Annotated in this window: 48 protein-coding genes, 1 tRNA gene and 2 pseudogenes (2 of these 51 cut by a window edge); 17 read left to right on the forward strand and 34 right to left on the reverse strand. The window is 60.2% G+C overall.

What is annotated here, in order from left to right:
- From G9X64_RS05840 to G9X64_RS05865, 6 genes are all read right to left on the reverse strand, one after another.
- A protein-coding gene (locus G9X64_RS05840; RefSeq protein ID WP_171376163.1) for an XdhC family protein crosses the window boundary here: on the reverse strand, window positions 1-121 show its 5' portion. 824 nt of this gene lie to the left of the window's left edge; the window shows 121 of its 945 coding nt (coding positions 1-121); it begins with the start codon at window positions 119-121; its stop codon lies off the left edge, out of view.
- Window positions 122-290: 169 nt separating this feature from the next.
- Window positions 291-764, reverse strand: coding sequence for a DUF6644 family protein (locus G9X64_RS05845; protein WP_171376164.1), 474 nt, complete (start codon window positions 762-764; stop codon window positions 291-293).
- A 698-nt stretch (window positions 765-1,462) separates the two neighbouring features.
- Window positions 1,463-3,040: a class I SAM-dependent methyltransferase gene (locus tag G9X64_RS05850; protein ID WP_171376165.1), complete on the reverse strand. Its 1,578-nt coding sequence runs from the start codon at window positions 3,038-3,040 to the stop codon at window positions 1,463-1,465.
- Window positions 3,041-3,726: 686 nt separating this feature from the next.
- Window positions 3,727-6,882, reverse strand: coding sequence for an efflux RND transporter permease subunit (locus G9X64_RS05855; RefSeq protein ID WP_171376166.1), 3,156 nt, complete (start codon window positions 6,880-6,882; stop codon window positions 3,727-3,729).
- 13 nt (window positions 6,883-6,895) lie between these two features.
- Window positions 6,896-8,137, reverse strand: a complete 1,242-nt coding sequence (locus G9X64_RS05860) for an efflux RND transporter periplasmic adaptor subunit (RefSeq protein ID WP_171376167.1) — start codon at window positions 8,135-8,137, stop codon at window positions 6,896-6,898.
- A gap of 679 nt (window positions 8,138-8,816) precedes the next feature.
- On the reverse strand, window positions 8,817-9,740 hold the full coding sequence (locus G9X64_RS05865) for an AraC family transcriptional regulator (protein ID WP_171376168.1): 924 nt from the start codon (window positions 9,738-9,740) through the stop codon (window positions 8,817-8,819).
- Window positions 9,741-10,138: 398 nt separating this feature from the next.
- Between G9X64_RS05865 and G9X64_RS05870 the strand changes: the two genes are divergently transcribed.
- The 3 genes from G9X64_RS05870 (at window position 10,139) to G9X64_RS05880 (ending at window position 12,753) form a co-directional block, all read left to right on the forward strand.
- Window positions 10,139-10,990: an SDR family oxidoreductase gene (locus G9X64_RS05870; protein WP_171376169.1), complete on the forward strand. Its 852-nt coding sequence runs from the start codon at window positions 10,139-10,141 to the stop codon at window positions 10,988-10,990.
- 459 nt (window positions 10,991-11,449) lie between these two features.
- Window positions 11,450-12,088 carry a DedA family protein gene (locus tag G9X64_RS05875; RefSeq protein ID WP_171376170.1) on the forward strand — a complete coding sequence of 213 codons (639 nt, stop codon included), beginning with the start codon at window positions 11,450-11,452 and terminating at the stop codon, window positions 12,086-12,088.
- The gene (locus G9X64_RS05880) at window positions 12,085-12,753 is read left to right on the forward strand and encodes a class I SAM-dependent methyltransferase (RefSeq protein WP_171376171.1); all 669 of its coding nucleotides are present in this window, start codon (window positions 12,085-12,087) and stop codon (window positions 12,751-12,753) included. The genes G9X64_RS05875 and G9X64_RS05880 overlap by 4 nt, the downstream gene beginning before the upstream one ends.
- A 196-nt stretch (window positions 12,754-12,949) precedes the next feature.
- Here G9X64_RS05880 and G9X64_RS05885 read toward each other — a convergent pair whose 3' ends face one another.
- Window positions 12,950-13,465 (reverse strand): nuclear transport factor 2 family protein, encoded by a 516-nt coding sequence (locus G9X64_RS05885; protein WP_171376172.1) that lies wholly within the window; start codon window positions 13,463-13,465, stop codon window positions 12,950-12,952.
- Window positions 13,466-13,533: 68 nt separating this feature from the next.
- Between G9X64_RS05885 and G9X64_RS05890 the strand changes: the two genes are divergently transcribed.
- Window positions 13,534-14,217, forward strand: a complete 684-nt coding sequence (locus tag G9X64_RS05890) for a TetR/AcrR family transcriptional regulator (protein ID WP_171376173.1) — start codon at window positions 13,534-13,536, stop codon at window positions 14,215-14,217.
- Between the two features lie 228 nt (window positions 14,218-14,445).
- Here the strand turns inward: G9X64_RS05890 and G9X64_RS05895 are convergent, their stop codons facing one another.
- From G9X64_RS05895 to G9X64_RS05915, 5 genes are all read right to left on the reverse strand, one after another.
- The gene (locus G9X64_RS05895; protein ID WP_171376174.1) at window positions 14,446-15,009 is read right to left on the reverse strand and encodes a TetR/AcrR family transcriptional regulator; all 564 of its coding nucleotides are present in this window, start codon (window positions 15,007-15,009) and stop codon (window positions 14,446-14,448) included.
- On the reverse strand, window positions 15,006-15,998 hold the full coding sequence (locus G9X64_RS05900) for an SDR family NAD(P)-dependent oxidoreductase (protein WP_171376175.1): 993 nt from the start codon (window positions 15,996-15,998) through the stop codon (window positions 15,006-15,008). The genes G9X64_RS05895 and G9X64_RS05900 overlap by 4 nt, the downstream gene beginning before the upstream one ends.
- Window positions 15,999-16,618: 620 nt before the next feature.
- Window positions 16,619-17,716: an aldo/keto reductase gene (locus G9X64_RS05905; RefSeq protein WP_171376176.1), complete on the reverse strand. Its 1,098-nt coding sequence runs from the start codon at window positions 17,714-17,716 to the stop codon at window positions 16,619-16,621.
- Between the two features lie 248 nt (window positions 17,717-17,964).
- A complete protein-coding gene (locus G9X64_RS05910; RefSeq protein WP_171376177.1) occupies window positions 17,965-18,549 on the reverse strand; it encodes a dioxygenase family protein in 585 nt (194 codons plus the stop codon).
- Between the two features lie 25 nt (window positions 18,550-18,574).
- A complete protein-coding gene (locus G9X64_RS05915) occupies window positions 18,575-19,537 on the reverse strand; it encodes an MBL fold metallo-hydrolase (RefSeq protein WP_171376211.1) in 963 nt (320 codons plus the stop codon).
- A 141-nt stretch (window positions 19,538-19,678) separates the two neighbouring features.
- On the opposite strand from G9X64_RS05915, the gene G9X64_RS05920 reads away from it, so the two are divergent.
- Window positions 19,679-20,632: a LysR family transcriptional regulator gene (locus G9X64_RS05920; RefSeq protein WP_171376178.1), complete on the forward strand. Its 954-nt coding sequence runs from the start codon at window positions 19,679-19,681 to the stop codon at window positions 20,630-20,632.
- 882 nt (window positions 20,633-21,514) lie between these two features.
- Window positions 21,515-21,745, forward strand: coding sequence for a helix-turn-helix transcriptional regulator (locus tag G9X64_RS05925; RefSeq protein WP_171376179.1), 231 nt, complete (start codon window positions 21,515-21,517; stop codon window positions 21,743-21,745).
- A gap of 543 nt (window positions 21,746-22,288) precedes the next feature.
- Here G9X64_RS05925 and G9X64_RS05930 read toward each other — a convergent pair.
- The 8 genes from G9X64_RS05930 to G9X64_RS05965 form a co-directional block, all read right to left on the reverse strand.
- Window positions 22,289-22,726 (reverse strand): ubiquitination-like system serine protease family protein, encoded by a 438-nt coding sequence (locus G9X64_RS05930; RefSeq protein WP_171376180.1) that lies wholly within the window; start codon window positions 22,724-22,726, stop codon window positions 22,289-22,291.
- Window positions 22,726-23,898 carry a ThiF family adenylyltransferase gene (locus G9X64_RS05935; RefSeq protein WP_171376181.1) on the reverse strand — a complete coding sequence of 391 codons (1,173 nt, stop codon included), beginning with the start codon at window positions 23,896-23,898 and terminating at the stop codon, window positions 22,726-22,728. Before G9X64_RS05935 ends, G9X64_RS05930 begins: the two co-directional genes overlap by 1 nt.
- Complete coding sequence (locus G9X64_RS05940) at window positions 23,873-24,619, reverse strand: multiubiquitin domain-containing protein (protein WP_171376182.1); 747 nt, start codon at window positions 24,617-24,619, stop codon at window positions 23,873-23,875. Before G9X64_RS05940 ends, G9X64_RS05935 begins: the two co-directional genes overlap by 26 nt.
- A gap of 81 nt (window positions 24,620-24,700) precedes the next feature.
- Entirely contained in the window at window positions 24,701-28,102 is a 3,402-nt protein-coding gene (locus G9X64_RS05945; protein WP_171376183.1) for a UvrD-helicase domain-containing protein, read from the reverse strand.
- 1 nt (window position 28,103) lies between these two features.
- The gene (locus G9X64_RS05950; RefSeq protein ID WP_171376184.1) at window positions 28,104-28,682 is read right to left on the reverse strand and encodes a hypothetical protein; all 579 of its coding nucleotides are present in this window, start codon (window positions 28,680-28,682) and stop codon (window positions 28,104-28,106) included.
- On the reverse strand, window positions 28,679-29,536 hold the full coding sequence (locus G9X64_RS05955; protein ID WP_376766386.1) for an RNA polymerase sigma factor: 858 nt from the start codon (window positions 29,534-29,536) through the stop codon (window positions 28,679-28,681). Before G9X64_RS05955 ends, G9X64_RS05950 begins: the two co-directional genes overlap by 4 nt.
- Window positions 29,537-29,601: 65 nt before the next feature.
- Entirely contained in the window at window positions 29,602-32,610 is a 3,009-nt protein-coding gene (locus G9X64_RS05960) for a DEAD/DEAH box helicase (protein ID WP_171376185.1), read from the reverse strand.
- 3 nt (window positions 32,611-32,613) lie between these two features.
- Window positions 32,614-32,838 (reverse strand): YodC family protein, encoded by a 225-nt coding sequence (locus tag G9X64_RS05965; protein ID WP_171376186.1) that lies wholly within the window; start codon window positions 32,836-32,838, stop codon window positions 32,614-32,616.
- A gap of 308 nt (window positions 32,839-33,146) precedes the next feature.
- Between G9X64_RS05965 and G9X64_RS36400 the strand changes: the two genes are divergently transcribed.
- A complete protein-coding gene (locus tag G9X64_RS36400) occupies window positions 33,147-34,964 on the forward strand; it encodes a hypothetical protein (protein ID WP_246270905.1) in 1,818 nt (605 codons plus the stop codon).
- 57 nt (window positions 34,965-35,021) lie between these two features.
- Here G9X64_RS36400 and G9X64_RS05975 read toward each other — a convergent pair whose 3' ends face one another.
- The 4 genes from G9X64_RS05975 to G9X64_RS05990 all read right to left on the reverse strand — a co-directional run bounded on the left by G9X64_RS05975 (window position 35,022) and on the right by G9X64_RS05990 (window position 38,780).
- The gene (locus tag G9X64_RS05975) at window positions 35,022-35,945 is read right to left on the reverse strand and encodes an HNH endonuclease (protein WP_171376187.1); all 924 of its coding nucleotides are present in this window, start codon (window positions 35,943-35,945) and stop codon (window positions 35,022-35,024) included.
- A 45-nt stretch (window positions 35,946-35,990) separates the two neighbouring features.
- Window positions 35,991-36,923, reverse strand: coding sequence for an HNH endonuclease (locus G9X64_RS05980; protein ID WP_171376188.1), 933 nt, complete (start codon window positions 36,921-36,923; stop codon window positions 35,991-35,993).
- A 161-nt stretch (window positions 36,924-37,084) separates the two neighbouring features.
- Window positions 37,085-38,002 (reverse strand): nucleotidyl transferase AbiEii/AbiGii toxin family protein, encoded by a 918-nt coding sequence (locus G9X64_RS05985; protein WP_171376189.1) that lies wholly within the window; start codon window positions 38,000-38,002, stop codon window positions 37,085-37,087.
- A complete protein-coding gene (locus G9X64_RS05990) occupies window positions 37,989-38,780 on the reverse strand; it encodes a type IV toxin-antitoxin system AbiEi family antitoxin (RefSeq protein ID WP_171376190.1) in 792 nt (263 codons plus the stop codon). Before G9X64_RS05990 ends, G9X64_RS05985 begins: the two co-directional genes overlap by 14 nt.
- A 128-nt stretch (window positions 38,781-38,908) precedes the next feature.
- On the opposite strand from G9X64_RS05990, the gene G9X64_RS05995 reads away from it, so the two are divergent.
- Window positions 38,909-39,154 (forward strand): DUF2188 domain-containing protein, encoded by a 246-nt coding sequence (locus tag G9X64_RS05995; RefSeq protein ID WP_171376191.1) that lies wholly within the window; start codon window positions 38,909-38,911, stop codon window positions 39,152-39,154.
- Between the two features lie 243 nt (window positions 39,155-39,397).
- Here the strand turns inward: G9X64_RS05995 and G9X64_RS06000 are convergent, their stop codons facing one another.
- A complete protein-coding gene (locus tag G9X64_RS06000) occupies window positions 39,398-40,588 on the reverse strand; it encodes a hypothetical protein (RefSeq protein WP_210259623.1) in 1,191 nt (396 codons plus the stop codon).
- A 198-nt stretch (window positions 40,589-40,786) separates the two neighbouring features.
- On the opposite strand from G9X64_RS06000, the gene G9X64_RS36405 reads away from it, so the two are divergent.
- From G9X64_RS36405 to G9X64_RS06030, 6 genes and pseudogenes are all read left to right on the forward strand, one after another.
- Window positions 40,787-41,014, forward strand: a complete 228-nt coding sequence (locus G9X64_RS36405) for a helix-turn-helix domain-containing protein (RefSeq protein WP_171376192.1) — start codon at window positions 40,787-40,789, stop codon at window positions 41,012-41,014.
- Window positions 41,015-41,302: 288 nt separating this feature from the next.
- Window positions 41,303-41,467 (forward strand): annotated as a pseudogene (locus G9X64_RS06010) (JAB domain-containing protein); the annotation flags it as partial.
- 186 nt (window positions 41,468-41,653) lie between these two features.
- Entirely contained in the window at window positions 41,654-42,841 is a 1,188-nt protein-coding gene (locus tag G9X64_RS06015; RefSeq protein ID WP_168316620.1) for an alpha-hydroxy acid oxidase, read from the forward strand.
- 214 nt (window positions 42,842-43,055) lie between these two features.
- The gene (sthA, locus tag G9X64_RS06020) at window positions 43,056-44,462 is read left to right on the forward strand and encodes a Si-specific NAD(P)(+) transhydrogenase (RefSeq protein WP_168316679.1); all 1,407 of its coding nucleotides are present in this window, start codon (window positions 43,056-43,058) and stop codon (window positions 44,460-44,462) included.
- A 167-nt stretch (window positions 44,463-44,629) separates the two neighbouring features.
- Window positions 44,630-45,433 (forward strand): annotated as a pseudogene (locus G9X64_RS06025) (endonuclease/exonuclease/phosphatase family protein).
- 162 nt (window positions 45,434-45,595) lie between these two features.
- Entirely contained in the window at window positions 45,596-47,365 is a 1,770-nt protein-coding gene (locus G9X64_RS06030; protein WP_168308686.1) for a B12-binding domain-containing radical SAM protein, read from the forward strand.
- A gap of 135 nt (window positions 47,366-47,500) precedes the next feature.
- Here the strand turns inward: G9X64_RS06030 and G9X64_RS06035 are convergent, their stop codons facing one another.
- The 5 genes from G9X64_RS06035 to G9X64_RS06055 form a co-directional block, all read right to left on the reverse strand.
- On the reverse strand, window positions 47,501-47,923 hold the full coding sequence (locus tag G9X64_RS06035) for a nuclear transport factor 2 family protein (protein WP_168308685.1): 423 nt from the start codon (window positions 47,921-47,923) through the stop codon (window positions 47,501-47,503).
- A gap of 177 nt (window positions 47,924-48,100) precedes the next feature.
- Window positions 48,101-49,585 (reverse strand): trigger factor, encoded by a 1,485-nt coding sequence (gene tig / locus G9X64_RS06040; protein WP_168308684.1) that lies wholly within the window; start codon window positions 49,583-49,585, stop codon window positions 48,101-48,103.
- A gap of 204 nt (window positions 49,586-49,789) precedes the next feature.
- A tRNA-Leu gene (locus G9X64_RS06045) sits at window positions 49,790-49,874 on the reverse strand.
- Window positions 49,875-50,027: 153 nt separating this feature from the next.
- Complete coding sequence (locus G9X64_RS06050) at window positions 50,028-50,618, reverse strand: GDYXXLXY domain-containing protein (protein ID WP_168308683.1); 591 nt, start codon at window positions 50,616-50,618, stop codon at window positions 50,028-50,030.
- Window positions 50,615-51,718, reverse strand: coding sequence for a DUF2157 domain-containing protein (locus G9X64_RS06055; RefSeq protein WP_168308682.1), 1,104 nt, complete (start codon window positions 51,716-51,718; stop codon window positions 50,615-50,617). Before G9X64_RS06055 ends, G9X64_RS06050 begins: the two co-directional genes overlap by 4 nt.
- Before the next feature lie 872 nt (window positions 51,719-52,590).
- On the opposite strand from G9X64_RS06055, the gene G9X64_RS06060 reads away from it, so the two are divergent.
- From G9X64_RS06060 to trmFO, 3 genes are all read left to right on the forward strand, one after another.
- Complete coding sequence (locus G9X64_RS06060) at window positions 52,591-52,737, forward strand: DUF1127 domain-containing protein (RefSeq protein ID WP_010067591.1); 147 nt, start codon at window positions 52,591-52,593, stop codon at window positions 52,735-52,737.
- Between the two features lie 293 nt (window positions 52,738-53,030).
- Complete coding sequence (locus tag G9X64_RS06065) at window positions 53,031-53,174, forward strand: DUF1127 domain-containing protein (RefSeq protein WP_003539017.1); 144 nt, start codon at window positions 53,031-53,033, stop codon at window positions 53,172-53,174.
- A gap of 93 nt (window positions 53,175-53,267) precedes the next feature.
- Window positions 53,268-54,701 carry a methylenetetrahydrofolate--tRNA-(uracil(54)-C(5))-methyltransferase (FADH(2)-oxidizing) TrmFO gene (gene trmFO / locus G9X64_RS06070; protein WP_168308681.1) on the forward strand — a complete coding sequence of 478 codons (1,434 nt, stop codon included), beginning with the start codon at window positions 53,268-53,270 and terminating at the stop codon, window positions 54,699-54,701.
- 111 nt (window positions 54,702-54,812) lie between these two features.
- Here the strand turns inward: trmFO and G9X64_RS06075 are convergent, their stop codons facing one another.
- The 4 genes from G9X64_RS06075 to secDF form a co-directional block, all read right to left on the reverse strand.
- A complete protein-coding gene (locus tag G9X64_RS06075) occupies window positions 54,813-55,280 on the reverse strand; it encodes a hypothetical protein (protein ID WP_168308680.1) in 468 nt (155 codons plus the stop codon).
- A 71-nt stretch (window positions 55,281-55,351) separates the two neighbouring features.
- Complete coding sequence (locus tag G9X64_RS06080; RefSeq protein ID WP_168308679.1) at window positions 55,352-56,209, reverse strand: phytoene/squalene synthase family protein; 858 nt, start codon at window positions 56,207-56,209, stop codon at window positions 55,352-55,354.
- A 2-nt stretch (window positions 56,210-56,211) separates the two neighbouring features.
- A complete protein-coding gene (locus G9X64_RS06085) occupies window positions 56,212-56,598 on the reverse strand; it encodes an Mth938-like domain-containing protein (RefSeq protein ID WP_168308678.1) in 387 nt (128 codons plus the stop codon).
- 4 nt (window positions 56,599-56,602) lie between these two features.
- A protein-coding gene (secDF, locus tag G9X64_RS06090) for a protein translocase subunit SecDF (RefSeq protein WP_171376193.1) crosses the window boundary here: on the reverse strand, window positions 56,603-57,671 show its final stretch. The gene runs 1,472 nt beyond the window's last position; the window shows 1,069 of its 2,541 coding nt (coding positions 1,473-2,541); the start codon falls outside the window, past its right edge; the stop codon is at window positions 56,603-56,605.

Below are 57,671 nucleotides of genomic sequence, written 5' to 3' on the forward strand. Positions count from 1 at the left end.
CTGGGGCCCTGACACCACCGCCTTCGGTCAATGTGATCGCAACAAGTGCTGCTCCACCCTCGAACCGCTGCTCAAGCCATGCCGCGAGGACGTCCTCGATATGTTCAGCATAACGAATCATGGCGCAAGACCGCGGGTTTTCCGCCCTCTAGCAGTTGTGATCGGCGCATTGCTTGGAGATATGGCACAGTCGGACGTCGCGCGGCCTGCCGCAGGGATGTCCGCCACGCCGGAAACCAACATCGATTGGCAGACCGCAAAATCCGTCAGGCCTCGGCTTTCCGGCCTCTTCATATGAAGGCAATCCAACGGCCTGAAAACACCGCGCTGGTCCAAAGGGCGAGAGACAGCCCGGCCGCGAGACGACCATGGGATGTTCCCAGTCCACCCCGCACGTCGGCCGAACCCGTACCCAGGCGCAGAACCAGCGCGTTCGTTCCAGCGATCAACAAGAGGGCCATCTTTGCCAAAAAAGCCGGATTGAACGCATAGTTTCCAATCCGCACCGAAACGAGGAGCACTCCCGTGGTCGCGGCGACAGCGAACCCGGCCAGCGCCACCCGGACCAGGCCTGGAAGCGCCTCGTCCAGCTTTGCGCTGACAACGCCAAGAAGGCGAAGATCGACGGTGACAATGCAGCCCACGAGCAGGGCGATACCGAAGATGTGCAGCGCCGAGATAGCCGGATAGAGACCGGGAACAGTCACGATCATCCGAACGAGCGGTAACGCCTCGATCCAGCGAAACGCTGCACTCAGTTGCATCCATCTACTCCTCGCGCCCAGTCCCCGGTGTAAGATACGACCTCGCCGTCCGATAACCGCACCCAGGTGCTGCGTAGCTGGTGGGGAGACAGGCAATTGCGAAGGGCAACGATGGTGACCCGATCCCCGACACGTAATCTGTCAGCGAGATCGTAAAACAGGCGCACGGGAGAAAGCTCGACGTCGCGTTCCACGCCAACGTCCTCCGCACGGGTCCTGGGCGGCCCGAAATATTCCTCCGGTCTGCCGAGACCGCGCGCAGGAAATTCATTGGCCTCTCCTCTCACAGTGAAAACAGGATGAGGCGGACTAAACGTGGCCGCAGTCACCGTTCCGTGTAAAATGATCGGCGCAGAAGCGTCATATCTACCAGTGACGCCATGGTGGGCGGACACGAGCCCCGTGAGTGCCAAAAATCCAATCACGGTTCCAAACGTTGTGCGACCAATCCTCTTAAGCATGATGCTGCCCTTTCGTTGCTGTAACTGCGAGCACGGTTTTGCGTCGATGCTACAGCGCCCATGCTGCATGCTCCATGCGCTATCATCCGGAATATTCTCGCAATCGTCCGGAAACCTTTGGGTCCGTACTGTCGCTGTTAAACCGCAAAGACACCGGCTCGAGATAGATGAAGCCGATGCAGCGATTCGAGCGGAGCGACGCCTCCTGAAGGTCAATCGGGCTCCGCTCCCAATCATTCATAAGTCCTCGATGGGCGGTCCGCCGATTTCAGATGGATCGATGATCTGCAGGGCTTCCAACAGCGGTCGGCTGGATCTTAGGAATTTGACTGCAGACCCTCTGAGTTCTTTCAGGTTCGCGTCCCTCGATTCAATGCTCTGGCCGTCTCTGACGAGTCGTTCGCCGATACTGTCGAGGAACTCCCACACGTGGTTGGCCAGGGAATCCGCATCGGTTTTACCCTCCCTCAGGCCGAGGATAAACAGTTGTGCGATATGGGGTATAGCGATCCCACCTCCCGTCACCGGCGACACCATATGATGGAGATCCATGCTGATGCGCGCCCGTTCCAGGATATGTCGGTTCAACGCCTTGCATTGCTCCTGTACCTTTTTGGAGGGATCTCGAACTGGGGCCGTAAAACCCGCGCCCGTGAGAACCGTCAAAGCTTCAACAACGTCTTGAGGTAGAAACCCGCGCAGCTTCGAATGTTGCAGAAGTTCATCGACGCCTTTCGGCCTGTATTTGTCTTCACAAAGAGCCTCGAGGATCGGATCATATTTGTCTGCCGGCAGCTCCACTTCCCCTCTGCTGAGCGGGATCTTTTTCGGGATATCAACTATTGGCGTCGACAGCACGAAGGCCAGCGAGTGCCAGGCATCTCGATGTTCCGGGCCCGACAGTTTTCGGGCGCCCTTGACGAAAATGTCACTTCGGAAACGCCTGTTCAGCAAATAGTCGCGCACCGTCTCGCGCATGATCGGATGGCCGATCTGCGAGACGAGCTTGCGACCTTCGTCGGTGAACTGGAGGGCGTCCATGCCGTCGAGCAGGCGTGCTGATCCGACATATGTAAGTTTGGCGTCGTCAAGGCTGCGGGCCATGTCGGAAAAATGCCCAAGATGCCAGTCTGCGTTCAAATATTCATGGGCAAGATAATTGGGTCCCTGCTTCATCAAATGTTTGAGATGATGTCCGGCGATCGGGTTTTCGTTGAAATAGATTGAACCAGCCTTTGCGACATCTCCTAAAAACTGCAAAGCCCCTTCAATCATTCCAACGGGTCCCGAGATTTTCCCTTCACCATACTCCTGATAGAGGGACATCAACTCGCGGATCGGAATGATCGGCGCCCAGCCTGGCAGGCAGTTATAGCTTATATAGGCAATCCCGCCGGGGCGGAGCTTCCGCCTGATGATATCCGTTATAATCTTTCGGTTCGTTTCGGATATCCAGCTCCAGATGCCGTGAAGCGCGATGACATCGAAGTCGGGAAGATCGTTCCGGCTGGCGAGTTCTTCGAAGGAGTCGTCGAACAGATGAAGGCTGGCGCCAGATGCCGCAGCTAGCTTGCGAGCTTCCACCGTTTGCGTGGGGTTGAAGTCTGTTCCCCAATACGATCCGACAGATCCCGCCGCATGCATATTGATGGAAACCCCTTGTCCAAAACCCAGTTCAAGATAGATCGGCTCCTCGCTCAGCTGCGGCTCTACCGCCTGGCAAAGACAGGCCAGGCGCAGCATGGTTGGGTTCATTTCTGGATAGTAGCCATGGGAATAGTTCAGATCAGTAAAGTAACCGTACGACCATGCCATCAGTGAGACTCCCAGGACACGTTCAGGGCGTGGGCCCGCAGTCCTTTGTTGTTGAATTGAAAGGAGAAGAACGGCCTGAGCGGCACGATGCGCAACTGGCCTTAAACCGATTGGAGACGCGCTCCATTCGCGCAAAGGAAACGGACATGTGCTGATGCTATACAGGGCATCGAACGGACCGCCCTTACCGGTTTCAGCATTATAGTTTCCCTTTCTGATGACTCGGAGCGGATGATCGACGTGAGAGGTTCGTATCGTTCGAGACTTCGATGGCTATCCCCAATGATTCAGCGTTTCTCCTCGAATGAAGGATTGAAACGGCCCGGACAGTTGCCAAGCATTGCGCCCCGCAAGCTACGCGCCCACCGCACGATGACGAATGCCAAAAGGCGCAAATTTCCTGCCTGATCCTCCAGATCAGCAGGGAGCTTTTTGGTTCAGTCGAAACCTGCCGCGGTTGGGTGAAGAGTTGGATATCGAAGGCAGGAAACCGGCCTTAAGCCAACTTCCGTTCTGGAGCGCCCTTCCTTCAAACCCGCGGTCAAACGGAACTGGCGATGGACGTTCGTTTGGCGTCTTGCACGGCCGAGGCCGGCGGCGTAGCTCGGCGGGGAGGATACGAGCGGCATTGCGCGGTGACGATGCGAGGATGCGACCTTCCATATCACCGGGGCAGAGCATCACGTTTACTCCCCGGGTGTCGGGAGAGGATGCGGCGCAGGTGCCGTCTCCTCAGCCTCACCCTTTCTCTTCGTTCGGAACAGCTTGAGCACAATAACGAAGAAGACTGGTACGAAGATGATGGCAAAGAGCGTACCGCTCAGCACCCCGCCGAGTACCCCCGTACCGATCGCATTCTGCCCGCCTGACCCTGCGCCACTGGCAATAACGAGCGGCACCACGCCAAGACCGAACGCGAGCGAAGTCATGATGATCGGCCTCAGGCGCTGGCGAGCGGCCTCGAGCGCCGCCTCGGCCAAGCTTTGCCCGCGATCGAAGCCGTCCTTGGCAAATTCGACGATCAAGATGGCATTCTTTGCGGCTAGGCCGACGGTGGTAAGCAGGCCCACCTGGAAATAAACATCGTTCGACAGCCCGCGGCCGAGCATCGCCGCCACCGCACCCAAGATGCCAAGCGGCACGATGAGCATCACCGCCGCTGGGATCGACCAGCTTTCGTAGAGCGCCGCGAGGCAAAGGAAGACGATCAGCAGCGATAGCGCATAAAGCGTAGGAGCCTGAGCGCCCGACAGCCGCTCCTCGTAGGAGATGCCGCTCCAGTCGAAGCCGAATCCGGCAGGGAGCTGCGCGGCTAGCCGCTCCATCTCGGCCATCGCCTGGCCGCTGGTATATCCGGGTGCCGCCGCGCCGGCGATCTCCACCGAGGCGACCCCGTTGAACCGTTCGAGCCTCGGCGAACCGTAACTCCATTCGGCATGGCCGAAAGCGGAAAAGGACACCAGCTGTCCGCTGGCATTGCGAATGAACCAGCGATCGAGGTCACCCGGCAGCATTCGGGCGGAGGCGTCGCCCTGCATGTAGACTCGCTTCACGCGGCCCCGATCCATGAAGTCGTTCACGTATGTTGCCCCCCAGGCGGTGGAGAGCGTGCTGATGATGTCGGAAACCGAAAGGCCGAGGGCGCTGGCGCGTTCCCAGTCGATCACCAAGCGGAACTGGGCTTCGTCGTTTTGCCCGTTCGGTCGCACGCCCGTAAGCACGGGGCTTTGCGCCGCCAGGCCCAGAAGCTGACCGCGAGCCCCCATGAGGGCCTCGTGTCCGAGACCGCCGCGATCGAGAAGCTGAAAGTTGAAGCCAGTGGCGTTGCCCAGCTCGCTGATCGCCGGTGGTGCGAAGGCGAAGACCATCGCATCGGGGTAGTTGGCAAAGCGGGCCATGATACGCCGCGTCAGCGCCTGCACGCTATTTTGAGAGCCGGGGCGATCCGACCAGTTGCGCAGGCTGAGGAAGGCCATGCCCGCGCTCTGACCTCGGCCGGTGAAGCTGAACCCGTTGATGGCGAACGTCGAAGCGACGACGCCGCTCTCCTCCTCACGAAGATAGCGGGAAATTTCATCGAGCGTGCGTTGCGTGCGCGCGGTGGTCGCCCCTGGGGGCGACACGACCTGAACGTACGCAGTGCCCTGGTCCTCGTCGGGCAGGAAGGCGCTCGGCAAGCGCGCGAACATTACCGCGAGTATGACTAACAGGGCCGTGAACAACATCATCATTCGCAGCGGCCGCCTGAGCGCGTGCCGGACGCCGCTTGCGTAGCCACGAGTGGCCCGGTCAAAACCACGGTTGAACCAGCCGAAGAAGCCCCGCTGGCCCTGGCCTGGTTTGTGCGGCTTCAGAATTGTGGCGCAAAGCGCTGGGGTGAAGATGATCGCGACGAGCACCGAAAGACCCATGGCGGTCGCGACGGTGATGGAGAACTGGCGATAGATGACGCCGGTGGAGCCGCCGAAAAAGGCCATGGGCAGGAACACCGCGGATAGCACGAGGCCTATGCCGACGAGCGCTCCGGTGATCTGGTCCATGGACTTGCGGGTCGCATCGATCGGCGAGAGATGCTCCTCGGTCATCACACGCTCGACATTCTCGACCACCACGATGGCGTCATCGACCAGGAGGCCGATCGCCAGCACCATCCCGAACATCGTTAGCGTGTTGATGCTGAACCCTGCCACCTGCAGCACCGCAAAGGTGCCGAGCAGCACCACCGGCACCGCGATGGTTGGAATCAACGTCGCCCGGAAGTTCTGCAGGAACAGGAACATCACCAGGAAGACGAGCACGACCGCCTCGATCAGCGTATAGATCACACTCTCGATCGACAGGCGCACGAACGGCGTCGTGTCCAGAGGGTAGACGGCTTCGAGACCGGCAGGAAAGGAGGGCTGCAGGCGGGCGATCGTCGCGCGTACTGCGGCTGCGGCGTCGAGGGCATTCGCACCGCTCGCCAGTCTGATGCCGATCCCAGCCGCTGGCTGTCCATTGTAATAGCTAAGGCTTGAATAGTTCTCGCTGCCGATCTCGACCCGTGCCACGTCGTGCAGCCTCACCTGGGAGCCGTCGGCCTGTACACGCAGCAGGATGGCGCCGAACTCCTCAGGCGTTTGCAGATAGGACGGACCGACGACAGTCGCGTTCATCTGTTGGTCCGGAACTGCGGGTTCCGCGCCGAGCTCGCCGCTGGCGACCTGCACGTTCTGGGCCCGGATCGCAGCCGACACATCGGACGGCGTCATGCTGAAGTTCACCAGCTTCGCCGGGTCGAGCCAGATGCGCATGGCGTACTGGGAGCCGAACACCTGAAAGTCGCCGACGCCCGCGGTACGGCTCAACGGATCCTGCAGCGAGGAGACGATGAAATCCGAGATGTCGGTCCGGTCCATGCTTCCATCGGTCGACACCAGACCGACGACCAACAGGAAGTTGCCAGCTGATTTCGCGACGCGAACTCCCTGCTGCTGTACGATCTGCGGCAGGCGGGGCATAGCCAGCGACAGCTTGTTCTGCACCTGAACCTGCGCCGTGTCCGGATTGGTGCCTTGCGCAAAGGTCAGTGTGATGGTGGCGCTGCCATCCTTGCTGCTATTGGCGGTGAAGTAGAGCAGGTTGTCGATCCCATTGAGCTGCTGCTCGATGACCTGGACAACCGTATCCTGCACCGTCTCAGCGGAGGCGCCGGGATAGCTCACATTGATCGAGATCGCCGGTGGGGCGATTGCCGGATATTGGGAGACCGGCAGCGTGCGCAACGATAAAACACCGAACAGCACGATCGCAATTGCGATCACCCAGGCGAAGACCGGGCGATCAATGAAAAAACGGGCCATGGGAGTCTACCTATCAGCCGCCGACGCGCGGGCGCGCGGCCTGGTTTGCGTTATCGTTTCGCTCGTTGAGTGCCTGCATTGTCGTCTCGGTCGCTTTGACAGTGCCTCCCGGACGCACCCGCTGGACGCCTTCCACGATGACGCGTTCACCCTGCTGGATACCGTCGGTGACGAGCCAGTTAGTGCCTATGGCGCGCTCGGTCGTGAGGATACGTGCTTCCACCACGCCCTGCGCGTTCACGACAAAGGCCGAAGCCTCTCCGCGCGGCGTGCGCATGACGGCCTGCTGGGGCACCAATAGAGCCCGGTCGGTAACCCCTTCCTCGACCCGGGCGCGGACGAACATGCCGGGCATCAGAGTCCCCTCGGGGTTGGGGAAGATGGCGCGCAACGTGATCGAGCCGGTGCCCCGGTCGACGATTACCTCAGAGAACTGCAGTTCGCCGGGACGAGGATATTCGGAGCCGTCCTCGAGAAGCAGCCGGGCCGGCGCTTGGTCGGCTGTGTCGCGCCTTAACGCGCCGCTCGCGATCGCCCGCTGCTGTTGCAGCAGGCGCGCGCTCGGCTGCGTCAGATCGACATAGATCGGATCCAGCCGAATAATGGTGAGCAGTGCCGCGGTTTGGTTGGCGGTGACGAGCGCCCCGGCGGTCACCGAGGAGCGGCCGGTACGACCGTCGATGGGCGAGAGGACGCGTGTGTAGGCCACGTTGATCCGTGCGGCCTCGACCGAGGCTTCGGCTGAGCGTACATCCGCATTCGCCTGGCGCAACGTTGCTTCCGCCGTGTCCAGGTCCCGCTCGCTCATGACCCTGGTGCGGGTGAGGTTCCTGGCGCGGTTGGCATTGCTTTCGGCGAGGGCAACTGCCGCCTCGGCACGAGCCAGGGCAGCTTCGGCACTGTTAAGGCTCGCTTGATAGGGTGCAGGATCAATCTGATAGAGCTGCTGGCCCGCCTTGATCTCCTCACCTTCGGTGAACATCCGCTCCTGGATCAAGCCGCCGATCTGCGGCCGGACTTCGGCAGTCTGAAAAGCGGATGTGCGTCCTGGCATCTCGGCAAAGATCGGCACCTCGTCGCGGCGAATGGCGACGACCGTGACTACGGGCGGCGGTGGGACGACCATTGTCTGAGATTGCGCGTTCTGCGGATCGTCGCAAGCCGCAAGCGTCAGCAATCCTGCAAGGGTGAAACAAGCGCGTATGCGCACAATCACCCCGGTCAGGCCGTCCTGTTTCCACTGCAATTCAAGCATGAAGGCTCCGTGGTCCACTGCGACCAGCAAACGAGTTCGACGAGTATCGTGCCCCCCGGATTTATTGTGCGTCCCTATCGAAGGCGCGCCGAAGCTTACGCCATAATCTCATCAAGGAGGTTGCACGCCCTCATTACAGGCGGCTCGGGAGGATTGCCGGACCGAGCAGAGGCTACCCGCCCTGCTTTTTTGGCATGAGGCGGGCGATCGAGGCAGAGGTTCGTACCCCCCCCACAACTTTAAAGGGTCCCGAGTGCTCCAGAGGTAAACCGGCGAGGAGCGCGATCTCCTTTCCGATCCGCTCATTCCGGGGTGAGGCTAACCGCTTGTGGCTCGATGACGAATGCCAAAAAGCACAAATTCCTTGCCTAATCCTCCAATTTAGTAAAAAGATGGTGGTTCAGTCAATTCAAGGAATCATCCGTGAAGTGTAAGAGTCGACCCGGGTCCCTGGCGTTTAGTTGTTGAACTCCCTCCCCCCTTGCTAGAGGGTAGCGAAGAGCTGTACGCCATTAATTTTTGAGGGAAAGATTCAAGTCACCACTTCGTCGGAGCTTGGCAAGCCCTGGCTCGTCGCCGGCCAGGCGTTCATGGAGTCCGTCCCATGCGGCTGATACCATGAAAGTCGCTCCAGCAGCAGAAACTGCAAAAGAGCGACCCTTGAACACATGAATACAAATTACGCGGTTTGCACTTTCCGGCTGGCGTATTTGCTATGCAGGCGCTGCTGGTTCATGACGTCCTGCTTTGGCGCGGCCCCAAACGTGCGGGAATATTCGCGGCTGAATTGCGAAGCGCTTTCGTAACCAACCTGGTAGGCTGCCTCCGCCACGTTTGCAGCCTCCGCCACCATCAGTCGTCTTGCCTCGAGAAGGCGCAGTTGTTTCTGGAACTGAAGCGGCGACATCGAGGTCAGCGCCTTAAAGTGCTGGTGGAAGGACGACGGGCTCATCCGGGCAATCTCTGCCAATTGTTCGACCCGCAGCGTCTGCGCGAAATTCACATGCAGCGTGGATATCGCCTTGACCACGCGCTCGATATTCGATTCCGGGAGCGCCAGCTTGCAGAGTTCGGCGCCATGCGGCCCGCTCAGCAACCAGTAGCAGATCTCACGCATCACTGATGGATAAAGGATCGGGATTGCCTTCGGTGTCTTCGCCATTCGGATCAGACGCAGGAGGCAGTCTGCCAACGGTTCGTCGACCTTGCCCACGAAAACGCAGGGTCCGGGATCTGATGCCGGAACCGGCGGGGTCTCCAGCTGCTCCAGAACCTCGCGCATTGTGGCGACGTCGAAATCGACGGTGACACCGACATAAGGCGCCTCAGGACTTGCCTCAGCGATCCGGCCCTTCGCCGGAAGCTCGACGCTCACCACCAGGCATTCCATCGCACCGTAGTCCAGCCTGTCTTCTCCGAAGTGGATTTCCTTTGCGCCCTGCAGCACGACACAGAGTGACGGCCGGTAGAGCGCCCGCATCGGCATCATCGCTTGGGAAGACCGGACGATGTTGAAGCCTTCTATCGGCGTCGGAAACAGGCCCTGCCCGCCCCCTTGTTCTTCGATATAGGCGGTGACCGCCGCAAGAAGCGATGACGACACTCGAGCCTCCGGCTGGTTGTGAGGCCCGGGCAAAACACGGCCTTCTCGCGATAGCGTATGGCCATCTGTAGGAATAGGCAAGTTTCTTGATGGTTCAGGCATTCTGATCATCGGACACTCCATCTAGCTTGAAAGTGCCAGCCAAGCGAGGAGTGCACTCAACATGACAGAAACAGCAGCGCGGTCAATAGATGTTCAATGAGAGCAAACTCTAGCGGAAGCAGTGTCTATCACTGTGAACGGAACGAATGCCGCTGAAATACACAGTGGCTCCGGCCCTGGGATGCTGCTCCCGGAGCAACCAAGCACATCGCTCTTTAGCTTTTGGGGCAGTCACGACTAACCGGCCTCGGCCGTATCCGCGAGCTTACGCAATTCTCGAAAAGGAGACATTCCCGATGTCCGATACTGACAACTCCCGGCGAACCTTCATGGCGCTTGCAGCTGCCGCACCGGCCGCGCTTGCTCTCAGTGGAACGGCTTCGGCCCAAACTTCCGCGGCCAACCCTGGAACCGTTCCCGGCGCCGGCCGGGCTGCCGTCATCACCGGCTCGTCGCGTGGCATCGGCGCTGCCACTGCCCGCCGTCTGGCGCGAGACGCCTATGCCGTTACGGTGAACTACCTCACCAATCGCGATCTGGCCGATCAAGTCGTAGCCGACATCAGGACGGCTGGGGGGCGTGCAATGGCGCGCCAGGCGGACGTCGCGGATTCGGCTGCTGTCAAGGCCCTTTTCGACGCCAATGAAGAGGCTTATGGCGGCGTGGACGTGGTGGTCAACAATGCCGGGATCATGAATGTCGGTCCCTTTGCCCAGATGACCGACGATGCTTTCAATCGAATGATAGCAACCAATATGACGGGAAGTTTCAATGTTCTGCGCGAGGCGGCGCGACGCATCCGTGACGGTGGCAGGATCGTCAGTTTGAGCTCGAGCATCATTCTCCAGAAGCCGGCATATACGGGAGCCTACGCGGCCACCAAGGCGGCGCAGGAAATTTACTCGAGCGTCCTCGCAAAGGAGCTGGCGGGCCGCAATATTTCTGTCAACGCCGTGTCACCAGGAGCGGTCGACACCCAGCTGCTGCGCCAGCATGGCGAGGAAGCACTGCGAGGCATCCCTGAAGCGACGCCTCTCCGACGTCTGGGCCAGCCGGAGGACATTGCAAACGTCATCGCGCTACTCTGCTCTCAGGACGGCGCATGGATCGACGGTCAAAACGTCTTCGCGAATGGCGGCCTGGGTTGAGAACGGGGGGCATGACCTTCGGGAGCATGAGCGAACGTGGCAGTTCCCCAGCAGGGGGATGCGCAGGCAGCGCACCCCGTCAAGTACGACCAATCTGCTTCTAACCCGGCTCCAGCCAAAACGAACTGAAATCGGATCACGGAAGCCGCCCCACTCCCGCGGGTCCGAGAGGTCGCCACTCTTCCCCCCGAAGCAATGACGACCTCAGGCCACCGAAGGCGAACGCTAACAAGCGGCCTTCGGTGGCCGCAGCCGGAAGAGCATTTCACGGAACCGAAGGACCCAAAATGGCGAAGAATTGGATCACCGATCATACCGCGTCCGAACACCATTGGGAGAGACGTCTCGCGGCTCGGCTCCGGAACGCGGCCCAGACGCTGAGGGGATTCTGCGAGCCGAAGGCACTGTCAGTTATCATCCGCCAGGGTGCGCCAGCTGTTACCGGAGAGGTTTGACGCCTTGGACCCGCTTGGAAGCCTCATCGACTGGATAGCGACATATGGAGTGTTCGGCCTGTTCGCGATCGGACTGGCGGAGCGATTCATTCCTGCTTTGCCGTCCTACGGCGTCCTGATCGCAATCGGCATTGCTGCTGTCGAGGGCGCCTGGTCCATCCCGGTCGCCATCATCGTTACGACGATCGGAAGCTTTTGCGGCGCGCTTGCCCTCTACTTGCTCGTTCGCGCGTTGGGACAGAACAGGTCCATCCGGCTGCTATATCGGATTGGCAGGTTCCTGGGCCTGTCATCAGCACGCATCGATAAAACTCTCGCATCATTCCGGGCGCGGGAGCGCACCCTGATCTTTATCTCCCAACTCATTCCGACCGTGCGCCTGATCGCGCCCGTGGTCGCCGGACTCATTCACGCGGACTTCCGGCGATTTGCGAGCGGCACCGTGGTAGGCATCACCTTCTGGAATGGCCTGTTCATCGCGGCCGGCTACATTGCCGTGCTGCTAGCGCCTGGAATGACCGCATCTACCTTGGCGATCAAGATGCTCGTCTTCCTCCTCGTAACAGAGGCGCTGCTCGCGCTGACATGGCGAGTGGCCGCTCGGTACCGGTGGCGAACAGCCCCAAGGGAGAGCCGCTCATGACAAGCAAAACGGCCGACGCCGTCCACTTCTTTCGTGCCTGGCTGTCCGAGCCCCTCCGTGTCGCCGCAGTCATCCCCTCCGGGCGCGCGCTGTCGGCTCTGATGGTATCGGAGGTCTCGCCGGAGATGGGCCCGGTTATCGAGCTCGGCCCTGGGACGGGTGCGTTCACACGCGCTCTGATCGCTAAGGGCATAACCGAAGAGAACCTGGCGCTCATCGAATACGGATCAGATTTCGCCGCAAAGCTGAATTTGTACTTTCCACGTGCAAAGATCTTCAGGATGGATGCGGCCAAGCTGCACGATGTCGTTCTGTTCAACGGCGTGCGGGCCGGGGCGGTCATCAGCGGCCTTCCGCTACTCTCGATGCCCCCTCGAAAAGTCCTCTCAATTCTGGATGGTGCGTTTGCGCACCTACGCGCCGATGGGGCGTTCTATCAGTTCACCTATGGCCCGCGGTGCCCGATCTCAAGGTCTCTGCTCGATCGTTTGGGCCTGAAGGCGAATTTCATTGGCCATACCTTTGCGAACATTCCTCCGGCAGCCGTCTACCGCATTCGTCACCGCAAGCCGCGACGCACGCCAGCCCAACGCTTACTCCAGTTGCCGTTGTCGCCCGACGGCCAGCAGCCCTGGCCATGGGACCGACGGTCTAATGACCGGTGACAGACATGAGATCACAACTAGTTGCCCGCTGGGGGGCCGGCGCGCCATGGCGAAGGGTGATTTGCAGACGCCCCCCGCCGCTCAGCAAGCTGTTCGTCGATTCATGGCCGCGCGACAGGGCTGCCTGATCAGATCGCCCGCGGGCAATCCGTGTCATGACGCCGACCGTTTCATCGCTGATCGAGACGTTCTTGTGTCACAGGATGGCAGATCCAACCTTTTGGACGCGCTCTACGGCTTTGATCTCGGTTGGCGAGGGTTCGATGCCGAGGGACACGTACAGCGTGGCGTTGGCATATTCGGCAATCCGTACGATCAGGCCGTCCTTGACGTCAAAGCGGGTGATATAGACGTTGCTGTACCGCTCGCCGGACTGGGTAACAGTCGCCTCGCCGCGGCCTTCGAGGAATGCGCGCTTCCCATCCGCCGACTCCGTCCATTCCGGATCGGGCCAGCGAAGCCCGGTGAATTTCCTGAACAGACCGTAGGTATAATCGACGACCTCCTCTTTGCCGGAAAAAATTCCCTGCGGATCGCCGGTCGCTTCCGACGAGATGGGGAACATCTGCACCACGTCATCGGCGAGGCTATTAGCAATGCCCTCGCGATCGCCGATCTCGATGAACCTGACATAATCCTTTGCAACTTCAAGCGCGCTCTCGCGGGCCACCGGACGGGACCAACCGACATCCTGGTCTTTACTGTCTGTCATGACTTTTCCTCTCGATCAACGATATCCCTCGAATATACGGGCTAAAGCTCGCATTGGTTACTCGCATTATGACGGTGCTCAAATCAGATCGGCTAATGTCCCGGAAACAGCCAACTCAGGCGCGGTCGCAGGCCACAGTGGAGGCCGTATTAGAAGCGACCATTCAGCTTCTTCTGCACGGTGGATCAAGCGCGCTGACGACGAACCGCATTGCCAAGAAGGCAGGCGTCTCGATCGGAACGCTCTACCAGTATTTCCCGGGCAAGGAGGCGCTGCTCTACGCGCTGGTCGGCCGGCATCTCGACAAGGCGAGTGACGCCGTCGAGCGGGCGTGCCAGGCGCATCGGGCGATGCCGCTGGCGGCGTGCAGCGACGCCTTCGTCAACTCTTACATCGATGCCAAGACAGGTAATCCGGAAGCGTCGCGCGCCTTGTACCATGCCTCGACCGAACTCGATATGAAGGACCTCGGTAGCGGCATGATCGCGCGGTTACATCGTGCTGTCCGCGCTATGCTGTTCGCCGCTCAAGGCGGCAAGTTCGCGGATCTCGACGACGTGGTGCTGACCTGGGTCGCGGCGGTGACAGGCGGGACGCGCCAGATCTTCGAGGAGGACGACACCATCGCCCGCCTACCCGTCTTTCGGACGCAACTGCTCCAGATGTCGCGTGCGTATCTGGAGGCATCCACGGTCACGGCGGTGCTTGAGAACTGCGTTGCCATAATCGAGGCTGAGGATTTGTCTGATTGATATAGCCATTCGCGGCGGTCAGAACCGGACGCTCTAACCATCTGGGTTCCTTGCGCGCCAATCGTATCCCGCCTGTGCTCTGCCCTCAGCGAGCGAAGCTGCATATGCGCAAGGCTACCTCCCCTTCCCGCCCGCCGCTGTCGGGGCACGGTCGAGCGCCGTGAGAAGCGAGCATGACCGCGCCAACAACATCTCCGCTTGGATCAAAAAGGGGGGCGTGCTTAGGCATCACCGCGAGAACAAGCTGACCATCAGCTCCACATTCTCCTCGACCGTCGGCAACCCTTTCTCCGCGCGAAGCTGACCCTGGGCTTCCAGAAGCACGAGGCCATGCATGGCGGCCAGCAACAAGCTTGCAAGGCTTCTGGTAGGCGCGTTGGGCAGCACGTTCGCGCCTTTGCATTCGTCGACTAACGCCATGATTTCAGCGAGACAGGCCATGCTCCGCCCCTGCAACTCGGGATGTTCCCGCGCGAGCGTCGGCGCGCCGAAGACCAGCCGGTACCGAGAGGGTCGCTCGCGGCTGAACGCGATCAGAACGCCGATGGAGGTCAACAGCTTGACCTTGGGCGATTGGCCGGACCCACGTATTCCCGCGAAGTTTGTTGTCAGCGTCCCAAGGTCCGCCGCAGCGACGGCGGCCAGCAGGGCGTCGCGGCTTCGGAAATGCTTGTAGGGGGCATTGTGCGAAACGCCGACCGCATGGCCGACGGCCCGCAGGGTGACAGCCTGTTCGCCGCCTTCATCGAGCAAGCTGGCCGCGGCCTGAATGAGTGTGTCATGAGTGCTCATTTCAGGCGGTCGGGTTCTTCGTCCGGGCTGACGCCCGCCAGCTTCTTCGAATCGCGCCATAGCGCCTGAGCCAGTTCCTCGTCGTACGACATCGCGGCTGAACGTCTCTCTCTGAGGACACCGTCCTTCCATTGGTAATAGCGCCCCGTCCCAAAATTTTCCCCGATGGCGAGATCGGCAAGCGCGTGCCCAGACTGGACCAGATCGCCGAGGGTCAAACCCATCCGCCTCATCAGCCAACGGACCGGCGGCGATCCGATCATCGCCCGAGCCGGTCCTGGCAGATCCCTGAGCAACCCGGTTTCAGCGATGGCGCCCGGGTCGTAGGCGATGGACGAGATATCGAGACCCGCAGCTTTCAGCCGCCGGTCGAGCTCATAGGCATGCAGCACGGTGCAGAGCTTTGAGGTCGTATAGCGCGTGCCTCCGGGGAGCGGTTTGCTTCCGTCCAGGCCAGTCTTTGCCAAAGCGAATGCGTCCGGCTTTGCCGCGCGGCCGATGAACTTGCCGTCGGCCGTATCGGGATCGTGCGTCCCGCTGGCGGTGAACACCACGCGGCCGTCCTCTTCGAGGCAATCGAGTAGCAGCTGGACCAGCAGGAAATGGCCGAGATAATTGGTGGCGAAAGTCAGTTCATAGCCGTCTTCGGTATAGGTGGGGTCGCCGCGGAACGTCGCCCCGGCATTGCACAGGATTGCCTGTAGTCGACTGATCGAGCCGCTCGCGATCATTTGGCGGCACTGCGCGGCCCCGTTTCGAACCGACACGAGAGACGAGACGTCCATTTCGACGATGGCGATCTTCACGCGCGCGCCCGCGCGGATCGATGATGCAGCCTGTTCGAGGTGCGTGGGATTTCTGCCAACCAGCACGAGGTCGATTCCCTGTGCGGCCATTTGCCTGATGCACTCCAAGCCGATACCGCTGTGCCCGCCGGTGATCAAAATTGTAAACATAATTGGATCCGATAGGTTGACGTCGTCAATCAACTATAGATGGTGGTTGACGACGTCAACCTAATCGGGCGCTGATCGGCTTCTTCCACGCGTGGCTCAAGAACCCTCTGCGCATGGCCTCAGTCGCGCCACGGCAGGCGATCGCCAGCCTCATCGCTTCCGAAATCTCGCACGTCACTGGACCGATGATCGAGCTGGGCACTGGGAAACGGTACGTTCACGCGCCCCTGATCGCCCGAGGGGGCAGGCCGGCAAACCGCGTGCCGATCCTGCGTGACACCCCCGAATGCCCGCATCGTCAACATCTCCAGTTGATCTGACAACCGGAACAGCTCCGACGCTGGCGTTGTTGATGACAACGTCAGAGGTTCGGCCGCCGGCAACCAGCGCATCTAAACAGGCGGGCACGCCTTCCAGAGTGGCGAGATCGAGTTCAATCACGTCGATGCTCCCGCCACCGCTTGCACTGAAGTCGTTGTAGAGCGGGTACTTTGGGGCGACTACCCGCTCCTTTCGAACGCGCGGAAATGGCATAGCCGAGTTCCGCGTTGCTGTTTAAGCATCATCAGAACGGCGCGCCGTCACACCTGTCCTTCATGAAAGATCGCATTTTACGAACAGTTCGTGAGAGGATCTGCCTTCGAATTCGAAGATCATTGGCCGATACGAGCACGAGCTGTCGCTTGTGCCGCCCGGATCAGCCCCTGATACTGGGCATCCTTGTCAGGATACCAGGGCATCCGTCCGATATCGGCGAAGCCCGGGATCGTCTCCATGTGCTGCACCATGCGCCGGCGCATCGCCTCGTCTGGTAGAGGCCCGTACATGGCCTGGACATTGTCCTCGGCATGCTCCGGATTCGAAGTACCACATAGCACTGTCGTGACGGCTGGATGGGCCATAACCCACTTCAGGAAAAACTGCGCCCAGGTCGCGGCTTCGAATTCCCGAGCGAAGTCCGGCAGCGGGCAACCTTCCACCACCTTCATCAGGCGCGCCTTTTCGAGCGGAAGGTTTATGAGGACGCCGACCCCGCGGTCGGCGGCGGCCGGTAGCAGGCGGCGCTCGGCGCTGCGGTTGAAGATCGAATAGTTGGTCTGAACGAAATCAACACCGCCACGCTCCACGAGTTCGACGAGATGATCCTGCAGTCCGGATTCATGGTGAGTCACGCCGACGTAGCGAATGCGACCTTCCTTCTTCCAGGCCTGCATGAGGGGCAGGACCACAGGTGCGTTGACGATGCTGTGGCATTGCATGAGGTCGATCGTGTCGCGCCAGATGCGCAGCCTCGACTGCTCGAAACTTGCCACAGCATGACTCTCGTCGCCGAGATATTCGCCGGTCGACCAGATTTTGTTGGCGACAAAAATTTCGGATGCCTCCGGGGTGCCCGCAAGGAACGCGCCAACAGAAACTTCCGCCGATCCGTAGAGGGGCGACGTGTCGATGACCCGACCACCGCCCGCGACGTAGCGCCGAAAGACCTCGCCAAGGCGCCTGCGGTCGTCACCCGGGCGGGCGTCAAAGGTCAGGAAGGTGCCAAGACCGAGTGTGGTGAGCGTCTGCTGCGTTCTCGGAATCGTTCGTGTTCGTGCGGATTTGGCGGCAGCCGTCTCCGGCACGCTCGATTGGCCTTGGGCGTTGGCCGCACCGGAAATGAACGGTGTTGCAGCCAGTATGGTGGCTCCCGTGCCTAGCGTACCGATGAAGCCGCGCCGGCTGAAGCCGGAATTCTGCCGTTCGCTCATGCAATAGTCTCCTTTATTGAAAGCTTGCCTTAGGCACGGACCTCTGCGCATAGCGGGCTGGGTGACCGAACCACCTAGAACAGACCTTCGACGCGGATCGACGGCTCTCGAAGACGCCGCCCAGTGGCATGAGATCGCGTTTGCGCGCACGACGGCTAGCTCACTGCCGCTAAGCGACGTGCGATAACCGCTCCGACCCGCGAGGAGCCGATGGCGCGGCGAGTTTGGATGGCTGACATACCCGTGGTTCAGACCACAAAGTCGAATCGTGCGAACTGACCGTCGCCTGCGGGGCTAATGGTCATGAGCAGCGTTTCGTCGAAGATCCGGTCGCGCGCATTGCCCGGCTCGCCTGGGAAAAACAGCTGCGTTGTCAGGACAACTCCGCCCGGACGCTGAACCCGGAAATGAAAGTGGCGCGTGCGTCCCGGATAAAGCGCTGGCACCACGGTGTTGAACCACCACCGGCCTTGTTCATCGGCGAACTGGTGCCCACGCAGGCGGAAGCCCGAACGATCGTACTCGCCGTTTTCGTCCGCCTGCCAGATTTCAACGAGGCTACGCGACGTGGGGCGACAGCGATCATCGAGGACGTAGCCGGCCACGGTGATGCGTTCGCCGCGGGGCGCCTCCAGATATAAAACCTGCTTCAGGGGTGAGTTCGGCTTGAAGAACGGGCCGGCCTCGCGGGCGGGTGTCGGCTCGTCTCCGTCGGCGCAGGCGCGTGTCAGCGGCAGCGACGGCGCCTCCTGTCCGAAAGCGACCGCTTCGGATAGCGGCACGAGCGGCATGGCGAGAAAACCCGAAAGAAGTGCGCGCCTTGATGTCGTCATTGCGGGGCCTCCGTTGCTCACCGGATTAGAACTGCCAATTGACCGGGACCCAGGCATAGGCCGTGTCTGTCTTGAGTATGCGACCGAGACCCGGGAATGGATAGTGAAAGCCGAGAACGAGAAGCCGGTCTGCCGCCGCCATGTCGAAGATGCGGCGGCGGGATGCGAGTGCGGTGTCCTTGTCGCGATCCGGCCCAGGCGTCCATGGCCGATCGACATTGACGATCGGGTGGTAGGCGAGATCGGCGGTCAGCAGGAGCTGATCGCCCCCCGATTGAACAAAGAAGTTTGCCATGCCGGGGGTATGGCCGAATGCCGGAAGCGTGGTCAGCCCGGGTACGATCTCCGCGCCGGCTTCATATAACTCGATCCCGTTGGTGACCGGTTCGACGCTCCGCTTGATGGCCGCTGCGAAATTGCGACGGAAATCCTCTGGCACCGGCATATAGGAAAGGTCGGGATCGTTACGGACGAAGAAGTTCCAGTCTGCCCGTGGCGCAAAGATTGTCGCGCGTGGGAAAGCCTTGCCGCCGTCCGCGGTTCGAAGGTTGCCCACATGATCCGGATGCGTGTGGGAGACCACTACGACGTCGATGTCCTCGGGCCGCAAACCGATGGCGGCCAGATTGTCGAAGATGCGACCGCCTTGCGGTCCCATGGTCTGCCCGGCTCCGGCTTCGAGGAGGATCCGCCTGCCGTTAGTCTCAATAAGAAGCGTGTTGAGATTGAGCGTCAGGCGGTCGGTCGGCAGGAAGGTGCGCCTCAGAACCTCCTGTAGTTCTGCCTCCGGCGCATCGCTGGCGTAGACCCGTGGAGGGCCGCCGATCAAGCCGTCGCTCAACACGGTCGCTGAGATGTCGCCGACGCGAAAGCGGTAATGGCCGGCATTTCCACTTTGGGCTGGGGACGACACAGCGGGAGCAGCCTGCGCAATGGCCATGCCGGTCGGCAAGATCAGCCCCGTCACGGCCGACGCGGCTGTCAGCATGATCTTCCTGCGATTCAGTGTGATTTCACCCATAGTTTTGATCCCGTTGATATATCGGCTCGCAGGTGCTGCGCTTGATTTGAGCGTCGGCAGCAAGGGCCGCGATTATCCGTGGTGCCGCCTCGCTTATGTTCTCCAAGGATGACACAGCCGGGGCGCGCGGATAAGCTAACGAAAATGGATCAGCCTATTAAGCAGGACTTTGCAATGCGACCGCTACGCCTAGACAGCTTAGAGATCTTTGACGACGTCGTGCGCTGCGGCGGCTTTAGAGCCGCCGCGCTCGGCAGGGGCGTTTCGTCGTCCGCCATCAGCCAATCGATCAGCGTGCTCGAGGAAGCGCTGGGCATCCGGCTGCTGAATCGAACGACGCGCAGCGTCGCGCCGACGGAAGCGGGCGAGCAGCTTCTCGAGCGGCTAAGGCCCGCTCTCCACGACATCAGAACAGCGATTGACGACCTCAATCAGCTTCGCGAACGCCCATTCGGCACCGTTCGGATCAATGCACCGGGCCCGGCGGCCGACCACGTTCTGTGCCCTCTGGCCTTCGAATTCATGAAGATTTATCCCGACATCAACGTCGAGATCGTCAGCGACGCCGCGATCATCGATATCGTGGAACACGGTTTCGACGCCGGCGTGCGCTTCGGGAACCAACTCGCTCAAGACATGATCGCCATGCCGCTAGGTCCCGCCCTGCGATATGCGATCGTGGCCTCGCCCGATTATCTCCGCAGACGCGGTCGGCCCGAGTCACCGCGCGATCTCTTGCAGCACGCCTGTATTCGCCGCCGTTTTCCCGGCGGTACCATGGCGACATGGAAATTCGAAAAGGACGGCGACGAGTTGGAAATCACCCCGAAAGGTCGTTTGACATTGAGTTCGGCGCATCAAGAGCTCCAAGCCGCCCTTGCGGGGTCTGGAGTCGCTCACCTGTTCGAGGATTATGTTCGCGATGACGTCGCACAGGGTAGAGTTGTCGAATTGCTCAGCGATTGGCAGCAAAAGCTGCCGAGTTGGTATCTGTATTATCCGAGCCGGCGGCACACGAGCGCGGCCATGCGGGTTCTCCTGGAATACATCCGCAATCAGTGATGATGTCCAATCATCAAGTAAGGCTCAGCGCGCTGCATAATTTCAGAATCATTGCAGCGCTCAAGACAATTTCCTTGGGAAATTTTTATAATACCTACTCACACGTGGACGGCCCGAAGGTCACGGTCGAGCGTGGGGAGCGTTCCGCACGAACGACGCCGAACATGTCCGCGGCGCGGTCCTCGCGGTCCCCGGCATCGCCCACCACGCGAGTTGGCCGTTCACGAATGTGCTGGCCCCCCGCTTGGGGGCTACCATATTCGCACCTCGATCGGTTGCCGCTGGTATTGTAGTTCGGATAAGGATAGTTCAGAAATGGAATATGCTCACAGCGTTGGGGTTTCAGATCGTCACGCAAGCTCGCGCCAGTCTGGCCCGGTGCTACGGTGAGCGGCTCGCGCGGCTAAGCGGTCGCGAGCAAGTCGAGTTTGCCATACTGTTAGAGAAGCTCAGCAGCTAAATGTTGATGACAGCAGTGGCGCTGGCTTCCATGCTAGCTTGCTCGGTGCTGCGAGCAGCCGGTTAGCTCGTCGGCGCACAGTGCAAAGGCGCGAAAACGCTACCTAACGCGCCCACTAAGAGCCTCCCGGGCCTGCTGCCGCCCGCCATGCATGGCCTCGTGCTTCTAAATTAGCACCTCCAACGAGAGGCAGCGCAGTTAACCCCGCCTATGTGGCCTCTACGGTATCCGTTTCTACGACACCTGCCTCTGACGTCTTTCGCCGCGCTGGATTGCGCAGCATGTATGTCCATGCGGAAGCGTGAGGCACCGGGCCCCGGGCGCGTGAAACACAGACCCGAAGCGAACCTCGACAGACTACCGCGATGATCAACGCAAGACGCGGCGACACGGCCTTGGTCGTGCTGCCGAGGGAGGCGGTAGTGGCAGACAGCAAATTTCTTACGCCTGACGAAGTGGCTGAACGCTACCGGGGCGGTATTTCGGTTGGGACGCTTCGAAACTGGCGCGCGATGCGTCTTGGCCCGTCCTTCGTCAAAATTGGCAAGGCCGTGCTCTACCCGCTCGACGAGCTTGATGCATGGGATGAAAAGAATAAGGTGCAGTGCCGTGCATCCAAGGGACTCGCTGAGCACAGGGGTGATCAGACGTGATGGTCACGCTCGGGCGCAATCAACCGATCCCAGTGTCCGGCACCACCCCTCGTGATTCCGCCGTTTACTCAATGCAGATCAACATCTTAGCACGCAGACAGGAATGGTCCACAACTATCCCGCTCAATACCCCACGGGCATTGTGGATCACGCATAGTACCGCACAATCACGGAAACGAATTATTTTCAATAACTTAGAGAAGACAGCCACTGATCTGAGTGGGATGATAAATTACCAGTTTTCCTCAAAAATAACGCCGCCAAAAAATTTCCATAATTGCTAATATAAATCAGCAGCTTATGGAATTTTCCCAATGAGGTCGCCATTCCCGCAAACCTCGGGGAGTTGGCACTGTCTAGCCGGCCCGGACCGCGAATTCTTTGGCGCGGAACTCAGTATGGCGATTGATCAGATAGCCTTCGGCAACAACCGCATCCGTCCCGGTGAGCTCTGGTTCGGTTTTGCCTTTGTGCCGCTTGTAAGGCCAAACTCGAACTAGAAGCACGTTAAGCCCGACGACATGTTATCGTCGGGCTTAACCGTCACGATCTGCCGGATATCCAGTCCCAGACCCGCCGCCAGAAGCCTGGTGCCACCTTGATAGAAGCAGGCTGAACAGAAGGCTCGACCTTTGGCGTCTGCCCGTAGAAATGCGCTTTCGCGGCGCGATCACGCCGCCGCTCGGCTTCGACCTGCTCGTCACTCCAAGGACCGGCTTCAATCACCTTACCGCAGTCGATCACATAATGTGATCGGCACTTCAAGGTCCAATTGCCAATCGACGGACGAAGCGAGATGGTCTCGCCGTCAAACGTCATTTTCCAGTCCGTCGGCGTGAAGGGCGTGACGACCTCCTCCCCGCAACCGCAGCAGCAACTGTGGGCCGATGTTGCATATTCCGTCGACACATAGAGAACGCCTGGCTCCAGGCGCTCGGGGATGTGTTCGACGAAACGATGATAGAGTCGCTTGTGCCGCATTACGCTAAGTCCCCGTTGATCAGCATGTTGCCATCCGTGGTGTAAGTGCAGTGATGCTCGCGCTCGAGATCGCGATAGAACCCGCGGATCTTCTTCCACTTCACGACCGCGAGGATGGCATTCAGGGCGTTGAGATCCGCGACCTGAATATTGGACGCGTAGATGTCCTTGGCACCGCCGCCGCCGAATGAGATACGCTGCCGGGCGTGATCTCGCTTCTCCGGCGTGCTGGCAGTCACCCGCAGGATGCCGCCGAGCGAACCATCGTCGAGCTCAAGGCCCATGCCAACATCGACGAACGCGGCACCGATCGCCTCGAGCTTCTCCACGATCAACCGCTTCGCGTCACCCGCATCGAGGGACAGGAATGCGAAAGTGACGCCGTCAAGGAGGTGGATGTTGTCGGCGCCCAGCGCGACGTCGTGCGCCACGATGTTCCGGTGCATCCGGCTGTAGATGCCCTTGAAGTATTCGACCTTCTTGGGCGCCTCTCGCAGTTCCTCCAGGCTCGGAGCACCCGGCGCGCGAAATGCGTTATGGGTCAGGAACTCGTCACTGTCGAAGAGGCGGATTTCGCGGACCGGCGTCTTGGCGACGAAGTCCAGAATGTAGCCGCCCGTGCCCCCGCCCCCAATGATGGCGACCCGCTCGTTGATGAGCCGCTCGGTCAGGACACCTATCCCGATGCGATCGGAAGCGGTCTCAACGTAGTTGAAGACGCTATCTTCCTCTTGTTCCGGCTCGCGGAAAGTGCGAGCCGTCGTGCCGGGTTTCAGCACTGCGGCCGGACCCGCGATGATGTTCGCGTAGCTAGTCATCTTGTGATGGTAGTCGGTGTACCCCCCATCCGGCTTGCTAGAGAATCTGTGCGTCGCTTTCAGGCCGTGGCCGAGATCGAAGGCGCCAGCGGCATGCGAAATGCCCTGGATGCGCGAGCCATCGGCGTGGCAGGGGAAGTCGCCGTCCCAATGGACGACATGGGTGTCGGGCGTACGCGTGTGATCTCCGGCGAGCGTGAGGCTGGAGATAAGGGCGCCGATGCGCACCTCCCGGCGCGCGTCGACATAGGGCACCTCGCGCATGACGAGATACCCGCCCCGCTGCTGGACAAAGTAACCTTCGTCCAGCAGCCGCTTGAGGTCCGGATTACGACTGAACAGTGCGCGTGACATTAAACACCGTGCCTTTCTTCTTGACATCAACAGAGCCGCCAGCACCGAGCTCACCAGCGTGCGGCGTCGATGCCGCGTGCCGGTAAGTCATCGAGAAGACGACGTTGGGTTCGTGCTGGCCCGGGAAGGCGAGTTGGACAATCTGCTCGAACGTGACCGTGCGGGCGTTCACCGTGCGCGGCCGCGAATTGACGATGATCTCGAACGTCAGCGGCGCGGTGATGAACCGCTCGATGCCTGGCTGGGCCAGATCGATCAGCTCGCCATGCTCGATCAGGCGATCTTCACCGCCGGGAACCTCGAGGAAGACGGCCTCCCCCTCGCCGGGCTTGGCGAGGCCATAAAGCACCGTGCCGCTGATGACGGGCTTGCCCCAGCGCAGCTCGTCGTCGTTGAGGGTCAGTTTGAAGTCGCGGTCGGTCTGGAAGGCGATGAAGCGCTCGGCGCCGCGCTCACGCAGGTCGAACGGCTCGTTGAGCCTCACATCCTCGAAATCGCCCGAGGGCAGGATCGCGACGAGGCTGTAACCGTCCCGCGGGTCGAGTGCCGCTACCTCCAGCAACTGGCGGCCGAGCGGCACGGGATCGCTCACCACGCGAGGCTGGAAGTTGAGATCGCCCTGCGCGAGGAGAAAGCGATACCCCCGCGCCGGACGCAACGCCCGGCCTTCGCGCAGGGCGTCGCCGAGATCGTCGTAATCAAGAAGTTCTTCGGTGTTCATAAGATTGGGTCCTTAGGTTCGGCCGAGGCGACGCCGCGGCTCTAAGGGTCCAATCGGAGCGAGGTCGGCCGACCGGTAAGGTCAGGCGAACTTTTTTTTCAGGGGGCCATCCGGGGTCTGGCCGCAGATGAAGAAGGCCGGACAGTTCGGGCAGGTGCGCGACGAAACCTCGGCCGGAAACCGCCCCGCCCGGATGTCGCCGAGAAACTCAATGAGCTTGTCCTTGCGCCCCTTCAACTTCCGATCCGACAACGCGATAGTATGCGTCTCGCCGTCGGAAAGATGGACAAGCTCCGCGACAGCGCCGGGCAAGGCCTGCTGGACCGCCAGCATCAGGGCCGCCGCCCCGACATCCTCGCTCTCGGCCGGCCGCATATGGCCCGTGCGAATGTGACGTACGGCACGAACGCCGTCCGGCCGCACCAGCACCTCATCCGGCCGAACCACGATCTCCTCGCCGCCGAATTTGAGGCTAAGCGCAACGGGCGTCTCGACTGCCGCGCCAGCGCGGTTCGATAGGAAGAAGCGCAGCATCGCAAGGGCCAGATCGCGAAATTCCGCGCGATAGCCATGGTCGCCCAGACCCCGATCGGCAAGCGCCGCGTCGGTGTGATCCTCTAGGTCGCGTTCGGTCATGAGGATATCCGACGCGATCACGGCTCCCACCACCACGCGAACCGCCTCGTGCAGGTGCATGAACGCGGTCGCGGTACGGCGACCGCCAACCTGCAGGACATGCGTATAGAAGAAGCGGCGCGGGCAGGACTCATAAAGAGCGATCTGCGGCGCCCCGAACCGCAACCCGCCGTCGACAACCAAATCGATATCCTGAGCTTCCACCGCCATGGGAAGCGAGCGCACCGGCACGACCGAGCGGCGCATCAAGGTGACCCCGAGACGGTCGAGGAATTGCGACAGCGGTCGGTTGTGACCGTTGCTCTTCTCGGTCGGAGCATAGAGAATCAGGCGGTCGCGGGCGCGCGACTGCGCCACATAGAATAGGCACTCTTGCTCCTCGGCCTGACCCGCGCGAAACGCCTCCAGCGCACTGCCCTCCGTCCCCGCGATCATTCCGTCGGGCGCCGGACAGGGCGGCGCCGGCGGCGTGCGCGGGATAGTGTCGCTGTTGAGCCCAGGAATGTGGACGCCACCGAATTCCAGGCCCTTGGCACCATGGATGGTCATCAGCCGCACCGCGTCGAGATGCTGGGCGGCAGCCGGAAGTTGACGCAGGTCGCGGTCGTCGCCGAGCCGCACGAGCCGGCGCACACGATCGAGCACGCGCGCGATCGGCAGTCCGTGGCCCATCGGCTGAACTCGCAGGAAGTTGAGGAACTGCCAAATCGCGATGCCGCGCGTTCTGTCGGCAAGATGCTCGGATGCGCCAAGGCGCGCGGCAATGCGGGTGCGATCAAGCAGTAACGTCGCAAGCACAGTCCAAGGCGAGGCCATTTGGTCGAACCCGCCGAGCACAGCCGCAAGCTTGGCAAGCGCCTGGCGGCCGGCATCGCTGACGCCAGGGATCGCATACCCATGTTGAAGCCAGTCGCCCGGCGCTTGCTCGGACGCCCGCAAATGGTCGAAGATAGCAGCCACATCTGCGAAGGGCATAGTGAAGTCGGGCCAGCAGGCGATCCGCACCAAACCCATGGCGCGTCGATCGACAAGGATCGAGAGGAGAGCCAGGAGATCCTTGACCTCACTCCGCTCAAACAGACTGCCCAGAAACAGGACGGGCACGCCGAGCCGTTCCAGGTCCTGCCCGATCGTCGACAGTTTCTCGTTGCCGGTGCATAGGACCGCCTGGTCGCGATAGGCGTAGCCCTCGCACCGGAGCTCCTCGATTGCATCGGCCAAAGCGACCTGCTGCTGTTCGGCGCGCTGCACCGTGCGCAACTCCGGCCTATGACCGTTGGCGGCGCGCTCCGCCTCAAGGCCGCTCTCCGCGTCACCCGCGCGCATCGTGATCGAAAAACTGGAGAAGCTGGCGACAACCTCCGGCACCGAACGATAATTCCGCTTCAATCGACCACGCGTGCCACCGGAAAAGTCTTCCTTGCCGAACCGAGCCATATTGAAAGATGAGGCGCCGCGAAAACGGTAGATTGACTGCTTGGCGTCCCCGACCATCCAAAGATTTCGGCCATCTGGCCGCAGCGCGCTCAGCAAACGCACGCTGCTACGGTTCACGTCCTGATACTCATCCACCAGGATATGATCATACTGCGCCTGCAGTGCCGCGCAGATGGCCGCGTCCTTTTCGAGCAGTTGCACCGGCAAAGCGACAAGGTCGCCAAAATCAATGCAATGCGCGTTGCGCTTGAGCTGTTCATAGGCCGAGTAGACACGGGCCACCTCGCCGGCGCGTTCTGCCGCTTGACGCGCCTCTGGATCAGCCGCCTTCGCCAGCATGGCGTCGGCGAGTTCGGCGTAGGTCTCGGCGTTGACCACTTCGTCCTTCGCCCGCGAGACGGCGGCCAACATGTCGGCGATAATCTGGGTCGGATCGTAAAGGTTGCGGTAGTGCGCGAGCCTTAGCCGCGGGAACTCCTCCTCAAGGAGTTCGACCGCTTCGGTCCGATCCATCATCCGAGGGTCTTTTGGCAGGCCAAGCTCCGCATAGAAGCGACGGATGATATCGAGGCCGAAGGCATGGAACGTCCCGATCCACATCGCGGCGGCTGCATCGGGCTGCTTGCGCGCGATCCGCTCCGCCATCTCGCCCGCCGCTTTGTTCGAGAAGGTCAGCAGCAAGATACGCCTCGGATCGATATTCTCCTCCAGAAGGCCTTCGACGCGCGCAATCAACGTCTGGGTCTTGCCGGTGCCGGGACCCGCTTCGAGCAGATAGGCTTCCCCTCGATGTGCTGCCGCCGCGGCTTGCAGAGAATTCAGCGGCCTTTCGACATGCGTTTCCACCGACGTTGGCGGCACCGGCGGCAACAGCAAGGCATCGAACAACTGCTGCGCCACGACCTCGAACGGCGCGCCGAGTTTTACAGCGATCTCAGAAGCGGAAAGTCCTTCATTGACATGAAGCGTTCGCACGACGTTGCGAGGGAGCAGCAGTTCGCGCGCGAAAAGATCCATCTGGACCTCGCGACGCTGCCTGCGCCCATAGTCGATCACCCGATCGATCCCGACCGGCGACGGCTCCGCAGTGCGGACCGGATCAATTGTCGGCGCCGCTTCGCCATCAAGATCGTCGCCGAGCTCGACATGGCCAAGCTCGTGCGCAACGAGGAAGGCCTGCTCAAACCGAGACCCGATATTCTCGTGGAGGATCAGATCGTCGGCGGCGACAAAGGTCGCGCGACCACCGTTGAGTACAGCCGCCCCCGCCGCCGTCGGCTCGACGTCGATCCCACGCCGCTTGGCTTCAGCGACAGCAAAGTCATAAGGCGACCAAGGATCGGCGCCGGACGCAACGAGGCGAGCGTGAAGCTCGGCGGCGACTTGCCTGGCGAGTTCCACGCCATCCATGTCAATCCGCCTCCGCCAGCAAGCTGGCGCGCTTCTCGGCCGGAACGCCAGCTTCGATCAGCACCTGCTCGAAGGTAACCTGCTCACTGACCGTCGGCTTATTATCGGCCTTGTAACTGCGCGCGACGACCCGCGGAGCTGGCTCCCAAGATGACTCCAACTGCGCGATAGAGCTGCGCATCGCCTCAGCCAACATCGCCAGGAAGCGTCGCGGGATACTGACGAGAGAAACTCGCCGTTCGCGCAACGCAGTCACGACCTGCCGGGGCACGTCCAAAACCTGGGCGATGGTGCGCCAGTCATCGACCGTCAGCGCCGCGAAAGGGTCGACTGTTGCCGCCGGCACGGCCTTCGCATGCTGCGACCAAGCGGCATCAACCAACGCCTGATCGGCAGCAGAAAGGGGGGCGTCGTCTTCATAAGATTGGCGGCTAAGTTCGCGCGAGAGGTCGATGAGTTCTCCAGCATATTCTGGGTAAAGCCGCAGATAGCGCTCCAAGGTCGGCCGGCCAGCCTCGCTCTCAACCGCGAACGCGTCGAGCACCGACTCCCGGGATGGACGTTCGCCGGCGGGACTCACTGCTCGTCTCCGTCGGCCATGGCCGTTCGCAGGGCGGCGAAGGCCTTATCACGGTAGGTTCGGATGGTCTTTTCGGAGCGACCCAAGGCCTTAGCGATGGTCATGACGTCCGCCTCCTTCGAGTCGATAGGGAAGCCTTGTCTCAGCATGTGAATGATCCTGCTTTGTTCTGATGGTAAAGCCTCAATCGCTGCATCAAGGCGCAACCGGTAAGCCGCATTGTCAAAATCCGATGCAGCGAAGGGGTCGTAGGCCCCCGCCGCAGCCTCCACCTCGGGCGACAGCTCTCCACTCTCCTCGTCATATTCGAGGGGTCTGGAGCGGTTCTCGTCGCGCCAGGCCTGTTCCTGCGCATCACGCCGCAAGCTGGCGACCGCGCCGTCGAAGCGCACCTCGAAATAATCTAGCTTGTCAACGTAGGTGGCGCGATCTGTTGAAAGAAGCTCGACAAACCGGCTGAACACCTTGTCGCGCACGGCCCCACGGGTCAGCGACTCGGTCTTGCCGTCGGAGCTTTCCGCGCCAGGCAGGCTGCGCAGTACCCGTTCAATCAGGATCCGGTAGAGACGCTCGAACCACGCCTCATTGTTGTCGCGACGGCTCGCGCGGATGAAATAGACGAGACATTCGCTTGGGACGTAGGCTGGGTCGGAGCGCTTCGTGACTGCAGCCCTGGCAATCAACTCATCACGCGGCAAAGTCGCCAGTTCGGCGATGAGCGATTCTACCTTCGGGTCACGCTGGTAAAGCTCGCCATTGAGCCTTCGTTTTCGAAGCGAGTGTACTATCATTTCACCCGCGCCGCTCGGTCCTGCCATTCCCATCACGCCAACGGCTCCCCCCAACTGCTTCATCGTGCCGCCCTTTTCTCGCTAGCACTCTTCAAATTCAGACATGTGCTTACAAGACTCCAAGCCACCTAGGTTCCCTCTAGTAGGACGGGCTGCATCGCCTCATGCAGCTCACGTCCACGGCGGCCAATGATTGCGAAGACAGCGTCGGCGGTTAAGGCGGCGATGGCCTCTCGGTTCAAATGACCGGCTCGAAATAGTGCAAGAATTTCCCCTCGTGTCAGCGGAAAGCCTAGCGCGCTCAGCGGCAACGCTTCGGCTGGAAGGCCGAGATCAAGCCGCGTGAGCAATCGAGCGGCCGCCTCCTGATCCTCGGCCCGTTCCAGCACGATCGCGGCTATGCGCAGCGCGGACTCCAATAGGAAGCGAGAGCCATCCGCGTAGCCGCGAATGTCGCCGTGCCCTACCCTGACGAAGGCATTGGACGAGTAGCTGGCCTCAATATCGTTGGTCGGTTCACCAGCAATCCAGTCGCTTACGATGAGCGCGCGCTTGCATCGGGCGTAGAACGCGACATCGCTTTCGGCACGATACTGCAACGCACGGCCCACACCATGTCCAAAGCGAGCAAAGGCAGCCTGCTGCCAGCGCGGCTCACCATTGCGGGTTTGCGGTGTGTAATCCTCGTCGCGCTCCGGCAGGCATTCGACAAGAACAAGGAGTGCTTCGAGCGTCGCATCGGCCGGATCAACGCGACGCAAGAGCTCAACCAGACGCATCGCCGACTCGAGCGTGAGGGGCGACTCGCCGCAGGCTCGTCCAAGCATGGTCAGGCGGAGATTGTCGCCGTCTTCGTCGATCAGGCCATCCGCAATCATGCGGTCTAACAAGCGCTCCAGCGTAGGGACCATACGATCTCGCCATGCTGGATTCTGGAGGGCGGCGAGATAACCACCATATGTATTCGCAATCAGGTCGACGACGGCCCCGCGCGGAACATCCCTGACCTGCGTGAGCAAACGGATCACCCAGGTTCCCGGCTGGTTCGGGTTGAACGATGACCGGATGACCTCGGGCTGACCCTGGACGTATTGACGGAAGAGTTGATTGCGCTCCATGGGAGTATCGGCAAGCAGGATGGCCTTCCCTTCAGCCTCAAACCCCAGACGCCCGGCCCGACCTGCCATGTTTTTGTATTGAGCAACCGTGTAGGGCTGCCGTTCTCGGCCGGGGAAATCCGTCTCGGCGATGATGACTGTAGATGCTGGCGTGTTCACACCCGCTGCAACCGTGCTGGTCGCGACGAGTGCCCTGATCTGGCCGTCCGCTCGGCGAAACCCGCGCTCCACGGCGACTCGCTCATCGCGAGTGAGGTCGCCATTGTGAAACGCAATGCCACCCTCGAGCGATCGACGAAGACTCTCCGACATTTGAGAAAGGTCGCCTTCGGGCAGTGCGTCGATTACGTCTTGCGCCGCCGGAAGACCGAGTTCCGCAGCAAGATAGTTTGCGCAACCGCTCGCCGGACCGCGCGCGTTGCGGAAAATGATCACCTTCTCGCCAGCATTAATGAGATGGCGCACCAGCGGCACAATAACGTCCTGCGATGATTGCTGTTGCCCGCGTTGGCGGATAGCGAAGCGATCAAGAAACTGAACGGTTTCAGGACCATTAGGCCCTAAGCGCGTAAGTGCACCAGTTCGGTCAAGCACGCCCTCCACCAGCGGGACCGGCCGATGGACGGTTTGCAGAAGGTCGCAACCTAGCCAGCGATCAAAATGGTTGGCGTGACCGATAACCGCGCTCAATGTGATGAGCTGAGGAGCAACACCTCGCTGGCGCGCACTCACGAGGTTGGTGAGCAACAGTTCGACAACCATGCCGCGACCTGGCTCAGTGATGAACTGGGCCTCGTCGAGCACTACCAGTCCGATTTGATTGAGCATGTACGCGGAAGCAACCGACATGCTGAGGAACTTTTCGTAAGTGAAAAACGCGATGTCGTATTTGCCGCGCAGGACTGTGCCGACCTGATCCTGCCAGTCACCGGAGCATCGCGCGATCCGGAGCCCCAGACGATCGCCGTAAAGGGCCGAGAAGTCCTCGAACTTCTCGTTTACGAGCGCCTTGTACGGCAGCAGGAACACGGCCTTGCGGCCATCTGCAATGGCCTTGAGCGCCGCCAGCTCACCGATGAAGGTCTTCCCTGCGCTGGTCGGCGCGACCACCATGAGCGAGTTGCCGCCGAGCACGCCGTTTTCGTTGACAGCGCTGATCTGAAGATCGTTGAGTCCTTGCGGGAAGCGCTCGTGCCACGCATCGACTACTTCTTGTGGTATGCCCGCCGCCGCCAGCTCGCGAATATCGCCCGTGGTCTGAAAATTGACGCGTTCCGGAAAGGCTTCGCGATAGCGGGCACCAATCTGGCCAGGAGGCAGGACGAGATCGCCTTCGGTCTGGCCGAACATGGTCGGTGATTGAATGTAGCCAAATCGCCCAGCGTTCGCCGTGACGAGGCGAGTAACACGGTCGACAAGCTCAAGCACCCCGAGAGGGGCGCCTGCCTCCAGCAAAACGTCAATGACGGCCTTGGTGAAGAGCCCGTGCCGCGATTGGGGATCCTCGAGCGCCTCTTGATCGGCGGAAGATGCGGCGAACAGGATACGTCCCTGCCCTGCCACGTCGACGAGCGGGAAAGCAACAGCATCGCGGGGGACCAGGCCGGCGTCGATCACGCGCGCCGGAGCACCGCCACTGAAGCAGCAATCCAGCAAGAGAATAACCGCACGCGCTCTGGTTTCTCGAAAACGCTGAGCCAGCTCGTCCATGCCGAGCGTCGTGTTCGGCAGATCGGCTACGCTCGTATCATGCAAAACCAGACGGTGGTCCTGCGTGCCGTGTCCGGCGAACCCGAGGATCACCACATCGTCTTCATCCGCAGCGCCGAGCGTCGCGTCGAGAACTTCGCGCATGGCAACCACTGTCGCCGCATCGTCCGTGATGAGGGGGGCGTCAAGGTCGGCGATGCTGTCCGATAGGACCGCCCACAAAGCGGTGGCGTCGCGCGCGGCTCCCGTCAAATCACCGATGAAGGGATCCGCATGCCGATCGATGCCGATGAATGCCCCCCGGATCATCAATCAGCCTCGCGTAACCTGAGACGTCGCGAAACCAGGTCGCTCCGTTTTATCGAGTGCAATAGCAGCAAATGTCTCCCGCGAGGCGACCTGCTTGTTGCCGACCTTTTCAAACCAGACGCACCAAACCGCGGTGCCCTCCACCGACCAATGCTCGCCAATCTGCTCGACGGTCATGATCGGGCCGCCCAATTTCAGCTGAACCGTATCGCCCGGCGCAAATTCCATATGCCCCTCTTCTTTGACATTTCGGTATTAAACTATAGGTAGTTGGTGTTACAGCTTTTTGCGAGATGATTTAGCAAATTTGCTCTGCTTTCTTGCGTTTTTTAACTACAGATTGCTATTTCCGAATCTATCAAGCCAAGCTGGGGGATATTATTTGTCACACGCGAAACCACGCAAGATCGAGGGGCGAGCATACTCCACTAGTCGGTAGTTGAGCGGATGGTGACAGTTTACAAGCCGGTCAACGTCCCCACTACTTGTAAGACCGTTAGTACTGACTTGGCGCTACCTTCCGCAGAGATCCAGTTATGATCGAAAATCTTGAGATCGGCCGCTCGGGCTATTACTATCAGCGCAAACGGCCTCTCTCTAACGAGGCCATTGATCAGCTTTTCCGCAGCTTGCGTGCACAGACGCGTCACCCTTCGCAGAATCTGTTTCGCATCGTTCGTACGCGGCTCGGCGAGGCGCGGTATTCCACGATCTGCTTCTCTTATGAGCGCCCCCCTTCCTTTCTTGCCCCTGAAGCCGGCGTGGCCGAGCGCGTGTTCGGCTATCTGCTGATCGTCGAACACAGTTTACACATAGCCGTATTCAAGTCGGGGTTGGATCTCACCTCGTCATTCAAAGGCGCGTTCCTTGGAAAGATTGCGAGCGAGCGCGTCGAGCGCGCAATCGCACGGCACGATGCAGTTTTTGAGAAGCTTCGGTTACGCAACATGTCGATCTCACCTCTGGCGCTGCGCTCAAAAACATTGGAGGCACGCGATCTAGAAAATGCGGTCGCGACGAGCAGTGCCAGCCGTTTCATCCCGCAGGGCTACAGTGTACGGCGGCCTGATGGTGTCTATTCGGCGACGCCGACCACCGGTCGCATCGCGGTGCGCTCGGATCGGGCCGACGTCGAAGCCGCAGTTGCCTGGGTGGCCGAGATCTCGACGCTGCTTGAGCTTGAGGACGGCGCCGTCTCGGGCTTTATTCGCAACTTCGCCCGTCCCTTGGAGCTCACCGCAATCCCACCCGACGTCCGACCAACCTTCATCGGTATCGACATCATAGGCCTCTCCGACGTCCTCTTCAGTGCCGATGATGGTGTCCGCTTGGTCCGCACGGGCAATGACGCTGCGGAGGCACTGTTACATACGGAAGCCGAGGCGGTGCTTGCCGCATTGGATCAGCCGCTTCCGATTGTAACCGAAAGCGGAGTTCACCAGGTTCGGCTCGACGGTGGCGATGCACAGGTCGCCACGCTGCGCATAGGCAACACTCGAATTACCCTGCGTGGACTCGAGCTGCCGGCGCTCGTCGGCATATCGGTAGAACGCCGAGACCTTCCCCTAGGAGAAGATCCTAATGCAATGCCACTCGCGCGGTACATAGATCGCGAGAATCTCTTCACGGTGCTCTTCAGCGACTTGGCTCTTGCGTATATCGACGGCTCGCTCTTTCGAGATGAGGCGCTTGCTGGAGGCGGCGAAGCGTTTCTCGCGCATCTGCAGGTTGAGGCTTCGCTTGCAACCGCCGACAGCGAAAAGGGCGCATTCGCGGCTGAGCAAGTCGCCTTCGCTCCGAACTCCGTCTTTCGCTCAGTCGTCGATGCGGTAGCGAATGATGATGTCTTACTTTGCGACGACTTAGGCGATGAATGGGCGGATTTCATTGGAGTGAGTACGGCCACGAGCCCGACGATGATCAGCTTCTATCATGCCAAGCATGGCAACCAGTCACTGAGTGCGTCGGCGTTCCACGATTCCGTGGGCCAGGCCATCAAGAACCTGGGTCGCATGAGTTTGCCGGCGAGTATGCTACCCAACAAACTTGCGAGTTGGAACGGCCGATATCGCAACAATGGCGTGCAAACTGAGATCGCCAGAATGATCCGGGGCGGATCGCCTGATGAGATCGCCGCGAAACTTGATGCCGTGAGATCCGCACCGGACGTGCTTCAACGCGTCTTCATCGTGACATCATCGTTGAGCCGTGCGCAGGTCGAAGAGGTGCTTGCGGCCGCTTCGCACGGAGCACCGCCAACACCACACTTCGTTCAGCTCTACTGGTTGTTGATGAGCTATTTTTCCGCCTGCACTGAGATGGGTGTGCGTGGTTATGTGGTGTGTCGTCCGTAGACCGCATCGCGCCGTATCCTACCGCCCGTCGGAGAGAGCGATGTGAATTGAGCTCTACTAAATCCGAAACTGCGCAAACCTTTCCTCAAGACGGCCTTTGTCGGGATAGTCCTGACCACGGGTCGGCAGCTTGATGAGCTGCCCTGCCATGGCTTTAAGCCCATATTCGAACATCGGACCGTCATTTATCGATAGCAGCGCGTCGCTCACGTGGATCCGGTAATCTGCATCGATGCCAATCAAATTGGCATCAAATGCCGCATGATGAATTTTCGAAAGCGGAAGGCCGTTTTGGACGATCGGTTGTCCGAGTTCTTCGTCTTTGTCTGGCATAATGTGGGCAGCGTCGAGCAGTCGTGCTTCCGGCAATCCGGTAATTGCACACTTATTGCCGTAGGCGCTTAGAATTGCCTCACGGAACGTGGCTTGATGAAGACGCTGTCGGACCAGCCGCAAACCGTATCGTCGCTCCGGTGCATCTGGAATGGACCAATCCTTGTTCGTTGTGGCTGGAGCGCCGAAGGCAAGGCGTACCTTCAAATCCGTTGCTGACCATTCGGCGACATAAGTAGGCCAGATGAATGTGTAGCGCTGAGGCGCCACACCAAGGAAGTAGAGGATAGGAATCTGACCATCTCGTGCTTCGCGCAGCCACCGATTGTCAGCAGCACCTGCGTCCGTACCCATGAACGCATAGTCAATGAGCTCATCGCCACGTTCAATTTGTGCATGAACCTTGCGTTGATCGTCATACCAGACACGCGCGCCAGTTCGCGGATAGACGGTCCGCACACTGAGCAAATACTTCATGGACGCCGGCTTGAATATTCCGCGCTGGGGGTTGATCAGCGGAACGCGCTGCCCGTCTACAAGGAATCCCGCCCGTAGGTCGTCTGCCGTGATTACCCCACCAGCGCTCGCACGTTGGATGTGCTCGACGGCTGCCAATCGAATGCGCGCATCTATCGGAGCTTCACTCATGGCGTCGTCCAGTCGGCAGCAAAAGCCCGGTTACGAGAGAAGCGTTCATCCCAGATACCTGTGCTCTCGATGCCACGACAGGGCGTCGGCTGACGGCGCAGCATGTCGGTTCTTGGGAGGGCGAATGGGCGTTCCGTGAAGATCATAGTAGTGCCGACCGTTATCGAAATCAGCTTTCAGACGACCACTGACCTCGAACCGGCCATCCGGTGAGACCGTCACATATCCGAGGTCGAAAAGCCGATGGATGTCAGTGCGAAGGAGCAAACCGTTCGAAGCTGCGTGCTCTCCGCCAGCCTCAAAAGCATGGATGTGGGCGGCATCCAAAATCGGCAGGGTCTTTTCACCCGAGACAGCGCAACGGCGTTCATAGTTATCGGTGATCGTCAGGCGAAACGCGCCCTGCCCTAATCTCGGCTTGATCAGCGTCGGATTGCCGAAGCGCTCAGCCATGACCGGCTCTGTATTGCGAATCTCAGGAACCGAGTTCAATCGATCTGTGACTGCGGACCATAGATATTGCCCATCCCCTTCCTCCGCGTTGAATCCCTTACCGGTCACGATGTTTGGCGACCAGCTCTCCGGAACAGGCAGCCAGAGCTCTTTCGGCCAAAAGAACGGCTGGGTCAGTATCCGACAACCGATGACGGGATCCTGTCGATCGTCCAGGGCAATCGGATCGCGGCGATAGCTCGCAATTCGCGCCCGCATTTCAGAGCGACTGGAAACGCCATTCTTAAGGCCAAAGGCTTCCCAGGCCAGAGACAGCGGCGCGATTGACGCGTGACCGAAGATGCCGCCGCCAACGATGAAGTTGTTTGGCGAATGCAGCTTGAAGAGGAATAGTTCGCCGGGCTGAAGCGCCCGAAACTGCGTCGTCCCGCTGGGTTGCCAGAAATTGACTTCGTCATGTGGAACAGAGGCGCTCAACTGATCGAACCAGGCCTTGTCCGTAACGCCGACGAAGAGACGGACCATGGTCTAGCCTCTCAGCTCGGCTGTGTTTTGAAGCGCCGACGTTCTGGCAATCCACGTTGTCAGTGCCGCAGCCCGAGAGCCAACTACTGCGGACCATAGCTTACAGATCGTCGTCGTCTTGTTCCTTTTCACTTCGGCGTTCCTCACGCGTCCACCGTGCCTCATGTCGTGAGCACCCGCCTGAGATCAGACAACAGCTTTTCGCGCCGGCCCTCCGAAAGTTTGGCCAAGTTGTCGACCTTCCAGCGCACCGCCGGCAAGTCCGCGGCTCCAGGCACGCCTAGCAAGTCCCACTCTGGCTCGCCGGCCTTGAAGGAGAGAAGAAAGCGCCGGTGCTCGGCAGGCATCTTGCCAACGACCTCGGCGATTAGAGCTTCACGAGCATCGTACAGCGCCTCCAGGGTCACGGGCTCTTCCGTCATGCCGGCAAACCCCGCATCAAACTCGTGGCGCAAGTCCTTGCGCGTCGGCGCCAAGACCTCGCCCATCGGCCTGTTGTGGCTCAGGATGTAGACGATGAAGGCACGCCGCAGCTCATCGGATATTCCCTCATTCGCGAGCAGATCCCTGACATCGAACAAATCTCGCGGATGCTGCCGATCCAAGGCGGCGACGATCTTGCCGGCGTAGAGGTCCGGGAAGGACACAACGGGCACCTCGGCATATCCGAAGAGCTCTTCGACCCGGTCGCAAACCGCCCGTGTCTCGGGAGAATAGACGCAGCCACGAATGACAGGCGTCACCTCGATCTTGATCTGCACACCGTCGGAGGTAACCAGCACCTTTGTTGCAGCGCCTTCGCTGTGCAGCGGCACGGCCTGGGTGCGGCTGCGCGGTACATTCTCGGCTATTCGGGCAGCAATCCGTCGTATGGCGGCATCGATATTGGCGAGAGAAGTCGCGCGATCTTCGACCGGCAGATAAGTCAGATCGATATCGACCGACAGACGTGGAAGGTCTCTAACGAAAAGATTGATGGCCGTGCCACCCTTCAATGCAAAGACGTTCTCCTCTGCAACGAGCGGGAGAACTCGAACGAGGAGGCTGACTTGCGCGCGATAGGCTTCAGACGCCGGCATCGAGTGTCTCCGGCACAGTGATCTGATACTTGCTGTCCAGCCGACCGCCGACCACGATCTGGCGCTTGCCACGACCGAGGTCGATACGTTTGAGATCGAGCCGGCCGAACCATGGATGGGCGTGCCGCTCGGCGAACCAGAGGAACAGCCGCTTCACCTTCACGCTGCGGCACGCTTCCAGCACGGCCTGAACCCGCTTCGGGCTTAGAGTGCGAACCGACTCCATTAGGACGTCCGCTTGATGGAAGGTCTCCCGGGATGGGAGCAGGTCGAGAAGCTCGCAAAATGCTCGCTCCGGCGCGGAGACATCAAGCTCCCACCCCCAGTGTCCCCATGCCAGGCGCATCCTTCCAGGTGCCTCGGCATCAAAGAGCTTGTCTGCCTTATGTTCGACGAACTGAGCGTCGGTCGGTATCCGCTCTACCCAGCCAGGCAGACTGCCATAGGCATACAGATGGATTTCTGGCTTGCCCGAAAAGCGGAGGTAGTGCGTCAGGCCTTGTAGCTCGAGGGCACTGCGGCCACCGACGTGCACGGATTTATCCAGAAGTCGTTGGAGCGAGATGATCACGCGCTGCCAGGCTATCGCCTGATCAGCGTTACCGGTTGGCCGCTGATAGACGCCACGAACGACACCTTCGAGCCAGCCCTGCGCCACATACTTTTCGCGCCACTGCCGACGGTAGCCGTGTTTTTCCAGCCAAGCGGTGTCAACCACCAGCCCCTCAGGGAGCAGGCGATGAAGTTGGTTTATCTTTTCGTTCTTTTGACCTACCATTAGTGGGCTAAAATAGCACGAGTCCAAACCGCGAGACAAGTTCGAGAATTCGTATTTTCGACCCATCAATGGTAGGCATAAACGCGCAATATTCAAACCACCAAGACACAACGAACCTGGAGGAGGAAATGGCCAAGCTGCCGAAATTGACGCTTACGCATAACGAGAAGAAAGATCGCTGGGATTTGACCAAAGATGGCGCGAGTCGTCCTGCGGCGAGCTTCGACACCAAATCTGATGCGACCAAAGGCGGCGCCCTCGAGAAGGCTGTCGGCAAGGATGGAGGATCGGTCAAGATCCAGAAGGTCGACGGTCAATTTCAAGAAGAGCGGACTTATCCGCGTGCTGCCGATCCCAAGAAATCGCCGGGCTAATTCGTATCCACCTCTCGGCACTTCAACGAAAGCAACCCGCATGCCTCGCACGATCGACGAAGTCATGGCCGATCTTCCACCGACCCGGCAGGAAGAAATCGAGAGGCGATATCACGCGTTGCGTCGAACTCTGCCGTTCCCGCAGCGCGACAAAGCGCCAGACGACCCGCCTGCGGCCAAAAGCATCGGACCTCGCCTGCCGCGCCATCAATAACCTATCGAGACTTCCTCACTCTCGCCAGCCTACCGCCGCGAGGGCGTGAAGCCGTGATCGTCATCGTCACCAAATAGGCGCTCCGCCTCGAAGCGATCCTCGATCGCCCGCGGAGACAAGCGAGCCTCGCGCTGCGCCAAGTGCTCTGTGGTCCAAGCCAGAAACGCCGACAATCTGGGGCTCGGTTCGGCCGAAACCTCTTCCGTGAGCATGGCGATGAGACGACGTAGTCGGTCCAGTTCATCAAGTTCGGAGAGAAGCGCGCTCAGTCCGGTGGTGCGGCGATCCTGAATGTGTTTGACGCGCGCAGCTAGTTCGCGGCGACGACGCTCCTCCTCAATCCTCCGCTGCTCTACCTCCCGCCTGAGCCGTTCTTCAGTTTTCGCCGCAGCAAGCACTGCAAGCCCTACAGCGATGTCGCTGGCCATATTCTCCAGCCGCTGAACCTTGGCGTCGCGGAAACTGCGGCGCGGCGCGGCCCCCCGGAAAACATACACCTGCTCGAACTCAAACGAGAGCTGGCCGGTCGGATGATGGTCCCATTCCGGAAAGCGAGGCCTGTCGGAGAATAGGTCATCCCAAGAGTTATGCCGTGCCGCACGATCCCTTTTTCGTTCCCAAGCCTCCTCCTTGGCTCGCTCAGCATCCGTCAGAACATGCTTTTCTCGCCTGATCGATTCTGCGATTGAGAAGCCGACAGTCTCAGTTTTGGATTTGAACTTCGCCAAGCCCTCGCCTGCGACGAGCTCAAAGCCCTGGAGTGATGCTGCCCGGATAATCCGCGGCAGCGCGATCGCAAGGCGGTCGATCGACAACGATGCCACCTCACACTTGATGAGCCCAGGCACGTCAGCAACAACGATACCGATATCGGATGGCTTCGCTTTTCTGAGGCCCGCGAGCGTCCGCTCGATGATCGGGTGCGGCGGGGCTGCCTGGCTATCATCACCTTCAGACGCAAGGATACGTGCCTGTTCGCGCACGCCCGCAAGTGCGGCGGCTTCGCGGCTCAGATCCGCATTGGCAATTGTGATCCCATGGGCACTCCCTGCCTTGGCTTTCGGCAGCGGCGTTTGCTTCACCTTCTTCCCGGCAGCCTTCTTTGCCCACCAGCCAAGAGGCGGATTAGGGATGTCATGCTTCCTACAAATCTTATGAAGCGCGACATCAGAGATCGCGAACTCCTTCGCTAGATGCGTCAGCGGCTTCGACCAGACCAATTCATAAAACTCTTCACGCGTAAAAACTCGTGCCACAGCGATCCTTTCGATGTTCAGCTTGTCTTACCGCACATCGGCCGGCGACCTTCTAAGTCGTCGATGCCAAACGCAGCGGAATCAATTCTGCTCATCAATTCATGTGACCGCAGGCCTTTGTGCAACAGCCCGTTGCACAATGATCGAAGCCTTGGAGAATTTGTGTCTATTTCTGTTTATTTAACTCTGGAAGAAGTTGTCGAACGCTATCGAAATCAAGTTAGCGAGGGCACGTTGCGCAACTGGCGATCGAAGAGGATCGGGCCGTCATTCATTAAAATCGGCAAAGCGATCCTCTATCCAACTGAGGAGCTGGAGCGCTGGGATCGCTCAAACCTGGTTTCCTGTAGACGCATGCCAATTGCACCCTTCGATAAGACGGAGGATTGAAGTGGACTGAATGAGCAGGGTTGACCTTGAATTGATGGTAGACGCCGCCTGCATGGTATCCGTCAAAGGTCGGGTCAGCCCTGGTTCTGATCTGCGCTCGCCTAAAGGCGGAGCTTGACCGTGCGGAATTCGTGCAACAGCATGCGAATCTGGGCTCCTGAAGTATTGCCCGGATTGTAACGGGATTACCACGATTTGGCGCACGTTACAGATACCAGATACCGGCACCATCTCATCTCGATGATATGGCAACATATTGGAAAACAAGACTTTTTCTGATTGAATAGGTTGATGCACAACCACCCCTCCGGCGATCCCACGCCATCGCGCGCCGACATCGACATGACGAAGGTGATCATCGATGCGGCCAAGGCGCTCGATATCACCGTCCACGACCACGTCATCATCGGCAAGGATGGCCATGTCAGTCTGAAAGGGCTGAAGCTGATCTGAACAAACACTGCGGCCGGTCGCCGACGAGATGCAGAGCCCCGGCGCGTCGATCATGCCCCGGTCCATCCCGCGAGAAGACTGAGGAATGCTGGAGTTGACAGCAGTCGGTGGTGCGGGATTGTATGCAGTCCTGCACCACCAAAGCCTGGACAATGCCCGCCCGAAATACCGAGAAGATGAAGCTCCATGACGATCCGCAGCGGCAACACCGATCGATCGACCCGGCTCTGCCGCGACGTGCTCTGCCTCGATGACTTTGAAATAAAGGCGCGGCGACATCTGCCAAAGCCCCTGTTCGGTTATATCGCAGGCGCAACCGAGACGAATGCGTCGCTACGGCTTAACGCAGAGGCTTTCCAGGGCTATGCCTTCCGGCCTCGTGTCCTTCGGGACGTCTCGAAACGCAGCACCCAGACGAGCCTCTTCGGCAAGACCCATGCCGCACCATTCGGCATCGCGCCGATGGGTATCAGCGCGCTGATGGCCTATCGAGGTGACATTGTGCTGGCGCAAGGAGCGGATCAATCGGGAATCCCGATGATCATAAGCGGTTCATCGCTTATCCCTTTGGAAGAGATCGCTGCGGTTTCGCCGCAAGCATGGTTTCAGGCCTATCTGCCCGGCGAACCCGACCGTATCGACGCTCTCATCGATCGCGTCGGCGCGGCCGGTTTGCAGACACTTCTGCTGACCGTGGACACAGCCACGCTGCCAAATCGTGAAAACAATGTAAGGGCCGGATTTTCGACGCCTCTGCGTCCCGGTCTCCGCCTGGCATGGCAGGGCATCTCGCACCCGCGCTGGACCACCGGCACATTCCTGCGCACGATCGTCCGGCACGGCATTCCGCATTTTGAAAATTCCTATGCCACAAGAGGCGCGCCGATCATCTCCTCGAATGTGACGCGCGACTTCGGCAGGCGCGACCACCTCAACTGGAACCATCTGGAGCGGATACGCAACAGGTGGTCCGGCAAACTCGTGGTCAAGGGGATCATGCATCCTGACGACGCGGCCCGGGCTGTCGACACCGGAGCGGATGGAGTGATCGTCTCCAACCATGGCGGCCGCCAGCTCGATGGTACCGCATCTCCCCTTCAGGTCCTTCCGGAGATTGCGTCCCGTGTTGGAGACAGCGTTGCCGTCATGGTCGATGGCGGTTTCAGGCGTGGAACTGATATCATGAAGGCCCTCGCGCTCGGGGCCTGTTTCGTGTTCGTGGGCAGGCCGTTCCTTTATGCCGCAGCCGTCGCGGGTCTACCGGGCGTGCTTAAGGCGGCCGATATTCTAAAGACGGAATTGCATAGCAATATGGCGTTGCTCGGCGTCACCAAAGTGAGCGATATTTCCGCGGACTACATCACCCGCGCATGAAATGCCGTCGCGCCGTCGAGCATGGCAAGCGCTGCCTGCCGGTCAGCTACGACCCATGGTGTAAAGCTGTTTCCCGAAGGGCTCACTTGCCCGAAAAAGCACCCGTCAGGACCAATCAGGCCGCCGTAAAACAATCTGTAACATTGACCGGCTAACGATGGACGAGCGACATTTTGCGTTGCAAAATGATTCCTTTCCAATCCGGGGCTTGATGATGTTTCAGTACGATCTCGTTGTGGTGGGTAGCGGTCCCGCAGGGCGCCGCGGCGCGATCCAGGCTGCGAAACTCGGCAAGAAAGTGCTCGTCATCGAGCAGGGCAAACGCGTCGGCGGCGTGTCGGTCCACACCGGCACAATTCCCTCGAAGACGCTGCGCGAGACTGCGCTCAACCTTTCCGGCTGGCGTGAACGCGGCTTTTACGGGCGGGCCTACCGCGTCAAGCAGGAGATTAGCGCCGAAGACCTGCGTCGTCGCCTGCTGATCACCCTCGACCATGAGGTCGAGGTGCTGGAGCACCAGTTCGCCCGCAACCGCGTACAGCATATTCGCGGCAAGGCGAGTTTCATCGATGCGTCGACGCTGCAAGTGATCAAGGATGACGGCGAGACCACGCAGGTCACCGGCGCCAGCGTGCTGCTTGCCGTCGGCACAAAGCCGTTCCGCCCCGATTACATCCCCTTCGACGGCAAGACCGTTCTCGACAGCGACGAACTGCTCGACATACAGGACTTGCCGCGATCGATGGTCGTCATCGGCGCCGGCGTCATCGGCATCGAATATGCGACGATCTTCAGCGCGCTCGACACCGCCGTCACCGTCATCGACCCGAAGGCGACGATGCTCGACTTCATCGACAAGGAAATCATCGAGGATTTTACCTACCAGCTGCGCGACCGCAACATGAAGCTGCTGCTCGGCCAGAAGGCCGACAAGGTGGAGACGCTTGAAAACGGCAAGGTCGAGCTGACGCTCGACAGTGGCCGGCGCCTGACGACCGACATGGTGCTGTTCGCCGCCGGCCGCATGGGCGCGACCGACACGCTGAACCTTCCCGCCATCGGCCTCGAAGCCGACAGCCGCGGCCGTCTCAAGGTCAATCCGGAAACGTTCCAGACATCGGTTGCCAACGTCTATGCTGCCGGCGACGTCGTCGGCTTTCCGAGCCTTGCCTCTACCTCGATGGAACAGGGCCGCATCGCCGCCCGCGTCGCAATCGGCGCGGTCGCCAAGGAACCGCCGAAATATTTCCCCTACGGCATCTATGCCGTGCCGGAGATTTCGACCTGCGGCCTGACCGAAGAAGAGATGAAGGAGCGTGGCATTCCCTATGAATGCGGCATCGCCCGCTTCCGCGAAACCTCGCGCGGTCACATCATGGGCCTCGACACCGGGCTTCTGAAGCTGATCTTCTCGCTGAAGACGCGACGCCTGCTCGGCGTGCATATCGTCGGCGAAGGCGCCACCGAACTGGTGCATATTGGCCAGGCCGTGCTTAATCTCAAAGGGACCGTCGAATATTTCGTCGAGAACACCTTCAACTATCCGACGCTCGCCGAAGCCTACAAGATCGCCGGCCTCGATGCCTGGAACCGGATGGGCGACATCAAGTCGGAGCTCTAAAGTCCGTCGCATCGTCGAGGGAACTGCCGTCTAGAGCAATTCCAAGAAAAGTGTGAAGCGGTTTTCCGTCCGGAATTGCGTAAAAACAAAAGGATAGAGCGGTTCTGCGCTTCCGCTAAAAAGCTGAACCGCTCTAAGTCCGGCCGCCAAAACGGAGCCGTATCGTGTTGCGCATCATTTCATTGAACGCATGGGGCGGTAGGCTGCACGAGGCCTTGATTACCACGTCACCGAGGCAGATCCGGATGTGCTGTGCCTGCAGGAGGTTTTGCGCGCACCCGGCACCCGCTCAGGCTGGTCGATCTATCGGGATGGTGATGTCGAGTTGCCGCAGCGCTTCAATCTCTTTACCGAGATCAGCACCGCCCTGCCCCGGCCACGATGGCTTCTTCTGCCCGACATCGAGAGGCGAACTCTTCGACGGCGATACCGCCATCGTCGCCGAATTCGGGCTGGCGACTTTCGTGCGCAAAACGCATTCCGTCATCGCCCAAGGGCTGGACTTCGTGCATGGCCGTTTTTCCGCTGATGGCTGGGGCGAACATCCGCGGCAGCGAAACGCCCATTGCATCCGTCTCTTCAGCCATGAGCACACTTCTACCTTGACCATCGCCCACATGCATGGCCTGCGCGATCCCGCAGGCAAGGGCGACACCCCGGCGCGCGACGACCAGGCCGTAGCACTGGTAAAGCTCATTGAGCGCGTCTGGCCCGGCGACGAAGGGCTCGTCGTCTGCGGCGATTTCAACGTGCTGCCTGACAGCGCGACCTTTGCGATTCTCGCCAGGCTCGGGCTTTCCGATCTCGTCACCGGAAACGGCCTTGTAGACACGCGAACCTCCTACTATTTGAAGCAGGGCCGCTTTGCCGACTACATGCTAGTTACACCGGGGGTGAATGTTGCCAAATTCGAAGTGGTCGACGCACCCGAGATCTCCGACCACCGCGCATTGCTGCTCGATCTCGGGTAGTATATTGAGGAATGATAAGTTGCGCGAAGCGTTTGCGCGACGTGCCGTGTTTTTACGCCTTAGTTTGAACCCTCATAAATGGCATTGATATGCCGTGCCTGATATATGCCTTCAACGCCATTTTGCCCTCGGGCAAAAGCTTCTAAAGAAAGATAGATACTCTTGTCCCATGTCTTGGAAGCTCCGCGCAGACGTTTTCAGCTGATCCTGATCAAGCCGTCGCATTATGACGATGACGGCTACGTCATCCGCTGGTGGCGGGCGATGATCCCCTCCAATTCGCTGGCGGCGCTCTACGGCATTGCCGCCGAATGCGCCGAGCGCAAGGTGCTCGGAGACGATACGGCGATCGACATCACCGTGATCGACGAGACCAACACGCGAATCGATGTCGCCGGACTGCTGGCGCAGTTCAAGCGTCACGACAATTTCGGCATGATCGCGCTCGTCGGCGTCCAGACCAACCAATATCCGCGCGCCCTTGATATCGCCCGTCCCTTCCGCGATGCCGGGCTGCCGGTTTCGATCGGCGGCTTCCATGTTTCCGGCTGCCTGTCGATGCTGGACGGCAAGGCGGTCGGGCTCGACGCCTGCCGCGACATGGGCATCTCAATGTTTGCCGGCGAGGCCGAGGGCCGGCTCGACATGGTGCTGCGCGATGCCGCCGCCGGCGAGCTGAAGCCGCTCTATAATTTCATGAACGACCTTCCCGGCATCGGCGGCACGCCGGTTCCCTTCCTGCCGAAGGACAATATCCAGCGCACGCTCGGGCTCAGCACCAGCTTCGATGCCGGGCGTGGCTGTCCCTATCAGTGCTCGTTCTGCACCATCATCAACGTGCAGGGACGCAAGTCACGCTTCCGTTCGGCCGACGACGTCGAAAAGCTGGTGCGGATGAACTGGGCCCAGGGCATCCACAAATTCTTCATCACCGACGACAATTTCGCCCGCAACAAGGATTGGGAAGCGATCTTCGACCGGTTGATCGAACTCAAGGAGCGGGACGGCATTCCGCTGGGCCTGATGATCCAGGTCGATACGCTCTGCCACAAGATCCCTAATTTCATCGAGAAATCCCGGCGCGCCGGCGTCACCCGCGTCTTCATCGGCCTCGAAAACGTCAATCCGGACAATCTGACCGCCGCCAAGAAGAACCAGAACAAGATCACCGAATATCGCAAGATGCTGCTCGCCTGGAAGGCACAGGGCATCATGACGCTTGCCGGTTATATCCTGGGCTTCCCTGCCGATACGCCGGAATCGATCCGCCGCGACATCGCAATCATCCAGGACGAGCTGCCGCTCGACGTCATCGAATTCTTCATCCTGACGCCGCTGCCCGGCTCCGAGGACCATCAGGTCCTGTGGAAGAAGGGCATCGAGATGGATGCCGATCTCAACATCTATGATGTCGAGCACGTCTGCACCGCGCATCCCAAAATGAGCAAGCAGGAATGGGAAGACATCTACCACGAGGCCTGGGCCCTCTATTATTCGCCCAAACACATGAAGACGCTGCTGCGCCGCGCCGTGGCGACCGGGGTACCGCTCGCAAGGCTCGTCAAGGTTCTCGTCTCCTTCGCCACCACCGTGCCGCTGGAAAACGTGCATCCGCTGCAAAGCGGCCTGCTGCGCCTGAAGACGCCGTCGGAGCGTCGCCCGGACCTGCCGCGCGAGAATCCGCTGGTCTTCTGGCCGCGCTTTGCCTGGGAAACCTTCCGCAAACATGCTTCGCTCGCCGGCACGATCATTGGCCTGACGATTTCGGCGTTCTTGATTTCAAGGGACGCGAAGTCGAAGACCTATATGGACCAGGCTCTGACGCCGGTCGCCGACGACGAAGAGGAAACGCTCCACCTCTTCACACAGACCGCCGGCGGCGCCGCAGCCGTGAGCCATGTCAGGAAAGTCGCGCAACTGACAGCGCATTGAGCAGTAATTCTTGAACGGCTGCTAACGCCCGAACACATGGGCGGCATCAAACTCCAAGCCAATGCATGGCGCTAAAGCGCCTCGCATGAATCAAGTTTGCCAACGCGCTTTGAAGGCTCCGACCTTGGCGGCCGTTTAAGAGACTTGGATCATCTTGGTCGTCTCGGCCACTTGCAGCGTGTCGACGAATTCGACGATCTTAACCGGTTTCCCATCTCGGAAATGGATCTGGTCGACGAATTCCGTATGGAAGCTCACGCCCGATGGGATGTGCCTGACCTCGCCTTCGCGGTGGGCAAAGACCATCTGCTCATCTTCGTCCACATAGATGCCGGCCGTCCTGACATTCGATAGATCCCACACTGTGATAAGCTGCGTTATCGCTTGGCGAAAAGCATGCCCGCTCGATTCAGTCGAAAAAGGCGCCAGCCGTGTATTGCCGACCATGCGGAAGGTGCAATCCTCGCCGATCAGCGCCAACGTGCCCTCGATGTCGCCGCGGTCACGCACCGTATAGATTTCTTCCACGAGCTTCTTCATGTCATGTTTTGAAGTCATTTTCAGGTCCTCCCACCATGCGCGAAATCTGCATCGAATTATACTTCAATGCAACTCTTTGTTGTTGCGGTTGAACGCAACGCGATAGTGGAGAGTCAGCGAGAATGAACTGACCGGGATAATGGAAAAGGCCCCGCACGATGGCGAGGCCTTCAAAACTTCTGAACTGAAAAGCGATTATTCGGCGCTTTCGTCAGCTGCCTTCTTTTTCGGAGCAGCCTTCTTCTTCGGTGCGGCTTCTTCGCCTTCACCTGCGTCAGCTGCTTCGGCCTTGGCGGCAGCCTTCTTCTTCGGTGCGGCCTTCTTGGCCTCGGTCTTCGCTTCGCCTTCTTCCTCGGCAAGCAGCTCTTCCTTCGTCACCTTCTTGTCGGTGACGTCGATTTCGGTCAGCAGGTGATCGATGACCTTCTCTTCGAAGATTGGTGCACGGATCGAAGCGGCGGCACCCGGCTGGCTGCGGAAGAATTCGAGGATCTGCTTTTCCTGGCCCGGATACTGTCGCAACTGATCGTAGATGGCACGCTGCATCTCGTCTTCGCTGACTTCGACGCCGGCCTTTTCGCCGATTTCGGAGAGAACGAGACCGAGGCGAACGCGGCGCTCGGCGAGCGTCTTGTATTCCTCGCGAGCCTTTTCCTCGGTCGTGTCTTCGTCCTCGAAGGTCTTGCCGGACTGGGCGAGGTCGTTGTTCACCTGGCTCCAGATGCCGTTATATTCGGCTTCGACGAGCGAATTCGGGGTCTCGAACTTGTACATCTCGTCGAGTTGGTCGAGGATCTGACGCTTCAGCTTCTGGCGGGTCAGCGAACCGTACTGCGATTCGATCTGGCCACGGACGATTTCCTTGAGACGATCAGCGGATTCGATTCCGAGCTTGGAGGCGAGTTCGTCGTTGATCTCGACATCGGCAGGTGCGGCGACCTCCTTGACGGTGACGTCAAAGGTCGCTTCCTTGCCGGCGAGGTTCTTGGCCGGGTAGTCGGCCGGGAAGGTCACGGTGATGGTTTTCTCGTCGCCGGCCTTGGCGCCGACGAGCTGGTCTTCGAAGCCCGGAATGAAGCGGCCGGAACCGAGCACCAGCTCGGCGCCCTGGTCGGTGCCGCCTTCGAAGGCTTCGCCGTCAACCTTGCCGACATAATCCATGGTGATGCGGTCGCCGTTCGCGGCCTTGCCGGTCTTGGTCTCGTAGGCGCGGGCGCTTTCGGCGACCTTCAGGACCTGCTCGTTGACTTCGTCGTCCGAGATGTCGATGACTTCGCGCGTGACCTTGATGCCTTTGACCGACTTCAGTTCGATCGGCGGCAGAACTTCATAGGAGAGCGTGAATTCGAAATCCTGCTCGGCAGCGAGGATCTTGTCGGCTTCGTCCTTGTCTTCCGTCATGGCGATTTCCGGCTGCGTGGCCGACTTCTCGCCGCGGCTGGACAGGATGGCGGCCGGCTGCTCGCGGACGATCTCGTTGACGAGGTCGGCCATGATCGACTTGCCGTAGACCTTCTTCAGGTGAGCAGCGGGTACCTTGCCCGGACGGAAACCGTTGATGCGAACCTTGTCCTTCACATCGGCAAGACGCTCATTCATCTTGTCTTGCATGTCCTTGGCCGGGATAACGACCTTGATTTCGCGCTTCAGCCCTTCAGCGAGCGTTTCGATAACCTGCATGTCTTCCTACCTTCATTTCGTGGCGGCCGTGCCCAGACGCCGTTCGTTTCGATGAGCACGACGCCGGCGATCCTGCCGCGCGTGGCTTTTCCCAATTCCTGTATCATTCCGCCCAAAAGGGGAACGGCACTCGCGTCCGGGTATTCGGGACAACTTTCGGCTGCCCTAGGCCAACCGATTTCAGTCTCCCGCCTGCAAACAGCTTGGTGCGGGTAGAGAGACTTGAACTCCCACGCCTTGCGGCACCAGAACCTAAATCTGGCGTGTCTACCAATTTCACCATACCCGCGTTCACAAAACCGCATGCCTATGCCTGCGCATGAGGCCTTCCGGAGCGCGGCGTCTCTATATCACCCGATTTGGTCGAGGCAAAGGAAAAATGAACGGCAAATGACAGGGGACTTGCTGCCCTGGAGCCGCGCTCCTGCGAAGTGCCGTCGGATCAGTAAAGCGGCTCGTCGTAAACGGGCTTGCCGTCAACCAGAAGGCTGCGGATCTGTGCGCTTCCATCAGGGGAGATACGCACTGCGATGGCGACGTTGCCGTCATTGCGGGCCTCCTCGATCGGCTTGCCCTCGCCTTCAGGAACGTAGTAGCGCTCAATGCCGTATTCGACACGCATGCTGTCGCCGGCGGCAAGGCCGCCACTATAAAATGGCTGGCTGCGCAGGATCACGGTCTCCGGCTGCGGAGGCAGTTCGTGAAAGGACGATTCGGTCACCGTCCAGAAACCGTCCTCCTGCTTCTTCAACCGGACCCATAGCACCCGCTCGCCGGCCTCGGCCGGAATGCCGCCGGAAACCGTCTGCACCGGCACCGAGGAAATGTCGTAGCTCAAGACGACATAGTCGCCGCGCAGGAAATCGCGCGGATCGACGGGCGCCGTCTTCAGCAGCACCTCAGCGCCATCGCTGAGGATCGACGCCCGGCTCTGGATGATCGTGCCGAGGATAAGGGTCTGCAGACCGGCGACGATAATGGCCGAAAGCAGGTAGCCCCTGCCGGATTGCAGTTTTGCCATGAACGAGTTCATGCCCGCTCCCCCTGTGCATTCGCCGAAAAACGCCGTTCAAGACGGATGACCATCCAGGCGACAAGTGCCACCACGAGGCCGGAGAAGAGGAAGAGGCTCGACGTGCCGAGGATCGAGCCGACGGTGACGGAGGCGAGATAGAGCATCTCCGCGGCAAAGGTTGCGTAGGCGAGATATCGCACCGCGCCATTATCCCTGCCACGCAGGACGATTGCCAGCACGGAAGCGGCAAGCGTCGCCACTCCGAGCACCACCAGCCCCCAGCCGTCCTCGATCTCGATATGCAGCAGCAGGAAGCCGATTACGGCGACGAGGAAGCTGTAGAAGGCAGGAGCCGCACCTGCGCTTCTGACCAAGGAGGCAATAGGCCGGAGCGGCAACGCCGTCAGGACGAAGGCCGCCATGCCGCCGATCGCAAAGGCAAGCGCCACGGCGATCTCCTCATAAAGAGTATAGAGCCAGGCAAGCCAGCCGATCAGCAGCAGATAGGCCAGGTGGCGGGCCCGCTCGGCGCCGGTATAGCGCACCAACCCGATGACGATCACCGCCATGACGGGCGCCATCCAGGGATCGAACCCTATCCAATGCGTATCGTAATTCTCAAGATAGACGGCAAACGACGCCCAGGAGAGGAAGCCGGCGACAACGGCCACGGCGCCCGAACGGAACAGGATCGCCGAGATCGTCGCAATCGCGAACCACAGATACATCACCGTCTGCTCGTCGCCGGAGAGGTGATACATCTGCCCGACCAGCGAGATGGCGCCGCCGAAACTCATCGCGCCGATGACCAGCAAGCCGCCTGCGGCGGCTGTCGCACCGCGGGCAAGCATCCGGGCGGCGGCAATATGCACCACCCAGATCAGGGCAAGGATGCCCCCCACGCGCACCAGGCGCGGGATGGCCTCCCAGTTGGAGGCGACGACCAGCAGGATGGCAGCTGCAAGCAGCACCGCCGCCAGCGCCATCAGCACCCTGCCGAGGCTGAAGCTTGCCGGGCGGCTGTCATATTCGGCGAGAAGCGCGCCTGCCGTTTCCTGCCCGAGCAGGCCCTTGCCCACCCAGAGCGAGAGATCCCGCTCCAATCTGCCACGATACATGCTCAACCCCTCGATTTCCGTAACGCCGACTGCAGCGCTGCGGGCTCACGCCGTTATAGACGCAGCACGGGTGTCCGCAAACGCTCCTGCGACAAATATACAAGTTCCTCATTGGTCTAAATAGTATCGAGTGTTAACCGGCCGCTAACGTCAGAAGCGCTAATATAAGCCTATGGACGGCGAGGTATGCGATCTTTGCATATCCCCCATGAATTTATTGCACTGCACAATACGCATTAGTCATACTATTGATCAACACATCGAGGCACGGGGATGGCGCCCCGGCCCGGCGTCAGCCGAACGCCCGCGGATGCGTTGTCCGTGACGAGATTCGCAGCCGCGCACTCCTCCTCCCAGCGCGCTGCGATAGACTGGCAACACTCCTCCTCCCAGTTGTCAGTCACCATAACACGCCCGCCGGATCCTCCCCCGGCGGGCGTTTTCACTTAGCCAAAGCTACATTAAAGCCTTGGCAGTGAGAGGATTCTCGTCGCGTGGCGCCATCAATGCCGCATTGTCGTCACAGCGCCCACCAACCCTGCGAGAGATGGGCGGCTTCCGATCCGAAACGGAACGCCTCTTTACAGCGGATGGACGGGCGGAACCATCGGAGCAAGCAGCGTTTGTCTGCAGCGGCACCCCTTCGTTCCTCAAAACCAAACTGCTTTCGCAAAAGTGATTCTGCCTATTCGTTGACCAAAAAGCGGTAAGTTTGCGTCAAATACCTCTTAAGCATTGCATACTTCGCATAGGTGATCTGAAAACTTGGCTGTTTTAGTCTTTCGCGTCGCAACATATATTCCGGTCATGAAATAGAGGTCAGCGCCGATCGGTGGCTGCTGGCGGATGAAACCCTCGGAAAGGGGCTTAACATGAACTTCTCTCGCTCTTTCAACAACTGGCGTAAGTATCGTCAGACCGTCACGGAACTCGGCCGCATGACCAACCGCGAATTGCACGATCTCGGCATCGACCGTTCGGACATCCATCGCGTTGCCCGTGAGGCTTCTTCCCGCTAATTCAAGGCGATCGCTGCTCCTCCCAAGCACGATTGTTCTCGATCGAAACGCCCGCTGTACCTACAGCGGGCGTTTTATTTTGTCTTCACGTGTGGCCGCGGCGATTGCATGTTTTTCCGCTTGGTTAGCCCGCTCAAAAAATATCCGCTGCTTAATTGAAGAGCATCATAGTGCACAATTGCATGGCAGACGCCTTTTATTTGCACTGCACAATCGGACAGTTCTCGCCTATATAAACATCAACCGCAGAGAGACAGGCGATCCCGCCGTCCCGCGGACATAGGAAGAAGACAATGAACCCGATCCGCATTGCAAGAAGCTGGCTCAGCTACCGTCGTACGCTCAATGAACTCGGCGGCCTTTCGAACCAGACCCTGTCCGACATCGGCGTTAGCCGCTACGACATCCGGAATATCGCATCCCGCTCGTTCCGCTAATAGCGAGTACGATGCTTCCAAGACGGCGCTCCAGGGCGCCGTTTTTGATTCCAGGGTGTTGGATCGCACCTGCCGACATGATATCAGCCCGGAATGAACACGATCTCTTCCTATTCCCCCATCCACGTCGTCGGCGGCGGGCTTGCCGGTTCGGAAGCCGCCTGGCAGATCGCCAGTTCCGGCGTTCCGGTCATCCTGCATGAAATGCGCGGAGTGCGCGGCACGGATGCGCACAAGACCGACAGTCTTGCCGAACTCGTCTGCTCCAACTCCTTCCGGTCCGATGATGCGACCAGCAATGCCGTCGGCGTCATCCATGCCGAGATGCGCATGGCGGGCTCGCTGATCATGGCCGCTGCCGACCGGTGCCAGGTACCGGCCGGTGGCGCGCTCGCCGTCGATCGCGACGGCTTCTCCGAGGCGGTGACCAAAGCGGTCCATGACCACCCGCTCATCACCGTCGTGCGTGAAGAGATCACCGGCCTGCCGCCAAAGGATTGGGATCTAGCCATCGTCGCCACCGGACCGCTGACGGCACCGTCGCTCGCGAGCGCCATCCAGACGGAAACCGGCGAGGATTCGCTCGCCTTCTTCGACGCTATCGCGCCGATCGTCTATCGCGAGAGCATCGACATGGATATCTGCTGGTATCAGTCGCGCTACGACAAGGTCGGGCCCGGCGGCACCGGCAAGGATTACATCAACTGCCCGATGGACGAGGCGCAGTACAATGCCTTCGTCGACGCGCTGATCGCGGGCGACACGGTCGGCTTCAAGGAATGGGAGGGCACGCCTTATTTCGACGGCTGCCTGCCGATCGAGGTGATGGCCGAACGCGGCCGCGAGACCCTGCGCCACGGGCCGATGAAGCCGATGGGGCTGACGAACGCGCATAATCCGACGGTCAAGGCCTATGCCGTCGTGCAGCTGCGGCAGGACAATGCACTCGGCACGCTCTATAATATGGTCGGCTTCCAGACGAAGCTGAAATATGGCGCGCAGGCGGAAATCTTCCGGATGATCCCGGGTCTGGAAAATGCCGAATTTGCCCGTCTCGGCGGTCTGCACCGCAACACCTATATCAACTCCCCCACCCTGCTCGACCCGTCGCTGACGCTGAAATCGCGGCCCGGCCTGCGCTTTGCCGGACAGATCACCGGCTGCGAGGGTTATGTGGAAAGCGCCAGCGTCGGGCTGATGGCCGGGCGTTTCGCCGCCGCCGAACGCAAGGGTGAGGCGATTTCGCTACCGCCGGCGACGACGGCGCTCGGCTCGCTGCTCGGGCATATTACCGGTGGGCACCTCGTCACCGACGAGGAGCCAGGCAAACGATCGTTCCAGCCGATGAACATCAATTTCGGGCTATTTCCGGAGCTCCAGCCGGGTTCGATCGTCAAGCCTGAAGGCGTCAAGCGCTTCCGCGGCAAGGACAAGACGATCATGAAGCGGCAGCTGATCGCGCGACGCGCGCTTGCCGACTGCGCGGCCTGGCTCGGTCAAGAATCGACGCTTGCCGAAAGCGCCTGACCGGCGTTTTCAAGCGCGTCGCATCGACCCCGGCTCATGCGACCGCTTGACGTCTTTGCTTTTATGCATGTCGTCCTCCCCAAAACCGCTGCACACTTTGGGCGACATACATTACTGCTTGTTCGCCGCCGAAATATTGCCAGGCGGCAGGTCCTTATCCGGCTCGGCGATATAATTGCCGAGCAGCCAGAGCGAAACCTCCGAGGCTTCCTTGGCGGAAGCGAATTCGAAATCGCCGTTGTGATGGGGTGCATCGAGGAAGTCGATCACCAGCCCCCTGCCCGTTTCAGAGCCGACTACTCGCACCCGACCCGGCTCGATCACGTGGCAGGAGAAATGGCGCGACATGTTGCGCATGAAGCCGGCCTTGTTGTCGTGCAGGCGCACAAAGACGGCCTGGCCGTTTGCCGTCGCCTGCAGCTGACGGATCGCCTCGTTCGGAAAGGCACGGCCGAACTCGATGATGGCGAGGCCCGTGTCATGCAGGCCATCTTCCTTGTTCTGTGCGGCCATCCGCGTTGCCACGAAAGCAAAGAAAATGACGATCGCGAAAAGGACGCACCAGACGATAATGCCCACGCCGAGTCTCCGTTCAAAGGGTAGCGGTGGAAGCCTTGTAACGCGCGAGACTTGCGCGAATTTGACCGAGATCAGATTTTTCGGCGTACGGCAGCCAGTCCCATTCGCAACTGGCGACGCCACTGCGGCGGCTGCAGCGGCCGGTCGAGCAGCAAGGCGCCGCGTTTCTGCGCCTTGATGAGCACCGATTCTGCAAGCGTCGCCGGCAGGAAGGCTGGAAAGACGGTCGGCGCAATCGGGCCCGCCGCCCTCGCCTTTGCCAGATGTTCGCGACCGAGGCCGGCGAAGGCCTCGATGGCGGCAGAGATGCGCGGCCTGTCTTCGCCGGCGAGGAAGGCATCGCGGTCGAGACCGGTGGCGGAAAGGATCTGCAGCGGAATATAGATCTGGCCGCGGCGGCGATGCAGCGGCATCAGCAGCAACAGCCCGGCGACCGCCTGGGCGACCCCGGCATGGCCGGCAGCGTCGGCCGAGCGTGCGGCTTCTTCCGGCGAAAGCACCAGGCTTGCGAGCTGAATCAGCGCCGATGCCGTTTCGCCGGCATAGCCTTCAAGCGAAAGACGTGTCTCCATCGGATCGTCATAGAGATCGAACGTACGGGCCTCGATCATGTCGATCAGCGTCTTGCGCGGCAGGCGGTGCGTTTCGATCGCGATCAGCAGGGCTGCGGCGACGGGATTGGCCGCCGTCGAGCCGTGTGCGCTGCCTTCCAGAAGATCGTGCCAATATTGCAGCCGCACCTCACCGGGCAACGGCTCGTGGACGAGATCGCGGATGCGGGCAAGCTCGGCATTGAAGGCGTAAAGAGCTGCGAGCGCGCCGCGCTTTTCCTCCGGCGACAGCAGACAGGCGAGATAGCGGTCGCGATCGCTGTCACGCAGCATCGCCAGGCAGATGTCCTGGTTGGTCGCAATATGCGCTTCAGTCATCGTCAGACCGCAATCAATGCCGCGGCGACGGCGCGCTGCTCAGCGAGCATGATATTGAAGGTGCGCACTGCAGCCCCGGTGCTCATCGGATCGGAGGAGATGCCGCGCGACTTCAGCGCGAGCCTCAATTCCTCGGGCAGACGGCGAAGCTCGGTTCCTGTGCCGACGAGCAGAACCTCGATATCGGCGGCCTCATCCAGCACCCGGCGAAAATTTTCAGGCGACAGCGGTTTCGACATGTCCATGTCCCAGCCATGAATGCCGGAGGGCAGGCAAAGGATCGAGCCGCGATGCGACATGTCGGCAAAACGAAAGCCGCAATTGCCGTATGCATCGATCGGAGCGCGCCCGGGGAAATGCGCGGCGCGGATTTCTATGCCTTTTGCCATGTTTTCAAACCACCGTGCCGGATTTTACACCAGCATCCGTCTTGTTGCTCTCTTCCCCGTCGGGCGCCTCCGGCCGCAGCCGAAAGACGATCAAGACAGGAGCGGCGATATAGATCGAAGAGAAGGTGCCGAGAGCGACGCCGAAGAGCATCGCAAAGGTGAAGGAACGGATGACTTCACCGCCGAAGAGAAAGAGCGCCAGCAAGGCGATCAACGTCGTCGCCGCGGTCAGAACGGTGCGCGACAGCGTCTGATTGATCGACGCATCGATCAGGATCGGCAGCGGCATCTTCTTGTATCGCTTGAGATTTTCGCGCATTCGGTCGTAGACCACGACCGTATCGTTCAGGGAATAACCGACGATAGTCAGCACGGCGGCGATGCTCGTCAGGTTGAACTCGATGCCGGTGAGGACGAAGAGACCGAGCATGATGATGACGTCGTGCAGCGTTGCAACGATGGCGCCGACCGCGAATTGCCATTCGAAGCGGATCCAGATGTAGATCAGGATCGCCGCAAGTGCTGCAAGCACGCCGAGGGTCGCCATCATCGTCAATTCGCCCGAGATGGCAGGGCCGACGACCTCGACGCGGCGGAAATCATAATCATCCTGGAGCTCGCCGCGCACCAGCGTCGCCGCAGACTGCTCGGCGTTCTCGCCGCCGCCCTGGGAAGCGATGCGGATCCGCGCGTTCGCCGGCCCGCCCGTGCGCTCGACGCTGATCTCACCGAGATTGAGATCATTGAGGCGCGAGTGGAGATCGGCAATGTCGGCATTGCCCTGCTTTGCCGTCACCTCGATGAGCGAGCCGCCGGTGAAATCAATGCCGAGATGCAGGCCGACGGTGGCAAAGGCGGCCATGGCGATCAGCGAGATCACCGCCGACGCCGTAAAGACATAACGGCGGATCCCCATGAAGCGGATATTGGCGTGTTCAAAAAGATGGGTCACCACGCTCTTCGGCAGATGCCGGGGATGGCGCCTTCTCAACCAGACGGCAACAATCGAGCGTGTCAGCGTGAAAGCCGTGAAAACGGTCGTCAGGATGCCGACCGCAAGCGTCACCGCGAAA

The sequence above is a fragment of the Rhizobium sophorae genome, assembly GCF_013087515.1.
Taxonomy (GTDB): Bacteria; Pseudomonadota; Alphaproteobacteria; order Rhizobiales; family Rhizobiaceae; genus Rhizobium; species Rhizobium sophorae.

Excerpts from the sequence above, each read along its gene's own strand:
- G9X64_RS05990 (WP_171376190.1), bottom strand. The coding sequence starts at position 38,780 with ATGGTAGGTCAAAAGAACGAAAAGATAAACCAACTTCATCGCCTGCTC.
- G9X64_RS05845 (WP_171376164.1), bottom strand. The coding sequence starts at position 764 with ATGCAACTGAGTGCAGCGTTTCGCTGGATCGAGGCGTTACCGCTCGTT.
- G9X64_RS05850 (WP_171376165.1), bottom strand. The coding sequence starts at position 3,040 with ATGGCATGGTCGTACGGTTACTTTACTGATCTGAACTATTCCCATGGC.
- G9X64_RS05910 (WP_171376177.1), bottom strand. The coding sequence starts at position 18,549 with ATGACGACATCAAGGCGCGCACTTCTTTCGGGTTTTCTCGCCATGCCG.
- G9X64_RS06060 (WP_010067591.1), top strand. The coding sequence starts at position 52,591 with ATGAACTTCTCTCGCTCTTTCAACAACTGGCGTAAGTATCGTCAGACC.
- G9X64_RS05880 (WP_171376171.1), top strand. The coding sequence starts at position 12,085 with ATGACAAGCAAAACGGCCGACGCCGTCCACTTCTTTCGTGCCTGGCTG.
- G9X64_RS06065 (WP_003539017.1), top strand. The coding sequence starts at position 53,031 with ATGAACCCGATCCGCATTGCAAGAAGCTGGCTCAGCTACCGTCGTACG.
- G9X64_RS36400 (WP_246270905.1), top strand. The coding sequence starts at position 33,147 with ATGATCGAAAATCTTGAGATCGGCCGCTCGGGCTATTACTATCAGCGC.
- G9X64_RS05870 (WP_171376169.1), top strand. The coding sequence starts at position 10,139 with ATGTCCGATACTGACAACTCCCGGCGAACCTTCATGGCGCTTGCAGCT.
- G9X64_RS05975 (WP_171376187.1), bottom strand. The coding sequence starts at position 35,945 with ATGAGTGAAGCTCCGATAGATGCGCGCATTCGATTGGCAGCCGTCGAG.
- G9X64_RS05940 (WP_171376182.1), bottom strand. The coding sequence starts at position 24,619 with ATGAACACCGAAGAACTTCTTGATTACGACGATCTCGGCGACGCCCTG.
- G9X64_RS05985 (WP_171376189.1), bottom strand. The coding sequence starts at position 38,002 with ATGCCGGCGTCTGAAGCCTATCGCGCGCAAGTCAGCCTCCTCGTTCGA.
- trmFO (WP_168308681.1), top strand. The coding sequence starts at position 53,268 with ATGAACACGATCTCTTCCTATTCCCCCATCCACGTCGTCGGCGGCGGG.
- G9X64_RS05930 (WP_171376180.1), bottom strand. The coding sequence starts at position 22,726 with ATGCGGCACAAGCGACTCTATCATCGTTTCGTCGAACACATCCCCGAG.
- G9X64_RS06035 (WP_168308685.1), bottom strand. The coding sequence starts at position 47,923 with ATGACTTCAAAACATGACATGAAGAAGCTCGTGGAAGAAATCTATACG.
- G9X64_RS06055 (WP_168308682.1), bottom strand. The coding sequence starts at position 51,718 with ATGTATCGTGGCAGATTGGAGCGGGATCTCTCGCTCTGGGTGGGCAAG.
- G9X64_RS06015 (WP_168316620.1), top strand. The coding sequence starts at position 41,654 with ATGACGATCCGCAGCGGCAACACCGATCGATCGACCCGGCTCTGCCGC.
- G9X64_RS05920 (WP_171376178.1), top strand. The coding sequence starts at position 19,679 with ATGACACAGCCGGGGCGCGCGGATAAGCTAACGAAAATGGATCAGCCT.
- G9X64_RS05915 (WP_171376211.1), bottom strand. The coding sequence starts at position 19,537 with ATGCTGACAGCCGCGTCGGCCGTGACGGGGCTGATCTTGCCGACCGGC.
- G9X64_RS05855 (WP_171376166.1), bottom strand. The coding sequence starts at position 6,882 with ATGGCCCGTTTTTTCATTGATCGCCCGGTCTTCGCCTGGGTGATCGCA.
- G9X64_RS06050 (WP_168308683.1), bottom strand. The coding sequence starts at position 50,618 with ATGAACTCGTTCATGGCAAAACTGCAATCCGGCAGGGGCTACCTGCTT.
- G9X64_RS05895 (WP_171376174.1), bottom strand. The coding sequence starts at position 15,009 with ATGAGCACTCATGACACACTCATTCAGGCCGCGGCCAGCTTGCTCGAT.
- G9X64_RS05885 (WP_171376172.1), bottom strand. The coding sequence starts at position 13,465 with ATGACAGACAGTAAAGACCAGGATGTCGGTTGGTCCCGTCCGGTGGCC.
- G9X64_RS06080 (WP_168308679.1), bottom strand. The coding sequence starts at position 56,209 with ATGACTGAAGCGCATATTGCGACCAACCAGGACATCTGCCTGGCGATG.
- G9X64_RS05860 (WP_171376167.1), bottom strand. The coding sequence starts at position 8,137 with ATGCTTGAATTGCAGTGGAAACAGGACGGCCTGACCGGGGTGATTGTG.
- G9X64_RS05980 (WP_171376188.1), bottom strand. The coding sequence starts at position 36,923 with ATGGTCCGTCTCTTCGTCGGCGTTACGGACAAGGCCTGGTTCGATCAG.
- G9X64_RS05965 (WP_171376186.1), bottom strand. The coding sequence starts at position 32,838 with ATGGAATTTGCGCCGGGCGATACGGTTCAGCTGAAATTGGGCGGCCCG.
- G9X64_RS05955 (WP_376766386.1), bottom strand. The coding sequence starts at position 29,536 with ATGAAGCAGTTGGGGGGAGCCGTTGGCGTGATGGGAATGGCAGGACCG.
- G9X64_RS05905 (WP_171376176.1), bottom strand. The coding sequence starts at position 17,716 with ATGAGCGAACGGCAGAATTCCGGCTTCAGCCGGCGCGGCTTCATCGGT.
- tig (WP_168308684.1), bottom strand. The coding sequence starts at position 49,585 with ATGCAGGTTATCGAAACGCTCGCTGAAGGGCTGAAGCGCGAAATCAAG.
- G9X64_RS06085 (WP_168308678.1), bottom strand. The coding sequence starts at position 56,598 with ATGGCAAAAGGCATAGAAATCCGCGCCGCGCATTTCCCCGGGCGCGCT.
- sthA (WP_168316679.1), top strand. The coding sequence starts at position 43,056 with ATGTTTCAGTACGATCTCGTTGTGGTGGGTAGCGGTCCCGCAGGGCGC.
- G9X64_RS05935 (WP_171376181.1), bottom strand. The coding sequence starts at position 23,898 with ATGTCACGCGCACTGTTCAGTCGTAATCCGGACCTCAAGCGGCTGCTG.
- G9X64_RS05945 (WP_171376183.1), bottom strand. The coding sequence starts at position 28,102 with ATGGATGGCGTGGAACTCGCCAGGCAAGTCGCCGCCGAGCTTCACGCT.
- G9X64_RS05995 (WP_171376191.1), top strand. The coding sequence starts at position 38,909 with ATGGCCAAGCTGCCGAAATTGACGCTTACGCATAACGAGAAGAAAGAT.
- G9X64_RS05890 (WP_171376173.1), top strand. The coding sequence starts at position 13,534 with ATGACGGTGCTCAAATCAGATCGGCTAATGTCCCGGAAACAGCCAACT.
- G9X64_RS05960 (WP_171376185.1), bottom strand. The coding sequence starts at position 32,610 with ATGATCCGGGGGGCATTCATCGGCATCGATCGGCATGCGGATCCCTTC.